The sequence below is a fragment of the Planctomycetota bacterium genome (assembly GCA_035574235.1).
GTDB lineage: Bacteria > Planctomycetota > MHYJ01 > MHYJ01 > JACPRB01 > DATLZA01.
On the sequence record DATLZA010000130.1, the window covers coordinates 1 to 44990 of the forward strand.

Below are 44990 nucleotides of genomic sequence, written 5' to 3' on the forward strand. Positions count from 1 at the left end.
GGGCGGATTTCCGGATCGGACGAGTTCCGCGTGGCCGCGGTTTCGGGACGCGCGATCGTCGTGCGGGCGGACGGCTCGTCGGAGGCGTTGCGGGCCGGGGCCGTCGTGGCTCCCGGAGAACGCGTGGTCACGGAGGCCGGCGGCGCGGTGACGTTCGAGCTCGGGCGCGGGACGCTGCGTCTGGGCGAGGACGCCTCGGTGACGCTCGCCTCGTTCCGGAAACTCGTTCTGGATCGGGGGGACGTGCGGGTGGATCTCGGAGAGCGGTTGCGGGAGGCGCTCGTGGTGACGGACCTGGGGAGCAATTTCGTGGCGATCCGGCGGGGGCGGGTGGAGGCGGGCATTCGGGAAGTGAAGGGGCTCGTGGGGGCCGCGCAGGAGGGGCGCGGGGAGGGGGAGGCCCACCTGCCGGGGGCTCAGGTCTCGGCGCCGGCGCGGCGTCTGGTGGTTCTGAGGGCGGAAGGGGACGTGGACGGGTCCTATCACTGGCGGCTGGCCCCGGGGCCGGCCGAACGGTAGAGGGGCGACGGGAGGAGCCATGAGGCGGATCGGGAGGGTGGGCGCGCTCTGGGCGCTGGCGGCGTCGGCGGTTCTGGCGCAGCAGCAGCCGCCGCCGGCGGCCGGCCGGCAGGAAGAGAAGAAGCCGGGGGGGATCCTTCAGGACGTGAACCTGCACGACCTCACGGTGGCCGTGCAGCGGATCACCAAGAAGACGATCCTGTGGACGGAGGACCTGGGCCTGCGCAACAAGCGGGTGCACCTGGTCAGCGACACGCCGATCGCGGACAACCCCGAGCTTCTCTTCAAGGCGTACCAGTCCATTCTGCAGGTGAGCGATCTCGTCCTCATCCCGACCGAACAGGGCGGCGAGACGATCTACAAGATCGCGGCGGCTCCGGTGGCCCCCAAGAAGCCCGTGCCGGTGGAGAAGGGAGAGCTGCGGCCGCAGGACCGGTTCATCACGCGGATCTTCTCGCTTCAGTACGTGAGTCCCCGGGACGTCCAGGCGGCGCTTCTCAACATGGCGTCGTTCCCGCAGAACATCCTCTCGATCGAATCGGCGGGGCTTCTGATCGCCACGGACTACGACTACAACATCCAGCGCTTCGAGGAGATCATCCGGGCGATGGATGTGAAGAAGCCCGACGTCGAGATGAAGGTGATCCCGCTCAAGAACGCGATCGCCACGGAAGTCGAGCAGATGATGAACAATCTCGTCAAGACCCTCATCGGCCGGCAGGTCCAGCCCCGGCCGGCGGGGGTGGTACCCGGCGTTTCCGGTCCGGAGTCCGTTCAGGTGGTCGCCGACAAGCGCACGAACGCCGTGGTGCTTCTGGCGGAGCCCAACCGTCTCGCGCAGCTCGAGGACATCGTGCGGCGGCTGGACGGGGAGACGGAGTTCGAAACGAGCGGCATCTACATTCTGCACCTGCGGCACACGAACGCCGTGGACATCGCCCGGACGCTCAACGCGATGTACCGGATTTCGGTGGACGACAAGGGGGTTCCGGCGGGCGGCGGGTTCGGGGCGGTACGGCCCGGCCAGGCGGTGCCGCCGCCGGGCGCGCCGCCGGTGCAGGCTCTCGGGCCGACGACGTCTCCCTTTCCCACGGCTCCGGGAACGACGCTGACCGGCACGGAGCCCACGATCGTCGCGGACATCCGGTCGAACTCGGTGATCCTGGTCACCGACCGGAACACGTACAAGACCCTCGAGCAGATCGTGCGGCGGCTGGACCAGCGCCGCCCGCAGGTGCTCATCAAGGCGACGGTCGTGGAGGTGACGGCCAACCAGGACTTCGATCTCGGGGTGGAGCTGGCCCGCCTGGAGGATCCCACGGGCCGGACGATCGGCGGGGGGCGGACGGCGTTCGGGCTGTCGGCGGTGCAGTTCGATTCGGCCACGGGGCTTCCTTCCATCACGCCCGACGTCGCTACGCCGGGGATTCTCCTTCTGGCCGTGCGGGACCGGTTCGGCAACATCCCGGCGCTTCTGAAGGCCTTCGAGGGGCGCGCCCGGATCTCGATCCTGGACGAGCCCGAAGCCGCGACCAACGACAACGGGGCCGCGGAGATGAAGGTGACGACCCGCTTCCCGGTTCCTCAGACGACGGTGGCCGGAACGGGGCTGGCGCAGACCTCCTTCACGTTCGAGACGGCCGAGACGACGCTTTCGATCTCGCCGCACATCAGCGAGGGCGGCTATCTGCGCCTGGAGACGACGGTGAAGATCGAAAAGCTGGCTCCCGGCCCGTCCAACCTCCCTCCGACCCGCAACTCGCGCGAGATCAAGACGAAGGAGATCATGGTCCCGAGCGGGCAGACGATGGTCATCGGCGGCATCGTCACGCAGGAAGCCTCGGACAACGTCCAGGGGATCCCGATCCTCTCGCACATCCCGCTTCTCGGGTGGCTCTTCCGGCGCACCACCGAGTCCGAGGACCGGCGGACGCTCTACATCTTCCTGACGCCCTACATTCTCTACGACTACGGGTTCGGCGACTACCGGGAGCTGACCCGGGATCGCAAGGGGATCATCGACCGGCTGCGGGGGGAGCCCGTCTCAGGACTTCAGGTCGAGCTGCGGGGGGAGCGGCTGCCGGAATCCACCTTCCGCTTCCAGGCGCCTCCTCCCGCGAAGCGTCCGGCCGAGACGCCGCGGCGGGAGTGAAGGGGCCATGGCGCTGATCGAGACTCTGAAGGCCATCCTCGAGCGGGAGGGACTGTACGTCCGCGACAAGTTCGAGGAGTGGGTCCATCTCGCCCACACGACGGGTCAGCCGCTCGACCGCGTGCTGGCGACCTCGGGATATCTCACCGAGGCGCAGATGCTTCGGATCTTCGGCGAGTGCCTCGGGATGCCGGTTCTCGACCGGCTGCTCGATTATGAAGTTCCCAAGGAGTTCGTGGAGCGGGTTCCCGTCCAGTTCGCCCGCCATCACAACCTGATCGCGATCGGGCAGGCCAACGGAACGATCCGGGTGGCGTCCTGCTCGCCTCTGGAGACCCATCCGATCGACGAGCTGTCGGCGATGCTCGACCGGATCGTGGAGCCCGTGCTCGCCTCGCGCGCCGAGATCACCGCGCTCATCAACCGCGCCTACCAGCAGAAGGTGGACGTGGTGGACGAGATGCTCGAGCAGCTGGACGAGAACGAGCTGGCGGGGCTCTCCAAGGAAGTCGAGGGCAGCCAGGACCTCCTCGACATCGCCAACAAGGCGCCCATCATCAAGCTGGTCAACATGATCCTCTTCCAGGCGCTCAAGATGCGCGCCAGCGACGTCCACATCCAGCCCTACGAGGACAAGCTGCAGGTCCGCTACCGCATCGACGGCATCCTCTACGACATGATGGCGCCGCCGAAGAAGATCCAGGATGCGGTGATCTCCCGGATCAAGATCATGGGGAAGATGGACATCGCCGAGCGGCGCCTTCCGCAGGACGGCGGCTGCAACGTGCGTCTCGGGGACAGCGACGTGGACATCCGCATCTCGAGCGTCCCCACGATCTACGGCGAGCGGATCGTGATGCGGCTGCTCGACAAGAGCGCGCGCCTGTACGACCTCGAGGAGCTGGGCCTCGAGGGTCAGGACATGGAGATCTTCAAGAAGTTCGTGGACGCCTCGCACGGAATCGTGCTCGTCACGGGTCCCACGGGCAGCGGCAAGACCACGTCTCTCTACGCCGCGCTCAAGAAGATCAACACGGTCGAATACAACGTGATGACGATCGAGGATCCGATCGAGTACCACCTGCCGGGGATCAGTCAGATCGAGGTGAATTACAAGAAGGGGCTGACCTTCGCCACGGGCTTGCGTTCGATCGTGCGGCAGGATCCGGACATCATCTTCGTGGGCGAAATCCGGGATCTCGACACGGCCACGATCGCCATCCAGGCGGCCCTCACGGGACACCTGGTCTTCTCGACCCTGCACACGAACGACGCGCCGGGGGCGATCACGCGGCTCCTCGATCTCGGGGTGGAGCCGTATCTCGTGGCCAGCTCGGTGATCGGAGTCGTCGCTCAGCGGCTCGTGCGCCTGATCTGCAAGCACTGCAAGGCCGAGTACGCCCCGACGGAGCGGGAGCTGGCCGGGATCGGGCTTTCGCCCAAGGACGTTCCCGGCGGGAAGCTCTGGCGGGGCCGCGGATGCCCGTACTGCCTCAACTCCGGATACCGGGACCGCACGGCGATTTTCGAGATTTTCACCGTGGACGACCACGTGCGGGAGCAGACGATGCAGCGGGTCGGGTCCACGTTCATCAAGCAGGACGCGATCAAGCGCGGAATGCGGACGCTCCGGATGGACGGGGCGCGCAAGGTCCTGGCGGGGAAGACCACCCCCGAGGAGGTCCTGCGCGTGACCCAGATGGATACGTTTTAGCCCGGCCGGTTCGGAACCGCGATGCCCGTTTACACGTACAAGGCGCTCAAGGAGGACGGCGCGGCCGAGGCCGGCGTCATCGACGCCGACTCTCCCAAGGAGGCGCGCCTCAAGCTCAAGGGACGCCGGCTTCACGTCACGGATCTCGAACCCCTCGTTCAGGGGCGCGAGGGAGGGGGGCGGCGGCTGCGGCTCTGGCCGGGCCGGCGGCGCCCCGAAGACGTGGCGCTCGTCACCCGCCAGATGGCGACGCTCCTCGGGTCCGGCATTCCCATGATCGGCGCGCTCACCGCGGTGATCGACCAGGTGGAGGCGACCGATCTCAAGGCCGCCCTGATGGACATCCGCGAGCGGGTCTCCCAGGGCAGCGCGCTCTCGGAGGCCCTGGCGGGTCATCCTCGGTACTTCAACGACCTTTACGCCAACATGGTCCGCGCGGGGGAGGCCGGCGGGAACCTGGACAAGGTGCTTCTGCGCCTGGCCGATTACCTTCACGCGCAGAACCGCATGCGGTCGCGCGTCATGGCCGCGCTCACCTATCCCATCATCATGCTCGTCATCGGCGTGGGCGTCGTGGCGGTGCTGCTGACGTACGTGGTTCCCAAGATCCTGGAGGTCGTCCAGAAGCAGGGGAAGGCCGCCCTGCCGCTGCCGACGGAAATTCTCATGGCGGTCTCCGGGTTCCTGGCGGGATATTGGTGGGCGCTCGGGGCGGCGGGGGTGGGGCTCTGGCTGGCCTACCTCCAGGCGCTGCGGACTCCGGGCGGGCGCCTCTGGATCGACACGATGAAGCTCAGGATTCCCGTCCTCGGCAACCTCATGCGCAAGGCCGCCATTTCGCGCTTCGCGATCACGCTGGCCACGCTTCTGGAAAGCGGCCTTCCGGTGCTCGAGGCCATGGGGGTGGTCAAGCGCGTCGTGGACAACGCGCTTCTGGCCGACGCTCTCGAGGAGGTCCGCCGGAAGGTCGCGGAAGGGGCCGACATCGCCACCCCGCTCAAGCAGAGCCGGGTCTTTCCTCCCGTGGTCGCGTACATGATCGGCGTGGGCGAGGAATCGGGCCGCCTCGAGGAGCTCCTCAAGAAGACCGCGCAGGCGTACGACGAAGAGGTCGAGGTGGCCGCCCAGAAGCTGACCGCGCTCCTCGAGCCGCTGATGATCGTTCTTATGGCCTTCGTCGTGGGATTCATCGTGCTGTCGATCCTCCTTCCGATTCTCCAGATGTCCAACCTTTAAGGGGGGCCCCATGCGCCGCACATCCGGGTTCACGCTCGTCGAGATGATGGTGGTCATCGTGATCATCGGCGTCCTGGCGACCGTGCTCATCACGCAGATCGCCGGGAAGGCCGAACGCGCCAAGGTCGAGGCCACGCGCGCCCTGATCAGCCAGGTGAGCAACGCCCTCGTTCAGTTCAAGCTCGATCACAACCGCTATCCCGACCGGCTGGACGATCTGGTGACGATGCCCCCGTACGCCAACCCGAGGAACTGGCCCCCCGGCGGGTATCTCAAGGATCCGCCGCGCGACGCATGGGGCCGGGAATTCATCTACCGGGTCCCGGGCACCAAAGGGCAGCCGTTCGACATCATCTCGCTGGGCGACGACGGCCGGGAAGGCGGCGAAGGGTACGCGGAGGACATCTGGAACCATGAAGCGTACAAGCGGTAGCCGGCGCGGCGGCTTCACGCTGATCGAGCTGATCGCCGTGACGGCGATCCTGGGGCTTCTCGTCGCCCTGGCGGCCACGCGCATGGACTATCTGGTGCCGAAATACCGCCTCCGGGGCGCGGCGCGGGAGATGGCGGGGCTGTTCAAGCAGGGGATGGCCCGGGCGGCGGCCACGGGGCGCGACGTCTATTTCGAGATCGACCTTTCGGGAGGGCGCTACTGGCTCTGGGCCGCGTTCCCGCGCTCGGCCGCCGCCGGCGACGAAACCCTCAAAGGCTACGAGTACGAGCCCGTTTTTCTGAAGGAGCTGCCCGAGGACGTCGCCGTGACCGACGTTCTGGCGGGGGACCGGCAGCGCGTCGAGACCGGCCGGACGCGCCTGCGGCTGTCCCCCTTCGGGACGACCTCCCACGCCGTCGTCAATCTGCGCAACCGGGACGGACGCGAGCTGGCGGTCAAGTTCAACGGCTTCACCGGAGCGGTTTCCTTCTACGAGGGCCGCAAGGAGGCCGACGAGGTGCTGCGCGATGAAGGTCCCTGACGGCGGATCCGTCCGGCGCCGCGCCCAGGGGGGCTTCACCCTCGTCGAGGTCCTCGTGGCGCTCGGAATTCTGGGGACGACGGCCGTTCTTCTTCTCCACCGCCGAGTGGAGATCGTGCGGGAGGCCGCCTGGTCGCGCGACGTGCGCACCGCGTGGATGCTGGCTTCCCGGAAGATGGCCGAGCTTGAGCTGGACCGGGCGCTCTGGACGGGCGTGGGGGGAAGCGCCGCGGGGGACTTCGGCCAGGACGACGCCGCGTACGCGGGGTTCACCTGGGAATATCTGGCGGCGCGCCGTCCGATTCCGCTCGAAGATCCGAACCTGCCGAAGGACAAGGTTTCCTGGAAGCTCCGGGAGCTTTTCCACCTGACCCTCCGGATCGGGATCCCGGACGTCGAGGAGCCCATCGTGCTGGAAAGTTTCTTCCCGATTGCTTCGTCCCAGGGGGAGGCCGAAGAGGACGCCCCGCCGCCGGGAGGAGAGAAGCCGGAGGGCACCCCCGCCGGCCGGGATCCGGACGCGCCTCCGCCCGCGGGGAATCCTTCCCGGGAGGGATCGCCGTGAGGAGCGGATTCACCCTCGTCGAGCTGATGCTCGCGGTGCTTCTCCTGGCCATCATGATGACGGTCGCCTACGGGGTGCTGGTCTCCACCGTTCAGGGGCAGGAGCGGATCGAGGCGATCCTGGCTTCGAGCGAAATCGGACCTGCGATTCTGGCCCAGATCCGCGAGGATCTCGAAGGGGCCGTTCTTCCTCCCAAGGAGGGGGAGAACGAAGTCGATGGCTTCCTGGCGGTCAGCCGCTCGGCTCCGGCCGGCGAACGGGATCGGATCGATTTCGTCACCTCGCGCCTGGCGTACGGATCGCGCCGCGAGGACGAGGAACCGGCGTTTCACTCCGTCAACGAGGTGGGCTACCAGCTCCGGGACCACCCCTCCGAGTCCGGGGTGGCCATCCTCTATCGGCGCGAAGACTACTTTGTGGACGCCGAACCGCTCCGGGGCGGGTCTCTCCTCGAGCTTTACGACCGGGTGACCCACTTCGACCTTCAGTTCTGGAACGGCGAGCGCTGGCAGGCGGAGTGGAGCGCGGTGAAGGAAAAAGGGAAGCTTCCCAAGGCCGTCAAGGTCGAGCTCCGCGTGCGGCTCCGGGACCGCGATGGGCGCGACCAGGACCGCGCCTTCGCGACGATCGTCACCCTCCCGCGCTGACGGGGCCGGGCGGCTCGGGCGCTCCGCGGATCGTTCCGGTCAGCTCCTTCTCGACGACGTGGCAGGCCACCTGGTGGCCGTCGTAGCTCTTGAGCGGCGGGGCGACCACGTCGCAGAGTCCCCGGATCGCCTTGGGGCATCGCGGATGGAAGCGGCAGCCCGAGGGCGGATGCAGAGGGGACGGCACGTCTCCCGGAAGAAGGATCCGCGTGCGCTTGCGCTCCGGATCCGGGACCGGCACCGCCGAAAGGAGCGCTTCGGTGTACGGATGGAGCGGCCTCCGGTAGATCTCCTCCGTAGGCGCCGTCTCCACGATCTCCCCGAGGTACATGACCGCGACGCGGTCGCTGATGTACTTCACGACGCGCAGGTCGTGGGAGATGAAAAGGTACGCGATGCCGTATTTTTCGCGCAGCTCCACGAGGAGATTGACCACCTGGGACTGCACCGAGACGTCCAGGGCCGAGACCGGCTCGTCGCAGACGATGAACTTGGGGTTGAGCACGAGGGCGCGGGCGATGCCGATGCGCTGGCGCTGTCCGCCGGAGAACTCGTGGGGATACCGGTGGGCCCAGGCGGGGTCGAGCCCCACGCGCGCGAGGGTTTCGCGGACGATCTCCGCCCGCTCCGCGCGCGTGCCGATGTCGTGCACGACGAGCCCTTCGGCGACGATGGCGCCCACGGTCATGCGGGGGTTGAGCGATCCGTAGGGATCCTGGAAGATGATCTGGAGGTCGCGGCGCTTGCGGCGAAGCTCGGCGGGGGGAAGCGCCAGGAGGTCCGCGCCCTGGTAGAGGACCCGTCCCGCCGTCGGCTCGATGAGCCGCAGGAGGCTCCGGCCGGCCGTGGTCTTGCCGCAGCCGGATTCGCCCACCAGCCCGAGGGTTTCGCCGGGAGCCAGCGCGAAGGAGACGCCGTCCACGGCGCGCACCCAGCCGGCCACGCGCCCGAAGAGTCCCTTGCGCACGGGGAAGTGCTTCTTGAGATCCCGGACTTCGAGGAGCGGCGGCGTCACGGGTTCACCACGTCGCACGCGACCCAGTGTCCGGGACGGAGCTCCCGCAGGCGGGGTTCGACGGCCCGGCAGCGGTCCACGGCCAGGGGGCACCGGGGATGGAACGCGCAGCCCGGCGGAAACCGGAGCGGGTTGGGCACCGTGCCCGGGATGACGGCGAGCTTCCCGGCCTTCGGAGTGTCCAGGCGGGGGATCGAGCGCAGGAGCCCCGCCGTGTACGGGTGAAGCGGCTCGCGGAAAAGCTCCCGCGCGGGGGCGTACTCCACGATTTTGGAGGCGTACATCACGGCGACCTCGTCGGCCACCTCGGCGACGACCCCGAGGTCGTGGGTGATGATCAGGACGGACATCCGGAATTCCTGCTGGAGCTCGCGCAGGAGGTCCAGGATCTGGGCCTGGATCGTGACGTCGAGGGCGGTGGTGGGTTCGTCGGCGATGAGCAGCCGGGGCGTGCAGGCCAGGGCCATGGCGATCATGACGCGCTGGCGCATGCCACCGGACATCTGGTGGGGGTAGTCGTCCACGCGGCGGGCGGCGGCGGGGATCTTGACCTTCTCGAGGAGTTCGACCGCCCGGCGGCGCGCTTCCGCGCGGGAGACCGGAAGGTGCGTCCGGATCGCTTCCATGATCTGGTAGCCCACGGTGAAGACGGGATTGAGGGAGGTCATGGGTTCCTGGAAGATCATGGCGATGTCGCGCCCGCGGACGGCGCGCATCTCGGGTTCCGGAAGGGTCGCCAGGTCGCGTCCTTCGAAAAGGATCCGGCCGCCGACGTGCCGGCCCGGCGGGGGAATCAGGCGCATGACGGAGAGGGCGGTGACGGACTTGCCGCACCCCGATTCCCCCACGACCCCCAGGGTCTTGCCGCGGCGGACGCGGAAGGACACCCCGTCCACCGCGCGCACGACGCCGTCGTCGGTGAAGAAGTGCGTGCGGAGGTCGCGGACGTCCAGGAGGACGTCGCCGTCGGCGTTCTCCATAGAAGGCGGCGTCAGTTTAGCATGGCCCGGGAGGGGCGAAAAGCGCCACGGGCGGTCTCATTGTCTGAGGCGCGGATCCAGGGCGTCCCGGAGGCCGTCCCCCACGAGGTTGTAGCCCACGACGGTGATGAGGATCGCGGTGCCGGCCGAGAGCGGGAGCCACCACTCCGAGAAGATGTTGCCTTTGGTGTCGTAGACGATGTTCCCCCAACTCGGGGTGGGAGGCTGGACGCCCAGTCCCAGGAAGCTCAGGCCGGCCTCCAGAAGGATCGTGGAGCCCACCTGGAGGGTGGCCGCGACGATGACGGGGGTCATGGCGTTCGGGAGGAGGTGGCGGAAGATAAGGCGCGGGGGGCGCGTCCCGAGCGCCCGGGCGGCCTGGGCGTAGTCGAGTTCCTTGAGCACCAGAAATTCGCCGCGCACCAGGCGCGCCACGCCCATCCAGGAGGTCAGCCCGATGACCGTGATGATGATCCAGATCGACTGGTGCCTCCAGAGGGCGATCACCGTGATGATGAGGATGATCGTGGGGAAACAGAGCAGGACATCCACGATCCGCATCATGACGTTGTCCACCCGCCCGCCGCAGTAGCCCGAAATCGCTCCGTAGACCGTGCCGATCGTCACGGTGATTCCGACGGCCAGGAAGCCCACCAGAAGCGAGATTCGCGAGCCGTAGACGATGCGGCTGAGGGCGTCGCGGGCGAACTTGTCCGTGCCCAGGGGATGTTCGGCGGAGGGGGGCAGAAGCCGCTCGCGGACGCGGTCGCCCTGTTCGGCGGGGTCGTAGGGGGCGACCAGCGGCGCCAGCAGCGCCACGAGGTAGATTCCGAGGAGGATCACGGAGCCCGCCACGGCCAGACGGTTCTTGCGGAACTGCCGGAAGGCGATCTTCCAGTGGGACTCGGAGCGGGGCCGGTCGCCGGCGGCCTCGCCACGCGCCCGGCGGCACAGGCGGCCGGACAGGACGAACAGACCCGCCGCCAGCGCCAGGAGGAGGAGTCCGGACACGACGAAATCGACGTGCCGCGCGGTGACGGCCACGGGTTCGCCGCGCGCGCGCCGGAGGATGCGGCCGGCGGCGTCGGCCAAGGGGGCGGCGTTGGCCGCCCCGAGCCCGACGAAAAGCGCCAGGAACCCCGCCAGGATCAGGGCGGTCCGCCGCCGCCCGATCCGCCAGTGGCCGAGTCCGGGAATCCAGTCGAGAGCGTTCATGGCCTACTCCAGCCTCACCCGCGGATCGACCACCGCGTAGAGCAGGTCGGCCAGGAGGTTGCCGAGCATGACGACGGCGGCGAAGATGAGGTTGACCGCCAGGAACATCGGATAGTCGCGCTGGAAGGCCGCCTCCACGGCCACGCGTCCCATGCCGGGCCAGGCGAAGACGTTTTCGACGATCGCCGCGCCGCTGAAGAGGAAGGGCAGGCTCAGGCCCATGAGCGTGACGATGGGCATGAGGGCGTTCCGCAGCGCGTGCCGGAAGACGACGACGCGCTCCGGAAGCCCCTTGGCGCGCGCGGTGCGGATGTAGTCCTGGCGGATGACCTCGAGGAGCTGCCCCCGCATGTACCGCGACACGTAGGCGGCGCTTCCGATGCCCAGCGTGGCCGCCGGCAGCACGATGTGGAGGAAGCGGTCCCAGAGTTTCCCCAGGGGCGGGAGGTCCTCGTACCCGGGGACGCTCATCATTCCGGAAGCGGGAAGGAGGTGCCAGACGCCCCCGGCGAAAAGGAAGAGGAAGAGGAGTCCGAGATAGAAGGAGGGCATGGAGTAGAAGGCCAGGGCCGCCACGCGGGAGACGTTGTCGAACGCGGAGTACTGCCGCACGGCGGCCACGATGCCGACCGCCAGCCCGATGGCCAGTTCCAGGAAAAGCGCCAGGAGCGAAAGCTGGATCGTGTTCGGCAGGGCGTCGAGGATCTCGTCGGCCACGGGGCGCTTCTTGGCGAACGAGTATCCGAATTCGAAATCGACGAGGACGGATTTCAGGTACTTGACGTACTGCACGGGGACCGGCTGGTCCAGACCGAGATTGCGCCGGAGCATCCGGCGGTACTCGGGGGGAAGGTCGGGGTTGTCGAAGATGTCGGCGGGGTCTCCGGGGGCCGCGTGGATCACGAAGAAGTTGAGCGTGAGGATCCCGAAGAGGAGGGGGACCATGAGGGCCAGGCGGCGGAGGATATAGGTCCGCATCGGGAGGGGGCGCTACTTGTACTTTTGATCCGCCCGGGGCACCCACCACTGGTTGACGTTGTAGTTCCAGCCCACGGTCTCCATCTGCACGTTCCGGAAGCGCTTGTGGAGAAAATTGATCTGCCGGGGGACGTACAGGAACGTGTACGGCTGGTCCTCGGCGATAAGATCCTGGGCGCGGTGCCACATCGCCCGGGCCTTCTCGCGGTCCATCTCGAACTGAGCTTCGTCGATCAGGCGGTCCACTTCCGGATTGGAATAGGAGACGAAGTTGAACTTGTCCGGAATGGACTTGGAGTGCCACATGGTCGTGAGATCCATCTTGAGCCCCACGGACCAGCCGGCCACGGCGGCCTCGAAATTCTTCTTGTTGAGGTCTTCGCTGAAGATCGTCCATTCCAGAAGCGTCGGGTTCACCTTGATGCCGACTTTCTTGAGCTGGTCCTGGACGATGACGCAGATGTCCTCGCGGATTTGATTCCCCTTGTTGGTCTTGAGCGTGAACTCGAAGCGCCGGCCGTCCTTGTCCAGCCACCCGTCGCCGTCGGTGTCCTTCCAGCCCTCTTCGGCCAGAAGCTGCCGGGCCCGGTCGGGGTTGTAGGGGAAATCGGGAACGTCGCGCTTATGCGCCCAGATGATGGGATGGACGGGGCCCTTGCAGATTTCCCCGAATCCGAAGAGCACGGAGTCGATGATGTCCTGGCGGTTGATCGCGTGGGTAAGCGCCTGGCGCACCTTGCGGGATCGGAAGATCGGATGCGTCAGATTCCAGCCGATGTATCCGTACGCCCGGCTCGGATAGACGTACCCCTGCAGGTGCGGCACCCGGGAGAGTTCCTGAAAGAACTTGGGCGGCACCATCTCCATGAAGTCGATCTGCTGGCTCTTGAGCTGCAGGATGAGGTTCTCCTGGTCGGGGATTACCTTGAAGATGATGCGATCGAGAGGCGGCCGGCCCATGAAGTAGCGGTCGTTGGCCTCGACGATGATGTGGGATTGGGCCTTCCACTCCTTGAACCTGTAGGGCCCGTTGCCCACCGGGTTGCGGTTGAAGGCGGCCGATTTCCATTCCGCCGGAGGGACTTTTTCCAAGAGGTGCTTGGGAAGGATCTCGCCGACGACGGCGTCCATGAGCTGATAGGGGTAGACGCGGGTGAAGATGAATTTGACCGTGTAGTCGTCCACGACGACGACGTCCTTGATGTGTTCCTTCCATTTGATGGCGGACCAGCCGATCTCCGGGTTGATCGCCCGTTCGTGGGTGAATTTCACGTCGTGGGCGGTGGTCTTGACGCCGTCGTGCCAGTAGACGTCGTCGCGCAGCCTGAAGGTCAGTTCCCGATGGTCGGGGGAGAATTCCCAGGACTTCGCCAGAAGAGGCGCGTGGGAGAAGTCGGGATTCGTGCGGGTGAGGCCGAGGAAAAGAAGGCCCTCGACATCGCTGGCTCCCTTGGTCGTGCTGACGAGCGGATTGAGCGCGTCGGCGTCCCCGATCGTGCCGATCACGAGCGTGTCGCCGCGGTCGTAGGCGCTCTTGTAGAACCCGTCCCAGCGGGCCTCGAACTCGGGGTTGCGCTCTTCGGACATGCCCCGGTCGGCGACGGCGGTCGCGGAGGAAGCGGCGCCGGAGGTGTCCGGAGCGGCCTTTCCCCCGGCCGGGGGTCTGTCGCTTTCGGAAGGTTTGCAGGAGATCGGCCCGGCGGTCAGGCAGGCCGCCAGAAGGAGAAGTCGAATGCCCGGCGAACGGTTCATCGCAAGCCCCCCATGTCCGCGCGATTTCATCGTAGGGGCCGAGGCCGGGGAGTCAACTGTTTTTGCCGGGCGGCGACCTTGACCCTCGTGCGGCGCGGTGATTAAATACGTCGGTCGTTCGTCCGTTTCGAGACCCTCCGGAAAGCGTCGGAGTCTCTCCTTGGCGAAGCTCGTCGTCAGGCAGGGCGGCCAGACGAGGGAGTTCCCCCTCACCAAGGACAGCGTCTCCATCGGCCGAACGCCCGACAACGACATCGAGCTGAAGGACTCCCTGATTTCGCGCCGACACACGACAATCGTCCGGCGGGGCGACCGGTACGTGGTTCAGGACCTCGGCAGTTCCAACGGCACCTTCGTCAACCGCGAGCGCGTCGAGACGAGAACCCTGGACCACGGGGACGTGATCCGCCTGGGCGACGCCGAGATCACCTTCCTCGACGAGGAGCCCGGCCGGCCCTCGGCGGTCCGGCCCGCCGCGCGGCGGGAAGGAACCGAGTTTTTCGGCGGCCCGGAGATCGTCCAGCGCGTGGACGACATCGCCCAGAACTACAGCATCGACATCGCCGGCGCCCTCTCCCAGGGCCTTTCGCTCAAGGACATCCGAAGAGACGTCAGCGGCGAGCGCGCCGCGCGCGACTCGAAGATGTTCTTCATCCTCTTCCAGGTGGGAAAAGCCCTCTCGACCGCGGCGACGCTCGACGACATGCTGGCGACGGCCATGCGCCTCATCTTCGAGGTCATCCAGGCGGAGCGGGGCGTCATCCTCCTGCGCTCCGGGCCGCAGGGGGAGCTCAGGGCCCGCCTCGCCTTCCATCGCGCCCGCGGGCTCATCGACGGCCGGGACATCCACGTCTCGACCACGATCACCTCCCAGGTCGTCGGCCAGAAAGTCTCGATCATCACCTCCGACGCCCTGCAGGATCCGCGCTTCATGCAGGGGCTCTCGATCGTCCAGTACAACATCCGCTCCGCCCTCTGCGTGCCCCTTTGGGAGGAGCGGGAGGTCTACGGCGCCCTCTACGTGGACAATCTCGCCAAGTCCTACGCCTTCACGAAGGAGGATCTCGAGCTTCTGACGGCGATCGCCAACCTCATCGCCATCCGCATCCGGCAGGAGGAGACCCAGATGCGCCTGCGGCGGGAGGAGCTTCTGCGGACCAATCTCTCGAAGTACCACTCGCCGGACGTAGTCGCCATGCTCATGAGCCGCGGCGGGGAAGTGGGGCTCGAGGTCGTCGAACGCGAAGTGAGCGTGGCCTTCATCGACGTGGAGGCGTCCACCCGGCTGGCCGAGACGATCGGGCCCAAGGGGATCGCCGATCTCCTCAACGAATTTTTCCTCATGGCCACCCGGGCGGTCTTCGCCCACAAGGGCAACGTCAACAAGTTCATCGGGGACGAGGTGATGGCCATCTTCAACGCCCCCGTGGACCTTCCGAATCACGCCGCCGCGGCGGTCCGCTGCTGCCTCACGATGCTCGACGAGCTGGAGCGCTTCAACCGCGAGAACCCCGGCCGGCGCTTCAACGTCCGCTGCGCCGTCAACACGGGGCCCGTCGTGGCCGGAAACGTCGGCACGCCCACCCGCATGGAGTACACCGTCCTCGGCGACACGGTCAACGTGGCCGCGCGGCTCTCCAAGCTCCCGCCGGTCAACAGCGTGGTCGTGGGGGAGCGCACGCATCAGCTCGTCAAGGACGAGTTCCCGGCGCGCGACCTGGGCGAAGTGGTCCTCAAGGGAAGGGAAAAGCCTCTCCGGGCGTTCGAGATCCTCCGGGAGGCCCCGCGGCCCGCGGGCGCGGAAACTTTGTGATCCGGGCCCGTTTGTGCTGAAATGGGAACCGTCATGAGGCGGGTCGCGATTCTCGGCTCGACGGGCTCGATCGGCACCCAGGCCCTCGACGTGGCCGCCCACCTGGGGCTCGAGGTGCGGGCGCTGGCCGCCGGCTCCAACTGGCGCGCGCTCAAGGAACAGATCGAGCGCTTCCGGCCGGCCCGCGCCGCGCTGGCGGACCCCGCGGCCGGAGAGGCCCTCCGCCGGGCGCTCAACGGCTCGCCCACCGTGCTTCTTCCGGGGCCCGAGGGGGTCCGCGCCGTCGCCTCCGGGGACGACGTGGAGGTCGTGCTCTGCGGGATCACGGGCGCCGCGGCGCTCGGACCCGCGCTGGCGGCGGCGGAGCGGGGAAAGACTCTCGCTCTGGCCAACAAGGAAGCTCTCGTCATGGCGGGGCCGATTCTCCTTGAAGCGGCGCGCGCCTCGGGAGCCCGGATCGTCCCCGTCGACAGCGAGCACAGCGCCATCTTCCAGGCCCTCCGCGCCGGAAGCCGCCGCGAGGTGCGCCGCGTCATCCTCACCGCCTCCGGCGGCCCCTTCGCGCGGCTCTCCCGCGCCGAGCTCGAGAACGTCACCCCCGAACAGGCCCTCCGCCATCCCACCTGGGACATGGGGGGCAAGATCACCGTCGATTCGGCCACGATGTTCAACAAGGCCCTCGAGATCGTCGAGGCCAAATGGCTTTTCGATCTGGCGCCTTCGCAGATCGAGGTGCTCCTGCATCCCCAGTCCATCGTCCACTCGCTCGTCGAGTTCGTGGACGGTTCGGTCGTGGCCCAGATGAGCGTGCCGGATATGCGCGCCCCCATCCAGTACGCCTTCACGTTCCCGGAACGGGCCGCCGGGACCATCCGCCCGCTCGACCTGGCCGAAGTCGGGGCGCTCACCTTCGAGCGCCCGGACCGGGGGAAATTCCCGTCGCTGGATCTCGGGTACCGCGCGGCCGAGGTCGGCGGGACGCTGGGGGCGGTCCTGAACGCGGCCAACGAGGTCGCCGTGGATCTTTTCCTGGCGGGGCGCATCCGGTTTCCCCAGATCTTCGACGTCGTGCGGCGGGTGATGGACCGCCACCGCGGGGTGGCCCGCCCGTCGCTCGAGGACGTCCTCCAGGCCGATGCCTGGGCCAGACAGGAGGCCCGATGGAATTTCTGAAGCCGTACCTCGACAGCCTGGGCTCGATCCTCATGGTCATCCTGGGGCTCGGGTTCATCATCTTCCTCCACGAGCTCGGCCATTTCCTGATGGCCAAAAAGAACAAGGTCCGCGTGGAGGTCTTCTCGCTCGGCTTCGGCCACGCGATCTTCAAGTTCCGCCGGGGCGAGACGGAATACCGCGTGGCGTGGCTGCCGCTGGGGGGCTACGTGAAGATGGCCGGAGAATCCCTCGGCGACGAACGCCGCGGCGAACCCTGGGAGCTGACCTCGAAAACCCCGTGGCAGCGCTTCCAGATCTTCACCGCGGGCGCCGTCATGAACCTTCTCATCGCCTTCCCCATCGCGATTCTGTCGTACGCCGTCGGGAAGTACGAGGCGCCGAATGAAGTGGGCGTTCCGGGCATGGCCGAGGCCCATTCGGGAATGCGCCCCGGGGACGTGATCCTGGAGGTGGACGGCCGCCGGATTACGAGCCTCGACCAGTTCCGCATCGAGATGATCCGCCGCCCCGCGGGCTCCTCGGTGCCGGTCCGCGTGCGGCGAGGCGACCGGGAGGAGACGCTCCAGATCCGCACCATGAAGTCCTCCTACCACGCGGGCACGATTCCCCCGACGACGCGCCTGCCGTCCGTCACGCCCGATTCCCCGGCGGCCCGGGCCGGAATCCGGGCCGGCGACGAGATCGTCGCCCTCGACGGCCGGCGCGTCACGACGGGCCGCGAGGCCGGAACCCTTCTGCGGGCCGCCGCGGGGCGCGAGGTGCTCCTGACCCTGCGCCGCCGGGCCGCGGACTTCGAGGACGCCGATTACTCCGTGCGCCTGACCGTTCCCGCCCGGGAATGGCACGTCGTTCCCCAGGACGACAATCTTCTCGAGTGCATCGTGGGGCGCGTGCTTCCGGGGACGCCGGCCTACGACAAGCTGGAGCCGGGGGACGTCCTCGTCCGCGTCGGCGATCGGCCGGTGGCCTGCTGGCAGGACCTGCGCGACGCCATCGAGCCCCATCCGGACCGGGAGTTCGAGATCGAAGTGCGGCGGGGCGACCGGACGGAGCGGGTGCGCCTGCGGACCGGCTTCGGGGCCGACAGCGGAAAGGGCGTCATCGGGATCCAGCCTCACTGGACGAACGTCGTCGCGCGCGTCGTTCCCGGGTCGTACTACGACCGCGCGGGCCTGAAGCCCGGCGACCGGCTCCGGGCCGTGGAAGGTCAGCCGGGAGAGGTGACCCTGGCGAGCCTTCTCGGACAGCGGTTCGAGCGCCCCGGCCGCGTGCGCATCGAGGTCGAGCGCGCGGGCGAACCCAAGTGGATCGCCTTGACCCTGGAGACCGAACGGATCGTGGAGGGAGACGTCGCGGCGCTGGGGCTGCCCGCGTACACGTCCGGGCCCCTGGCGGGGTTCCTCGCCACGGAGGATTCGCGCCCCTTCCGCCGGCGCTCCCTGGGTCAGGCCGTCGCGGCCGGCGTCTACGAGCCGTACGACATCACGATAATGACCTTCGAGGTCCTCAAGAAACTCGTCACGGGCGGAGAATCCGCCAAGGGACTGTCGGGGCCGATCGGGATCATCCACGTGACCTACCGCAGCGCCGATCTTTCGTTCGGCAACTTCCTGTGGCTGCTCTGCCTGATCACGGTGAACCTCGGGATCTTCAATCTCCTGCCGATTCCCGTGCTCGACGGCGGACATAACGTCCTTCTGGCGATCGAAGTCGTCCGCAAGTGGCTGGGGAAGCCTCCTCCGAGCGAGAAGTTCGTGGCGACGTTCCAGTACGCCGGACTGCTCTTCATCCTGGCGCTGTTCCTCTTCGTGACCTACAACGACATCTCCAAGCTGATCATCGGTGGATAAGACGGCCTGGGAGAAGTTCCTGAACGAAGTCGTCGTCGTGGACACGGACTCGGCGTTCGTGTACCTGGGGACGCTCGACCGCCTGGAGGGGGAGTTCGTGGTGCTTCGGGACGCCGACGCGCACGATCGGGCCGAGGGGCCCTCCACCAAGGAGCAGTACGTGATGGACGCCCGGCGGTTCGGGATCCATCCCAACCGGAAGGAAGTGCGGGTCCGCGCGGAGAAGATCGTCAGCATCTCCCGCCTGGCCGACGTCATCGTCTACTGAGCCGCGCCGGTTCCCATGGGTTCCGCCCTGACCCTGCGCATCGCCGGAGTGGGGCTTCGCCTGGCGGCCGGCCGCGCGGAGCTTCTGCGCCGCCTGGGCGCCCGATACGAGCCCTTTCGCGCGCCCGGCGGGGCGGATCTGCGCCTTCACGTCGATTTCGTGGATCGGCCGCTGGGTCCGGATCGGGAAGAGCCCCGCGTGTGCGCCCACGGACGAGGCGTGCGGATCCAGCGCCATGACCTGGAGGCCGAGCTGGGAGGGCGCGGCGGCTGGGCGCGGATCCTGGCGCGGCCGTCTCCGCTCGATTCGCTCCTTCGGATCGCGCTCAGTTTCGCGCTGATCCGCCGGGGCGGCTTCCTTTGCCATGCGGCGGCCGTGGACGGGTGGCTCTTTCCGGGCCCCTCGGGGGCGGGAAAAAGCACCCTCGGGCGCGTCGCGCCGCGGGACCGGCTGCTGGCCGACGAGCTCGTGGGCGTGCGGGCGGGGCGGCTCTACGCGACGCCGTTCTGGGGGGATTTCCGCCCGGGACGCGACAACGGGAATCGCCCGCTGGAGGGGATTTTTTTTCTCGACCGGCGGGCTCCCCGGGGGGCGCGGCCGCTGGGGAAGGGGGAGGCGCTCCTGCGGCTGCTGAGGTGCGTGCTTTATTTCGGGGACGACGCGGCGGCGGGGGCGCGGCTCCTGGAGCGCGCGCGCCGCCTGGTGGAGCGGGTTCCCGCGTTCACGCTGAGCTACGACGCGCGCCGCTGGGGCTTCCGGGACGTGGAGGCGTGCCTTCGGGAGGCCTTGGAATGAAGGAGATCCTCTGCGAATTCCGGCGCGGGGGGCGGGTGGAGTCGCTTCATCGCGTGCGGGTCGCGGTTCTCGTGGACGGCCGCACGGCGCTGGCGTGCGGGGAGGTCGCGGCGCCGGTGTTCCTGCGCTCGTGCGCCAAGCCGTTTCAGGCCTGGGCCGTCGTGGAGGCGGGGGCGGCCGACGCGTACGGGCTCGAGGCTTCGGAGCTGGCCGTCATGGCGGGGTCGCACGGGGGAGAGGCGTCCCACGTGCGGGCTGTCCGCTCGATCCTGCGCAAGGCGGGGGTGCCGGCCCGGGCGCTTCGGTGCGGAAGTCACCCGCCGCTTTCCTCCCGGGGGCTGCGGGAACTTTACGGAGCCGGGCGGGAACCGACGCCGCTTCACAACAACTGTTCGGGGAAGCACGCCGGAATGCTGGCCGCGGCGCGGCGGCTGGGGGCGCCGCTGGAGGGTTACCTCGACCCGGGCCACCCGGTGCAGCGGGCGAACCTCCGGGCCGTCGCGCGCTTCACCGGCGTCGTCGCCCGCGCGATCCGGATCGGGATCGACGGATGCAGCGCGCCCACCTTCGCCGTTCCCCTTCGCGCCCTCGCCCGGGCGGGAGCGGAGTTCGCCGGCGCCGCGGATCCCTCCGCCCGGCGCGTGCGGGAGGCCATGACGGCGCATCCGGACCGGGTGGGGCGTCCGTGCGCTTCGATCATGTCCTCCGCGCCGGGCAGGATCCTCGCGAAGGGAGGGGCGGAGGGCGTCTATCTGTGCGCGGTTCCGGCGCGGCGGGCGGGAATCGCGCTCAAGGTCGTGGACGGCAACGCCCGCCCCGTCGTCCACGTTCTGGCGGCGCTTTTTCGGAAGTTCGGGCTCCTGGAGGGCGAGGATCTGGCGCGGGTCGGGAAAGCCGCCGATCCGGTCTTGCGGAACCATGCGGGGCTCGCGGTCGGGGAGGTCCGCGTGCGCCTGTGAACCGCCGCCGGGGCTCGAATGGACATCTTGATGACAGACCCTTCTGGACAGGGCGCTTGCGTTCGTCGAGCGCTTTCGGGCCGCTCCGGTTGCGCGGGCGGACGCGATGGGAGGGCGCGCCGCGGGCCGGTGGGGCGTATACTCGTGAAGGTGAGCCGGGAGACATCGATCGGCGGGTCCCGACGGACGTTCGCGCCCACGGTCTGGACCATGGTGCTTCGGGCGCGCGACCGGGGGGAGTTCGGCGCGCTCGTCGAGCGCTACTGGAAGCCCTGCTACTTCTACATCCGCCGGCGCGGCCATGACGTCGAGGACGCCAAGGATCTCACTCAAGCGTTCTTCGCGGATCTTTTCGAGCGAGAGGCGCTGGCGGCCGTCAGCCGGTCCAAGGGGCGTTTCCGGAACTTCCTGCTGGCCTGCCTGGGGCATTTCCTGTCGGACGAATACGATCGCCGCCGCGCCCTCAAGCGGGGCGGGAAGCTTCTGTCGCTCGACTTCGCCGGGGCGGAAATGGAGCTGGCCCACACGGCCGCGGAGGCGCCGGAGAAGGTGTACCGGCGGCAGTGGGCGGTGGGGATCGTGAACCGGGCCCTGGGGGTCCTGAAGGACGAGATGGGCCCCCGCTTCGAGGCGCTGCGGGAGTATCTTTCGGGCGGGGCGGCGCGCGGCCTCCGGGAGGTCGCCGGGCGACTCGGCGTGTCGGAAGGAAACCTCAAGGTGATTCTCCACCGGGCCCGGCGACGGTACCGGGAGCTTCTGCGCGAGGAGGTGGCCCGCACGGTGCAGGACCCGCGGGAGGTCGACGAGGAACTTGCGGAGCTCTTCGCGGCGCTCGGAAGGGACTGACGGGGGAAAGCCTTGCTTTTTCGGACGTCGTGGATCGTGTAACCTTGGGGCGCGGTTTCCTTTTCCGGAGGTGGAGGCCATGAACACGATGAAGAAATGCTCCACCTGCGGGGAGCTCTACGCGGGCGACCTCTGCCCCCGCTGCGCGGCGGCCTTCGCGCAGGAGCCCAGCCGGCCGGATCCAGCGGCCGAGGAACCGCCCCTCAAGCCCGGCGACGTCTTCCACGGCCTGGAGATCGTGGAGCTTCTCGGCCGCGGCGGCATGGGCGTCGTTTACAAGGCCCGCCAACCGAGCCTCGACCGGTTCGTGGCCCTCAAGATCCTCCCGCGGAAGCTCGCGCTCGACCCGGATTTCCAGAACCGGTTCATCCGGGAGGCCAAGGCGCTCGGATCGCTCTCCCACCCGAACATCGTCGCCGTCCACGACTTCGGAGCCGAGGCGGGGCTTTTCTTCTTCGTCATGGAGTTCGTCGACGGCGTGAACCTCCGGCGCCTTCTGCGGGACCGGAAACTTACGCCGGAGGAAGCGATCCGGATCGTTCCTCAGCTCTGCGACGCCCTCGAGTACGCCCATTCGGAGGGGATCGTCCACCGGGACATCAAACCGGAAAACATCCTCGTCGACCGCAAAGGACGGGTGAAGATCGCGGACTTCGGGTTGGCCAAGATCGTGGGGGACGAACGCCGGGTTCACGCGCTGACCCTCACGAACATGGTCATGGGCACGCCGCACTACATGGCCCCCGAACAGCTCGAGAACCCGAAAGCCGTGGACCACCGCGCGGACATCTACTCGATGGGCGTGGTCTTTTACGAGATGCTGACCGGGGAGCTTCCGCTCGGGCGCTTCGAGCCCCCTTCGCGCAAGGTGCAGGTGGACGTTCGCCTGGACGACGTGGTCCTCAAGGCCCTGGAAAAGGAGCCCGAACGGCGCTACCAGAAGGCGAGCGAAATCCGGGAGGACGTCACGCGCGTCACGTCCGTGGCGCCGGCCGCTTCCTACAGCCCGACCGTCGTCACTCCCGCGGGGGTGCGCCGGGACCGGAAACGATGGGTGGCGGGCCTGGGGGTCGCCGTCGCGCTGGCGGTCACGGGCCTCGCGTCATGGGCGCTTCTTCGCCGGGAGGATCCGCTGGCGCGGCTTCGCGCCGACGCGGCCGCGCGTCTGGCCGCGGGGGACTACGCCGGCGCGCGCGACCTCTACGAGGCCCTTCTGAGGGTCGGCTCCGACGAAGCCGACCGCGCCGCCGCGCGCCGGGCCATCGAGGAATGCTCCCAAAAGCTCGCCCAGCCGCTTGATCTTACGCCGTACTTCATCACCGAGAACGACCGCGTTGTTCCGAGGGTTCTCGTGCCCCCCGGCGGAAACCTTGTGCGGAATCCCTTCTATGCGAAGGATCGCGAGGAGGTCGCCAAGATCGTCAACTGGCTGGGCCTGGCGTCCCTTTCGCCCGGGGACGTCCGCCAGGCCTACCTGGCCGTCTGGTACGCCGCCGAACCCGCCTACGCGGTGCTCGACACGGCCGCGGCCGAGGCGGCCCAGCGGGAGTTCGACCGCTCCGGAAGCCTCCGGAACCGGTGGAGCTACCGGAAGGGGAATCTGCTCGTTCTGGCCTTCGCGCGGAACCGCCCGGCGCGCGCGCTCTTCGCGGGACTCGTGGCCGCCGCGCGGAAAAGGCTCGGCCTTCCGGAAGAGCCTCTCGATGTGCCGCTCGAAAACCTCAAGTTTTCGAGATCGGATCTCGGCGGCGACGTGGTCCTCCTTCGGGAAGAGACGCGTCCGGACGGCTTCGTCCAGGAGTTCGGATTGCGGGACGGAGGCCGCGGGGTCCGGCTGGCCGCCGCGCTCCTGGAGAATCTCGAGGCGGCGCGCCGCAAGGAGGCCGAATGGGCGCGCGATCCGGAACACGCGTCCGCCTTCAAGGTGGAAGTGCTCCGCGCGGGCCGCACCGTGGCGGCGCTTTCCCTGTGGAGGAAGGATCTCCTGACGTACGAGAGGCTGGCCGAGCCGGTGCGCGAGTGGATGGGCCTTCCCGGACGCCGCTGGGAAACGATCGTCCCCTCGGCGGCGGAGCTTCCGGACGGCTTTTCGTTCGACCGCGTGGAGTCCGATCCCGCGGCCGTCCTTCGCGCGCTGGCCCTCAAGGAGATCGTCCCGTCGGAAGTGACGCGCGCCTGGAAGGCGACCCTGAAGCCCGCCGGCTCGATCGTTCTGCTGGAGATTCCGGACGTTCAGGCGCGCTCGACGGCGGAAGTCCAGCTCAACCGGAAGGTGAACGAGCGCGACACCGCCGAAGATCACGACATCTGGCTCTACGCCGTGGACGCTCCGGACGATCCCGAGCTCGACGCGCTTCAGAACATGATCCGGGCCAAGCTCGGCTGCTCCCCGAACGCGCCGCGGTACGTTCGCCTCGGCAGGGTCCGTCTCGAGGAGAAGGACCTTCCTCCGGGATACCGCGTGGTTCGTCCCGAGGCCCCGTCCGACCGGGAAGATCGCGGAACCCTGGAAGGTCCGTCCGGCACGCTCTCCTTCTCCATGAAAGACTATTCGGACCTCCGGGACCTGCGGCAGGACCTGCGGACGGCGCGACGCACTCCGGCGGATCTCCTCCTGCACAAGGACTATCTCCTCGTCCACGTGACGGGACCGGAGGAGGCGTGGCCGATCCTCGACGCGCTCGAGGCGACCCTGCGCCGGAAGATGAGGATGCCTCCCCCAGCCCCCGAAGACTACGGGATCGATGCCTCGGAACTCCCCAAGGGCATGGCGTACCTCGAGCGCCGACGGGAACCCAACCCCCAGAGCGTGGAGCTCGCCGGGAAAGTCACGGCCTGGAAGGCCCACGTGGATCCGGCGGACGTGACGATCGTCGTGCGCGTCGGGAGGGACCCGAACTTTCTGGACGCGGAGCGCCGGCGCCTGGCCGCCGAGGGCCGGACCTTGACGCGTTTCGCCGAATACCGCAAGGAAAACATCTCGGCCGTCCTCTATCAGGAAGGATCGGGCGACGAGGCGGCCTTCCGGGCGCTTTGCGAGCTCGTCCGCGCCCGGCTTCGGGTTCCCCGATAGGGAGCCGGTTCACGCGCTCGAGGAGTCCTTGAGGAGGCCGCTCACGATCGTTTCGAGACGCCTGCGCTCCTCGGGACTCGGGGGGCGACCGGCGAAGCGCGTCTCGTAGAACTTGGCCGTGACGAACTCGAGGTCCGCGTCCGCCAGGAGCCCCCGGAGCGACGCGGCGAATTCGCGGGGCGTGACGGCCGGGGGCTTGCGGCGGCCGCGCCGCGCCAGGGCCCAGAGGAAATCCCGGTAGAAGTCCACCGGACAGGGATCCCGGAAGCCGGACAGCGCCTGCCGGATCCGGCGGCGCTTCGAGCGCGGAAGAAGAAGGTACCCCGCCGTCGCCGCGCCCACGAGAGCGACCAGGGCCAGGGGGACCGCGGGATGCGCCAGGGCGTCCGCGAGCCCGGAGGCCGCCCGCGCGAGGAAAGACAACGCTTCTTCGAAGATCCGGCTCCGCGAGCGGGCGTCGAAGTCCACGACGAAGCGGTCCCACCGGCCGCGGGGTTCCGGCTCGGACCCCTGCGGCTTGGGGTCCGTCGTGGCCACGGGCGGTCCGTCCGGGGGAGGCGCGCGGCCTTCCGGCGGAGTCGCGTCGTACGCCCTCCAGCCGGCCTCCGGGCCGAACCACACCTCGACCCACGCATGGGCGTCCGCGTTGCGCACGAGGAAGGAGCCGTCGGGGTCCGGATCATGGAGCTGGAAGCCGGTCGCCACGCGCGCGCCGATTCCGAGGGACCGGCACAGGAGCGCCAGGGCCCCGGCGAAGTGGACGCACGAGCCGGCGCGCGTCTCCAGGAAATGGTCCATGGGGTCGCGGCCGCCGGAGGGGACGAAGGGGTCGAGCCGATACGCGAACCCGTTGCGCATCAGGAAGTGCACGAGACGGGTGACCCGGGCATGGACGCCGGGGCCGGCGCCCTCGGCGGCGCGGCGCGCGGTGTCCCGGAGCCGCGGCGCGAGCTCCGCGGGGATCTGGAGGTGCTCGGGCGCGGCCTCGGGGATCCGGCCTGCGGCCGGAACATCGAGCGGCATGAGCGCGCTTTCGACCTCGTATTCGACGCGTTCGCGGGGAGGGGCCGGGAAGAAGAAGGCGCCGGCGGGATCGCCGCGCACTTCCGGCCACGACACCCGCACGGGATCCGGCAGGGCGAAGGCCAGGTCTCCGTGCCCGGGAGCCAGGACGATGCGCTGTCGCACGCGGGTCCGCCCTTCGGGCGGGTTGCGCTCGAGCGTCGTCCAGCCGTCCGTCCGACCGTCGTCGGCATCGCGGCGGACTTCCCGGCGCGCGCCGGCGGCGCTCCAGCGGCCGTTCTCATAGCGGTGCAGGAGCGCGCCCCGCAGGTAGAGGGTCTGTTCGGCGGGCACAGGGCGCCCTTCGAGGTCCGTGGCGCGGACGCGCAGGACGGGGCTCGGGTCCGCCTTGAGCCGTTCGAAATGGACGAGGTCGAGGAGATCGGACCGGCGGGGGATTCCGATGCGGCCGCCCGTGGGCACGGGCGGTCCGGCGGGCGCGGGGGCGGGGAGGGCGGCGCCGTCTCCGGGGCCGCCGCCGGCCGCGGGCCGGGGGAGGGCGACGAAGAAGACCGCTCCGAGCTCGACGGCCAGGGCGCAGACCGCAAGCGTCAGGCCGACGCCGCCGGGACCGGGAGCTTCCTCCGCGCGCAGCCGTGCGGCGCGCTGGAAGGCATAGAGCGTGGTTCCCAGGCTCAGAAGGAGGAGCGGCAGGAAGGCGGGCGGCTGGAGGAACGCTCCGGAGATCATGAAGAGCGACAGCTCGATGATCGCCAGCGTCCAGAGGTCGTACTCGGACTTGTTTTTCGAGAGGACGAAGACGACCGCGTTCCAGAGGAGGAACCGGGCGATGGCGTGGCTGAAATCCTCCGGGTCCCCGCGACCGGCTCGGGCGCCCAGGAAGACGGCGAAGAGCACCGAGCCCGCCAGGATGAGGCCGATCTTGAGGGGCGGAGAAAAGAAGAGCTTTCGGAAGCGGTGTTCGAATCCCAGGCTCCAGAGCGCGGCCGACCCGAAGACGCCGAGCTGGAGCGGCGTGAGGGGGTCGCCGGCGGCGGCGGCCAGGTAGGCGGCCAGAAGCCCCAGGTAGGCCGCCCCGCGGGCGCGCGCGTCGCCCGAGATCGGCGAGACGGAAGCGGGTTCGGCGGCGGGCATCGGATCACGCGAACGTCATCAGATTCCTCATGTCCTGCGGCCCGAGCTCGATCGCCCGGGCGGCCCCCTCCCAGGGGGGCAGCGGTTCGGAGGTGAGCCGCAGGAGGAAATAGACTTCGTCGGTCCCGGGAGGTTCGTCCCTCACGAGGTCGGTCAGGCGAAGGACGCGGGAGGGCTTGAGGGTGGCGAGAGCGTGGAGCAGATCCTCGAGCGCTCCGGGGCGCGGTTCGAGAAGGAGCGTGAACGGTTCCGGGCCGCAGGCGCGGAACCGCACGCGGTAGCGCTCGGCGAGGAGCGCGTCGGCGAGGGTGGCGGCGAAGGACACGGCCCGTTCGAGCCGGCCGCGTCGGCGGGGATCCTGCGCGTCGGGCAGGAAGGTTTCCAGCAGGATCGCCGCGTCGCGCGTCTGGACGTCTTCGTATTCGCGCACGAGAAGGGCGCGCGGGAGGCGGGCGGAGCGTTTCCAGTCGATGTGCCGAGGACTGTCGCCGGGGCGGTATTCGCGCAGGCCGGCGAAGTCCTCGTTTCCCCGGCGGGCCGCCGCGGGGGTCGCGGTCACGGACGAGAGGCGCGCGAAGAGGCGGCTGGCGGGGCGGCGATGGAGGACGCCGAGGCGCGGATAGACGAGAATCGCGTCCTCGAGGGGGACGACTTTCCGGCAGGTGAAAAGGCCCGGCGGGAATTCGGAGACGACGGTGAGCGGTCCGAGACGCGCCCAGCCGCGTTCGGCGATGGAGAGGCTGTAGGCCGCGGAGGCCGAAGCGCCGGGAGACATGGCGGGGAGCCAGACGGGCGGCGGGGGAGCGCCGGCGGGGCGTCCTTCGTGCGACAGGCGGTCTTCGAGGCGCAGGCCGGCGGCGGGCCAGAAGCGGCGCGCGTTGCGGATCCGGAGGCCCACGAGGAAGAGGTCGCCGGCATGGACGGACTCGGGAAGCGCGCGGGAGATCTCCAGGCCGCGCGCGCCGATCCAGGTCAGCCATCCGCACGCGGCGAAGAGTCCCATGAGAAGGGAGAAGACGGCGAAGAGGAGGTTATTGTCCTTGAAGGCGGCGGCGAAGGCCACGGAGGCCGCCAGGACGAGGTACACCCATCCGCGGCCGTTGATCCGGAAGGAGCTCCGGCGGCGGCGGGGGCGGCCGCGCCGCGGAGGGCGGTCCGGCGGGCCTGCGGGAGCGGACGTCATGGCGGCACGGGGACTTCCTGGAGGATCCTCTGGACCACGTGGGCGGCGCCGAAGGAGCCGTCCTGGGAGCCCCGGGAGCGGCGCTCGACGACGCGGTGGGACAGCACGGCGGGGGCCACGGCCTTGACGTCGTCGGGCACGGCGTAGTCGCGTCCTTCGACGAGGGCGTAGGCTCGGACGGCCCGGGCCAGGTGGAGGGATCCCCGCGGGCTGGCTCCCGCCAGCAGAGCCTTGTCCGAACGGGTGCGGCGCACGACTTCGAGGAGATAGTCGGCCAGGGCGTTTTCGAGGCGGACTTCGGGGACTTTGCGGCAGAGGGCTTCGACCTCTTCGGCGGCGGCGACGGGGGCGAGGGTTTCGACGGGATCCCCGGCGGCGCGCGATTCGAGGATCCGGCGCTCTTCCTCGAGGGAGGGGTATCCCATGCGCAGCACCATGAGGAAGCGGTCGAGTTGCGACTCCGGCAGAGGGTAGGTGCCCGTGAATTCCAGGGGATTCTGGGTGGCCAGGACCATGAAAGGGGACGGCAGGGGATGGGTGACGCCGTCGACGCTGACGGAGTTCTCGTTCATGGCTTCGAGCAGGGCCGCCTGGGTGCGCGGCGTGGCGCGGTTGATCTCGTCCGCCAGGACCAGGTGGGCGAAGACGGGGCCCGGCTTGAAGACGAATTCCTTGCGGTCGGGATCGAAGACGGAAACGCCCGTGACGTCGGAGGGCAGGAGATCGGGGGTGAACTGAATGCGCCGGAAGGAGCCCGCGACGGCGCGGGCGAGCGCCCGCGCGAGGGCGGTTTTTCCGGTGCCCGGGGCGTCTTCGATCAGAATATGGCCGCGGGCCAGGAGCGCGGCGACGGCGAGCTTGACGGTCTGGGGCTTCCCGAAGATGACGCTTTCGACGGCGCGGCGGAGCGCGGCGACGCGCTCGAGGTCCCGGGGTTCGATGGCCATGGGTCGAGAGGGCATTATATCGGCGCCGCCCGGAACGCCGCAAAGGTTTGGCGTTCGACGGAGCCTTGACAGCCTCCTGCGTAAAACGTACGATTTCGGCCGTTTCGGCCGGTTTATTCGGGTTTTGCTCCGGAGGGGGCAGGAAGGAGAGACGCATGGCGGAAGTGTACGTCGTTCAGTCCAAGGTGCGGGCGCTGGCCAAGAAGAAGGGCTTTCGGTTCAGCGGGGACGCGGTGGACGCGCTGTCGAAGCTGGTGGAACAGGCGGTGATCCAGGCCGGAAACCGCGCCAAGGCGAACAAGCGCCAGACGATCAAGGCGGCCGACGTATAGCGTTCGGCGGGAAAGCACGGCGAAGGCGGCCCCGCGTCGCGAGGCGCGGGGCCGCGTCGCTTTTCGGGAGGCCGCGCGGGCGGGGCCCCTTCTTGACTCCCCCGGAGGGGAGGGATATCATTACGAGACGACAGCGATGATGGCCGCGGCGACCCGCCCCGCGCGCGGGTTCGTAAGGGAGAACTCGGGTGCCTGATCTCACGATCCAAGTCCAGGAGGTCAAGGGGGTACCGGGAACGGCCCTCGTCATCCTGAGCGGATCGATCGACGCCAAGACGGTCATTACCTTCCAGACCCATCTCAACTCCGTCAAGGAGCGCGGCGTCGAGCGGTTCATCATGGACATGGAGAACGTCAAGTACGTCAACTCCACGGGTCTCGGGTACCTCATCAACCTGTCGGATTCCGTATCCCCCGGGAAGGGGGGGATCGCCCTCGTCAAGGTCCAGCCCAAGGTCAAGGTGGTCTTCGACATGCTGGGCCTGAACGCGTTTTTCAAGATCTTTCCGACGCGGGAGGAGGCGCTGAAGGCCTTTTCCGCGGATTCGCCCGCGGCGGCGCCGGCCGAGTCGCGGGGGGCGACGCGCGCCCCGGCCGAGCCGCTCCGGCCGACCCAGGCGCCGACGCCGAGGATTCCGACGCCTGCGGTCGTTCCCGCGGCGGCTCCGGCGGCGGAACGGTACTCCACGGCCGCCGAGCGGGTGAGTCCGGCCCGGCCCGCCGAAACGCCGGCGGCCGCGCCGGCCGAACCCATCCACGTGGAATGCCAGTCGTGCCGGGCGCTCCTGGCGGTTCGGGAATCCGGGACCTACCGCTGTCCCCGCTGCCTGAGCCTTTTCAACTATGCCGGGGGCGGCCGCGTGAGCTTCCTTCCACGTTCCAAGGCCGTGCCCGTGCAGCTCAGCCTCAGCTTTACCCCGGAATGCACCGAAGGGCTTCTCGAGTTCGTCCGCCGGCTTTCCCAGAAGAGCGGATTCAGCCCCCAGGGAATCTCCGAGGTCCAGTCGGTCGTTAAAGATACGGTGGAGACGATCCGGCGCCACGCCTACGGAGGAAGCGACGGGAACGTCTATCACGTCCTGCTCGTGTCCGTGGACTCGGAGCTCGAGATGCGGTTCGCCGATTACGGGACGCCGCTGAGCCCGGACCGCGCGGATCTTTTCGCCGCGGCGCGGCGCGGCATGGACCGCTTTGAGCTGCGCCATCATCCCAAGGGGGGTAACGTCGTCACCGTGTCCAAGAAGGCGAGATGAATATGCTGGAAGCCCTGGCTTTCGCCGGCCTGTCCACCACGGAGCTCCTGATCGTCGTCCTGGTGATCGTCCTCCTCTTCGGCGCCTCGAAGATTCCCCAGCTCATGCGCGGCATGGGGCAGGGCATCAACGAGTTCAAGAAGGGGCTCAAGGAAGGCGCCAAGGAGGAGAGCAAGGAGCCCGAGTCCTCGCCGGCGGACGCGGAAAAGAAATGAGTCCCGCCCTGGGCGCGATCGGCCTCCTCGAGGCCGCCCTCATCGCCTTCGCGATCGTGCTTCTTTTCGCTTCCTCCCGGATTCCCGCCCTCATGCGCGGCCTCGGCGCGGGCCTGCACGAATTCAAGAAAGGGATTCGGGAGGGATCCGGACAGAACGGTCCGACCGCCCCGCCGAAAGCCTGATCCCATGCGGCTCGACCTGATGGCCTTCGCGGCCCACCGCGACGACATCGAAATCACCTGCGGAGGAACCCTCATCCGGATGGCGGAGAAGGGATACGCCGTGGGGGCCTGCGACCTGACGCAAGGCGAAATGGGGACCCTGGGCTCCGCCGCCGAACGCCGGGCCGAAGCCGAAGAGGCCGCGCGGATCATGGGCCTGGCCGTCCGGGTCAACTGCGAGCTTCCGGACGCCGGGGTCTTCAACGTCCGGGAATACCAGACGCGGGTGGTGGAGGTCCTGCGCCGCTACCGGCCCCGAACGGTCCTGCTGCCCGGCTTCGAGCAGCGCCACCCGGACCACCGCGTGACCCCGCAGCTCGTGTTCGACGCGTGCTTCTTTTCGGGACTGCGCAAGTTCGGCTCCGGAGAACCTCACCGGCCCCACAAGATCCTCTACTGCCACAGCGCCACCTACGAGGACCGCAGGCCGACCTTCGTGGTGGACGTGACGGCGCAGATGGAGAAGAAAGTCGCCGCCGTCCTGGCCTACCGGAGCCAGTTCCCGGAGTCGGAGCGGATGGCCGAGTGGCTGCGCTCGCGCGCGCGCGCGTACGGCATGCTCGTCGGATGCACGTACGGCGAGGGTTTCGTTCAGCGCGAAGTGATGCAGGTGGACGACGTCGTGGCGCTCCCCGTGGCCAGCCTGTAAGGGCCCCGCCGCGCGCCCTCAATCGCGGTGCCGGACCTGGAGGATGCCTCCGTCCGCGGTGATCTCCACGTCGAGCGCCAGGCCCAGCGACCGCGCGTCCTCGAGCAGCTTCGGAAACTCCTCGGGCGACAGGAACGTGTAGTAGCGCGTCCGGCCGTCGCGGCCCTGGGAGACGAGGGCGTACTGCTTTTCCCGCTGGAACGTCGAGGCGACGGAGTCGCCCCGCAGCTCGATCTGGAGCTTGCCTCTCCCGGAATCGTCCAGGACGTGGAAGACGCGGTCCATGCGGCGAATCTCCGGGAGCGGCACGGCCGCCGACGGCGTCACCCACCAGAACCGGTCGCCCCGGCGGAGCACCCATCCGTCGAGGAACGTGGAATAGGTGTATTCGTCCGGCGCGCCGCCCACGCGGGCGGACGCTTCGGGCAGGCCGAAGGGCCGGCGCTCCAGCGGCGCATCGACCCGGATCACCTTCAGGAGGGCGTTCGGCAGCACGAGCGCCTCGGCGTACGGGAAAATGACCCGCCGGTGACCGGGCCGGTCCGTTTCGGGGGAAGGGGCCATCCGCCGTTCGAATTCCTGCCCCACGAGCGTCCGGTAGCGGACCTCGCGGTCCCGGCGATCCTCCCAGTAGATCCGGCGCCAGGCCTCGCCCGGAGGAAGCTCGAAGTACAGGACGTGGAAAAGCCGGGGCAGCCCGAGGAGGCGCAGCCGGGCGCGGACCGTGATGGATTCCCCCGGCAGCAGTAGGCCCGAGTTGAAGACGAGCGGGCGGCGTCCCTCGGGGGCGGGCCGCCCGCGGTCGCAAATCCATTCGTCCGAGGAGGGACGGTATTCGAGGTGGCCGGGCATCGCGAATTGCCACGTGGCCACCGCGCTGGCCGCCTCGCCCAGCTTCGGGTCGGCCAGGCAGGTGAGGTCGCGCAGGACCACCAGGTTGCGGCCGGCGTTGCGGAGGCGGAAGACCACCGTGGCCAGGTCCCCTTCGCGGGGCCGGGACGTCGAGGTCTCCAGCTCCGTGGACACCCCGAGGCCGGCTTCGGTCGGAGCGGGAGGCCCGCCGGTTCCCCGACAGGCCGCCAGGAGCAGGGCCGCCATCAGGGACGCGCCAGTTCCGCGTCGTGCCATACGCGCTCGAAGTCCTCCCGGAAAGCCCGGGCCACCGATTCCTCCCATAACAGGACGACGTTTTCGTGATTGAACCGGTCGCCGCCCACCGTCCAGTTGTAGGATCCGGTGGCCACAAGCTCTGAATCGAACACGGCGTACTTGTGGTGAAAGCGCGTGCGTTCGTCTCCGCGGGGGATCACCCGGCGCACTTCCAGTCCCCGGTCGCGCAGAGCCTTCACGAGGTCCTCCTCCGCCTGAGAGGCGTCCAGGAGCACCCGCACAGCGACCCCGGCGCGCCGCCGGGCGGCCAGCGCCTGCGCGAGACGGTCGGACGTCATGTGGAACATGGCCACGAGGATTTCCCGCCGGGCCCGTTCGATTTCCGCGGCCAGGCGCTCCTGCAGGCGGTCGGCCTGCCCCGTGGGGGCGAAGAGGGCGTCGACGCGCGCCGCCGGACGCGCCGCCGCCATGCAGAAACCCGCCAGGATCCAGCCGGCCCCTAGGACAGCGCGTTTTCCGGCGCCAGGCGCACCACCCGCGGGCCCTTGAACCGGGCGACCTCGCCCGGGTCGGCGTATCCGTACGCCATGATGATCAGCTCGTCGCCCGGCTTGCCCATATGGGCGGCCCCGCCGTAGAGCGCGATCTGCCGGCTCCCGGCCGGTTCCGGGATCGTGTAGGTCTCGAAGCGGCGGCCGTTGGTGACGTTGGCGATGAGCACCATCTCGTAGGGCAGGATTCCCGCCGCCTCCAGGATCGCCTGGTCGACGCCCAGACTGCCCTCGTAGTGGAGGAGCGCCCGGGTGACTCGGGCGTTGGCGATCTTGGCGGTGCAGAGGCGCTTGAGCATCGGGCGGGTCAGGATAGCAGATCCGGCCGGGGCGTTCAATCACGAGGCCGCCTTTCACCGGGAAGTGCCGCCGGAGCGCCGGGCGCTCGACGCCGCAACGGTTTTACTGCCGCGAGCAGCGGCTCAGGGCCTGGCGCCAGAGGATGCCGTCGTCCGTGTGGACCTCTCCCGATTTGAGGAGGATGTTTCCCCCCCGGTGGCCTTGAGGATCATGATTCTCGGGGGCGTCGCATCCCAGGGGCCCCTGGGGTTCGAGCGCGGCGGGATCTCCGGCAGGGCCCAGGTAGTGACACTCGGGCGCCTTGGGGTCTTCGACGAGCGGACAGCGCAGGGCCTGGGGGGCGATCCTCGGGGGACTCGTTTCCGCCAGCCGGGTCCAGAACGCCTGGCCGCGGGCGGTTCCCGGGGGCAAGCCCTCCTGGGCGCGATGGAGCGTCCGGAGGCGGTCGCGGCAGGCGAGCACCTGTTCCAGGCGCGCCGCGCGGCCCCTCAGAGGAAGGAACACCGCCGCCAGAAGGATCGCGGCGAGGACGAGGACAAGCGCCTCCGCCAGCGTGAAGCCCCGCGCGCGTTCGGGAGCGGTCATGCGGAAGAGTATAGGGCGGCCGGGGGCTGAAAAAAAGCCCCGGCGGACCGTGCCGCCGGGGCGGAAACAGGCGTGATCGCTCTCGAAGGCGTCAGCGTCGCGGAGCCTTCGGAGAGTTCATGACTTCGGTCCAGCCGCTGCCCTGGAGCTCCACGACGTCGCCCCCTCTCCGCAGGACGTTGCCTCCTTCGTCGCCGCTTTCGGAGTGGTTGGTCGTGTCGTCGGCCCCCACGGGGTCGGAGCTGTTGAGCCTTCCCACCTGGAGGGCGGGGCCGAGGAAATCGATGTCTCCCGGCTGGCTGCCCCCCTTGACCGGACACCAGAGGATCTCCTGCTCATCCGGGCTGATGAGGGGGGGAGTCACCTTCTGGAGCACGCCCCAGAACGCCGAACCCGTGTCCGGCGGGAACTGCTTGTACCGACCGCCGTACTTGATCGTGTAGGTGATCTGGAGTTGCCAGAGCGACTTGAGGTTGCTGGAACACGCGGCCACTTCGGCGCGACGGATGGCCTTGGCCACCTGGGGGAGCAGAAGACCGGCAAGAAGACCGATGATGACGATGACGACGAGAAGCTCCACCAGGGTAAAGCCCTTGCGATGACGATTCATCGAACATCCTCCAAGGATTTCCCTGCACTTCCGCCGGCGAACGCCGCCGGACGGCGCCGGTTGGAAACGCGTTTTCGGAGCCCTCCAAAAAATCCCGGAACGGCGTCCGCCCCGGCGGCGGACCGACCCCCCGCCCTTCTCATGAAGTCTATCTTGACCCTCCGGGCAGTCAAGCGTGCTCCGGCGGTCCGATGAGGGCCAGGAGCCGGGCGCGGGCCCGTTCGAGCTGTTCCGGCGTCCGGGCCTCGAGGTTCAGGCGCAGAAGCGGTTCCGTGTTCGACGGGCGCACGTTGAACCACCAGTCGTCGTACTCGACGGTGATCCCGTCCAGCGTATCCTGCCGGCCGTCGCGGAAGGCTTCCGCGATCGCCCGGAGGACGGCCTGCTTGTCGGCCACGCGGAAGTTGATTTCGCCCGTCGAATGCCACCGGCGAAGCGGGGCCAGAAGCTCCTCCAGGGGGCGCCCTTCGCGGCCGAGAAGATCGAGGACCTTGACGAACGCCATGAGTCCCGAATCGGCGAAGAAATGGTCGCGGAAATAATAGTGTCCGGAGAGTTCGCCGCCGAGAACCGCGTTGTGCTTCTTCATCGTCTCCTTGATGAAGGCGTGGCCCACCCGCTCGCGCACGGGCACTCCGCCGGCCTTGCGGATCTCTTCGGGCACCACGCGGCTGGAACGCAGATCGTAGACGACCGCCGCGCCGGGGTGGCGGCGGAGCTCCGCCCGGGCCAGAAGCACCGTGACGAGGTCGCTCGGGACGCGCTCCCCGCCGCGCGAGAAGAACATGCACCGGTCCCCGTCGCCGTCGAAGGCGACGCCGAGGTCGGCGCCCGTCGCGCGCATGGCGTCCCGGAGGTCCCGGACGTTTTCGTCCTTGAGGGGATTGGGCTCGTGGCTCGGAAAGCGGCCGTCGGGCTCGAAGCACAGGCGCACCAGCTCCAGGGGGAGGTCGCCGAAGAGGGCGTCGAAGTGCGCCCCGACGGCGCCGTGGGCCGTGTCCACGGCGATCTTGAGCCGGGGAGGCTTTTCCAGGAAGCGCCGCAGATGCGACCGGTATTCGGAGACGAGGGAGCGCGGCACGATCCGGGAGCCGCCGGCGGGGGCCTCGGCCGCCAGGCGCTCGATTTCCTTAAGACCGGTCTTCTCCCCGACGGGGAAGGCCTTTTCGCGGCAGATCTTGAAGCCGATGTCCTCGGGCGGATTGTGGGACGCGGTCACCATGATTCCGCCGTCAAGTTCCAGGTGTCCCACGGCGAAGTAGAGCATCGGCGTCGTCGAAAGCCCGATGTCCACGACCTCGCAACCGGCGCCCCGGGCCACGGCGGCTGCGATGGAGGGGGCCGAGAGGCGCACGTCGCGTCCCACCGCGATGCGCCGCGCGCCCAGGAACCGGACGACGGCGGCGCCCAGCCGCTCGGCCAGGCGCTCGTCGATCTCGGAAGGATACTTCCCGCGCACGTCGTAGGCCTTGAAGATGCCCATGGCTCGCTGGTCTCCCGATGCGGGATTCTGAAGAATCGATCCGCCGATAGACTGTAAGTGTCCCCGCGCGGAAATCAAGAAACACACGTCGGCGGAACGGCCTTACTTGATCGGCTTGATGTAGCGGATGCGCTCGATGCCCGCGTGAGCGTCCGCCCGTTCGGGACGGTCGGGATACTCGGTGAGGAACTGCTCGTAGGCGGCGATGGCGTCCGCGTTGCGGCCGGCTTCCTCGAGGGACATGCCGTACCGCAGGAGCGCATAGGGCCGGCGGGGGTCCTCGCGGTAGCGTTCGAGGAAGCGGCGATAGTAGTCGGCCGCCCGCTCCGCCCGCATCGTGCGATAACAGGCATCCGCGGTGGCCAGCTGGAGCCACCGGGAGAAGTCCGAGTTGGGGTTGCGGTCGATCTTCCGCTGGTAGGCGTCCATCATCGGATTGGAAAGCAGAAAGATCGGGAGCACCACAAGAAGGACGAACGCGATGCAGACCCCCAGCGTTTTCTTCCAGCCCCACTCCATAGGCTTCCTCCGCCGATCCCGCCTTCGAAATTATACCCTGTCCGAAGAGCGCACGCCGGAGATCAGGCCTTCCAGAACGTCGTCAGCGCCATCTCCAGGAAGACCAGCACCAGGGCCGCCGCCAGGAAGAACGGACGACCGGGGCGCGGTTCCGGCCGGGAGGATCGCGGCAACGTCTGGAGTTCCTCCGGGCTCCAAAGGATCCGCCCTCCCGTGTCCGCGGCCAGCCGCTCGAGGGCCTTTCGGTCGACTCCCACCGCGCGGTACTCGTCCGCGTACGGGATCGTGGCCGCCGCGCGCGCCCGTCCCAGGCGCAAGACGATCGTCCCCGGCCGGGTCGCCGGGAGCGGACCTTCCCAGAGGTCGGAGCGCACCTGATGGAGGACCGCGACCCCGGACTCCAGCGACGGGCGGGCCTGCCAGGGGACTTCCAGACGGGGCTCGGCGGCCCGCCCGCGGGCCCGCACGAAGGGCGGATCCACGAAAAGCGTGAGGGTTCCCTCGGCCGCGCTCAGGAGCGACCGAAGCGCCGGCCCGATCAGGCGGGGCAGCGCCAGTCCGTCGAACGCGAAGGCGCCGACCTGCCCCCGTCCCTCGCGCCGGACGGCGAGCGCCGGAAGGACGTCCGGCGGCCGCCCCGCGCGTCCGAGCACCTGGGCGTCCGGACGGGCGCGCAGGCGATGGATCCCGGGGACGACCGCCCGTCCGAGCCCCGCGGTCGCCGGATGGTCCGCGAACTCCACGGAGGTTGGAGCGGCAAGGTAGTCTTCCCGAACGGTCCGGAGGAGCCGATCCAGCGCCCGGTCCAGGGACTTCCAGTCATCGATCCGCACGTTCTCGCCGATCTCGAGAAGCCGGTTCGTGGTGACGACCGTCAGGGCGATGCCGCGCCGTTCCAGCTCGCGGCCCTGCAGCAGGCGTTCTTCGGCCTTCTCGTCCGGGTGGGTCTCCCCGTCGGTGAGAAGAAAAATCTGTTTGCGGTCCGCCTCCACCTGTTCGAGATGAAGCCGCGCCTTTTCCAGGGCGCCCGCGATGAACGTTCCCCCTTCGGCCCGGATGCGGCGCAGATCCAGCGGATCGCGGATCAGATCCAGGTTCGGAAACGGAACAGCCGCCACGGAATCCCCGGGTCCGAACCGCGCCCAGGCGCGCCGGACGGCGTCGAGAACCGCGTCGAGCTTTCCTTCCTTCATGCTGCCCGAGGCGTCGATCAGGAAGACCGCGGCCACCCGGCGGTCGGGTCCCGGAAAGAGGGGAGAAATCTCCGCCACGGCCGGGGGGAGTCCTCCCGCGCCGGGCCCGCCCAGAAGCAGGAGCGCCCCGCCGAAGTCGCGCACGTACGCCGCCAGCGACGCCGCGTCCTCGGCGTTCAGCGGGAAGCCGTCCACGATCACCGCGTCGTAAGGGCGCGGGTCCTCGAAGGCGGCGGATCGGCGCGCCTCGAATCCTTCGGGCGCCGGAAAATCGCGCGTCGAAAGGATGAGCGTCCGGGGGGCATCCGATCGGACGAAGATTTCCCCTTCGGCGGCGTCGTTCTGCGGGCAGGCGTCGGCCGGCTCCAGCCGGAGGCGGAAGGGGCCGGCGGGACGGTCCGGGAAGGAGACGCGCGACGGAGCGCCGGGAGCCACGGGAACGGAGCGGGCTTCGCCGTCGAGCCGCACGGTGAGGGTCGTTTCGAAGGTCGATTCGAGGCGCGCTTCCAGCGTTCCGCGCTCGCCGGGCGCCAGGGCCGCGGGGGCGCGGACGTCGGCGATGCGGGCGTCGCGCGGGTTCACGGGGCCCAGGGGGAAGACGTGAACGGGGACGCCGCGCGTCCGGCAGAGGAGGAGGGCGCGTCCGGGGTCGGCCCGCCCGTCGGTGTGAAGGACGATCTCGGTGGGATCCCGCGCGAGCGCCGCTTCGAGCGCCGCTTCGAGCCGCGACTCCTCGGGATCCACCGTCTCGGATTCGAAGGCGACTTCGCGTCCGAACGAAGCCCAGAGGATGCGGTCGCCGGAAGCGGCCGCCCTCCGGAGGTCCCACTCGACGATGCGGCGGGCGTCCGCGGGCGTGAGCGATTCGGGGGCGCCGGGAACGAGGACGGACCCCGAGCGGTCGATCAGGTGGACGCGGACGCGGGCGCGGGACCGGCCCGGAAGCGGAAGGTTCGCGACGGCGGCGGCGAGGGCCAGGACGATGAGGCCCCGGGTCGCCAGGATCGCCGCTCGTCTCACGTCATCCTCGGGGGCTTCCGGTCCGGGAGAGGGTCAGGTTGTAGGTCCAGAAGAGGTAATCGTCGTAGTCCCCGGCGGTCCTGAAGTGGAGCCATCCCCAGGACCCGTGATGGGCCAGGACGCGGACGCCTTCGTTGACGGCGGCGCCCGGGGCGCGCTCGAGGAGAGCGCGGGCGAAGGCGTGCAGATCGGCGGGGATCTCGGCGCGGCGCCGGGGATCCACGTGCACGTAGGCGGCGTCCGGAGCGTCGGTGAGGCGGAAGGCGGCGCGGCGGCTCACGAAGAGATCGACGAAGGAGGAGGGACCCAGACGCGCGCCCACGGCCAGGAAGGGGGCGGTCCACGGGACGGGGATAAGCTCTCCGCCCGAGCGGAGGCGCACGGCGTGGTCATCCCAGCTGGCCGCCTCGACGGGGCGGGGTTCGGGAGGGAAGTTGACGCGGTGAAAGAGGATGAGGGCGGCGGGGATGCCCTGCACGTGCAGCTCGCGCTGGAGGCGCTCGGCGGCGGCGCGGGGGAGATCGCGGGCGATCATGCCGCGGGTGGCTTCGAGGCGGCGGGCGATCCGGCGCGGGTCTTCGCCCGTGACGGCGGCCGCGGCGCGGGCGATGCGGCCGACGGCGTGGAGTTCCTCGTCCAGAAGGAGCACGGCGTAGCGATCCTCGGGTTCCTCGAGGAATTCGATTCCGGAGTCGTCCTCCAGAGAGAGGAACGGGCGGCGCTCCGGCGGGGTTCGGTCGGACGCACGGGCGTTCCTCCGGCGGGAACTCCGGAGGCGTCCGGCGAAGCGGAGGGCGGATCCCGCGAGGGCGCCGGCGGCGAAGCCGCCGATGTGGGCCCAGTAGGCCACGCCCGTGAATCCGAGGTGCGCGAAGACGAGCTGTTCGAGGAACCAGATGCCGATCCACCAGAAGGCGGGGATGTAGAGGATGTCCACGAACCAGTAGAACCAGAGGAGCATCTTCACGCGGTGTCGCGGGTAGAAGAGGACGTAGGCGCCGATGACCCCCGAAATGGCGCCGGAGGCCCCGAGCAGGGGGATGTCCGCGGGGCGCAGGCCCATTTCGGCCAGCGCCGGGTGGTGGGCGGGCAGGGTCACGAGGTGCAGCACATCGGCCGCCAGTCCGCAGGCGACATAGAAGGCCGCGTATCCCACGTGGCCCAGGCGGTCCTCGACGTTATCGCCGAAGATCCAGAGGAAAAGCATGTTCCCGGCCAGGTGGAGGAGGTTGGCGTGGAGGAACATGCTCGTGAAGAAGGTGAGGGGTTCGGAGCGGCTGGGGGTCAGCGCGAAGCGTTCGAGGATTTCGGGGCGGGGCTCGGGAAAGGTGAAGAGAAAAAAGACGGCGATGTTGGCGGCCAGGAGCGAGTAGTTGACGACGGGCGTGCGCTCGCGGGGGTTGTCGTCGCCGATGGGGATGAACATACCCGACTTATGACTCTCCCCGCGGGGGGCCGTTACGTCACCCGCGCTGATCGATCGGCACGTAGGACCGGCGCGCCGGGCCCGTGTACTCGGCGCGCGGGCGGATCAGCCGGTTGTTGGACCACTGCTCCAGAATATGGGCCGTCCAGCCGCTGATCCGGCTCATGGCGAAGATGGGCGTGAAAAGTTCCGTGGGGATTCCCATCGAGTGATAGACGGAAGCGGAGTAGAAATCCACGTTGGGGTAGATCTTCTTGCCCTCCCGCTGGGCGTACTCGAACATGGTTTTCTCGACCTGGCGGGAAATGTCGTACCACCGGGAATCCCCCGTGTGGCGGGCGAGGGCTTCGGCGTGGCGGCGCAGCACCGTGGCGCGGGGATCTTCGGTCTTGTACACGCGGTGGCCGAAGCCGGGGATCTTGACCTTCTGGGCCAGGGCGTTGCGGACCCATTCCTCGGCGCGGGAAGGCTCGCCGATGTCGAGCAGCATCCGCATCACCTGTTCGTTGGCGCCCCCGTGGAGCGGTCCCTTGAGGGCTCCGATGGCGGAGACGACCGACGAGTACATGTCCGAGAGCGTCGCCGCCGTCACGCGCGCCGCGAAGGTCGAGGCGTTGAGCTCGTGGTCCGCGTGGAGGATCAGGCACACGTCGAAGATGCGCTCCAGGAGCGGCTCGGGCTCCTTTCCGAAGAGCGTGTAGAGGAAGTTGAAGGCGATGCTGCGGCCGGGAACGGGCTTGATGGGTTCCTCGCCCTGGCGGAGCCGCTGGTGCGCGGAGATGATCGAGCCGATGCGGGCGGTCAGCCGCATGGCCTTGCGCAGGCATGCCTCGCGGGAGGTGTTGCCGCTGTCGGGATCGTAATGGCCGAGCGACGAGATGGCGGTCCGGAGCACTTCCATCGGGGTGGCGGCCCGGGGGAAGAGCCGCAGGATCATGCTCGTCTGTTCCGGCAGCTCGATCGAGGAGCGCAGCTCGTGGAGGAACTTGTCGAACTCGCGCCGGGAGGGGAGGTGTTCGTACCAGAGAAGGTAGGCGACCTCGGCGAAGGAGGAATGCTCCGCCAGATCCAGGATGTCGTATCCGCGGTACAGGAGGCGTCCTTCCAGGCCGTCCACCAGGCAGATGCTCGAGGTGCCGGCGACGACGTCCTCGAGGCCGGCCTTGAAGCGCGCCGTTTCGCCGCGGGGGGGCTCGGCCTGGGCCGGCGCGGGCCGGGGCTGTCCGCAGGCGGGGCAACGTTTCTCGTCGGTGGACTCCGGCTTTCCGCTGGGCGCGGCCATCGTGCGTATCCTTATGCTCCGTTTTCCGCGGGCGTGCCCGGGTCGTCGAAGGGAGTGGCGGGAGCGCATGGGAATCGAACCCACCTACCAGCTTGTGGCCGGTACCACGGGTTTGAAGCCCGGGGGGCCCACCAGGTGCCCTACCGCTCCCGTTCTCTTCCGGAACGCCGCCCTCTCCAGCCCGCTCTCGGAAGGACCCGCGGCATCGGTATGATCGGCGGGCCCCCCGCCGTTGTCAAGAAGAACCGGCCGAATCGGGCGGCGCGTTTGCTTGCCCGCGCCGAACCGATTTGGTGAGATGCGGCCTTCATGCGCGTCGTGGGCGTGGACACGGGAGGGACCTTCACGGATCTCATCCTCTTCGACGGCCGGACGGTCCGCACGCACAAGGTGCTGTCCACGCCCCGCGACCCGGCGCGCGCGGTCCTCGAGGGGTTGCGGGCGCTGGGGGCGCTGGACGCCCAGGTCGTCCACGGCTCCACCGTCGCCACGAACGCCTTTCTCGAGCGGCGTGGGGCGCGCGTGGCGCTCGTGACGACCCGGGGCTTCGAGGACCTCCTCGAGATCGGCCGTCAGGCGCGCGGGTCGCTGTACGATCTTTTCTGGTCGCCGCCGGAGCCGCTCGTTCCGAGGGCGCGCCGGTACGGCGTGCGCGAGCGGATCGGGCCGGACGGGCGGGTTCTCGTGCCGCTCGACCGCGCGGCGGTGCGGCGCATCCGGGAACGGCATGTGGCGGTCTGCTTTCTTCACTCCTACGCCAATCCCGCGCACGAACGGGCCGTGGCGCGGCTCCTGCCCGGCGCGGTCCTTTCGAGCGACGTCCTTCCGGAATACCGCGAGTACGAGCGGCTTTCGACGACGGTGCTGACGGCCTACGTGGCGCCCGTGGTGGGGACGTATCTGGCGCGGCTGGGGCGGTCGCTGCCCCGGCTGCGGCTTCTGGCGTCGGACGGCGGGTCGATCTCGGCGGAATCGGCCCGCCGGCGCGCGGCGCAGACGCTCCTTTCGGGGCCGGCCGGAGGGGTGATCGCCGCGCAGGCGCTGGGCCTCGGCAAGGTCGTCTCGTTCGACATGGGCGGGACCTCGACGGACGTGGCGCTCCTGGACGGTTCGGCGCGCGTGACCAAGGAAGGGACGATCGGCGGGATGCCGCTGCGGGTGCCGCACTTCGAGATCCACACCGTGGGAGCGGGAGGCGGATCGATCGCGCGGTTCGACGAAGGCGGAGCGCTTCGCGTGGGGCCGGAAAGCGCGGGGGCGGATCCGGGTCCGATCTGCTACGGCCGCGGCGGCACGCGCCCCACGGTGACGGACGCGAATCTGGCGCTGGGGCGGATCGACCCGACGCTCTTCTTCGGGGGACGGATGAAGCTCCGCGACCCCGGACTGCGGCGCGCTCAGGCGGAAGGGATCCTCGAAGTCGCCGATGCCGCGATGGAGCGGGCGCTCCGACGCGTGAGCGTCGAACGGGGCTACGACCCGGCGGAGTTCCGGCTGGTGGCCTTCGGCGGGGCGGGGCCGCTCCATGCGTGCGCGCTGGCCGACCGGCTGGGGATGAAGGGCGTCGTGGTCCCGCGGTGGCCGGGTCTTTTCAGCGCCCTCGGCATGGTGCTGGCGGACCTCACGGTGGAAGTGTCGCGCACGGTTCTGGGGCGGCCGATCGATTGGGGCGCCCTCGAGCGGGCGGCGCGGCGCGAGCTTGCCGGAACGCTGGAGCGTTTCGTCGAGGTCCGCTACCGGGGGCAGTCCTATGAGCTGCGTTTGCCGTGGGAGAAGCGGCCGGAGGCGCTGGCGCGCCGTTTTCACGAGGAGCATCGCCGGCGGTACGGTTTCGCGCGCGAGGAGGCGCCCGTGGAGGTGGTCAACGCGATCGTGCGGGCGACCGTCCGGACGCCCAAGCCGCGCTTCGCTCCGCTGGCGCGGGGCGGGCGGACGTGGCGGGGCGGGACGGTCCCGCGGGAGCGCCTGCGGGCGGAGGACGTGGTGCGGGGGCCGGCCGTCGTGGCCGAAGACAACGCGACGACGTGGATTCCTCGGGGGTGGGCGGCGCGGGTCGATCCCGTGGGGCATCTGGAGCTTTTTCGATAAGTCCGGTCGGCGAGGGACTATGGACGCGGTTCGTCTGGAGGTCTTCCGGCATCTTTTCGCCGGAGTGGCCGAGGAGATGGGCGTGGTGCTGGGCCGCTCGGCGTATTCGGTCAACATCAAGGAGCGCAAGGACTATTCGTGCGCCGTCTTCGACGCGCGCGGCCGCATGATCGCCCAGGCGGCGCACATTCCTGTGCATCTCGGGTCCATGCCGCGCTCGGTGGCGGCGGCGCTCGGGCGGATCCGCTTCCGGCCGGGGGACGTGGCGGTGCTGAACGATCCGTATCATGGAGGGACCCACCTGCCGGACGTGACCTTCGTGGCGCCCGTTTTTCACGGGGGGCGCCTGGACTTCTTCACGGCGTGCCGGGCGCACTATTCCGACATCGGCGGGATGGCGCCGGGGTCGATGCCCGTGTCGACGGATCTCTTCCAGGAGGGGCTCGTCCTGCCTCCGGTTCTTCTGACGGCGGAGGTGCGGGCGCTTCTTCTGGCCAACGTGCGCAATCCCCGCGAGGTGGAGGGGGATCTGGCGGCGCAGGAGGCGGCCTGCCGGATCGGAGCCGGGAGGCTCGTGGAGCTGGTCGAACGCTACGGCCGGGGGGAAGTTCTCCGGCGGGCGCGGGAACTTCAGGACTACGCCCGGCGGCGGATGGTGGCGGCGATTCGGCGGATTCCGCCGGGGCGGTACGTTTTCGAGGATGCGCTCGACGACGACGGCGTGACGGGAAAGCCCGTGCGGATCCGGGCGGAGGTGGCGCGGCGGGGGGACCGGGTGCGCGTGGACTTCACCGGAAGCGCCCCGCAGGCGCCCGGCAACGTCAACGCGGTGGAGGCGGTGACCCTTTCGGCGGTGCTTTATGCCTTCCGGTGTCTGGTTCCCGAGGACATTCCGCTCAACGCGGGGGCGGCGGAGCCGATCGAGGTCGTGGCGCCGCCGGGGACGGTCGTGCACGCCCTTCCGCCGGCGGCGGTGACGGCGGGGAACGTGGAAACCTCGCAGCGCATCGTGGACACGGTTTTCGGAGCGCTCCGGAAGGCGCTTCCGGATCTCATTCCGGCGGCCAGCCAGGGGACGATGAACAACCTGTCGTTCGGGGGCGCGGGGTTCGCGTACTACGAAACGATCGCCGGCGGCATGGGGGCGCGTCCCGGGGCGCACGGCGTTTCGGGGGTCCACACGCACATGACGAACACGCAGAATACGCCGATCGAGGCGCTGGAACATGCGTATCCGGTGCGCGTGGTGGAGTACCGGATCCGCCGGGGCTCGGGCGGGCGGGGCCGGTGGAGGGGCGGGGACGGGATCGTGCGCGAGCTGGAATTCCTGGCGCCG

41 protein-coding genes and 1 tRNA gene are annotated in these 44990 nt (G+C 69.2%); 23 read left to right on the plus strand and 19 right to left on the minus strand.

Annotated features, from left to right (window positions below; translation table 11 throughout):
- The 8 genes from VNO22_11995 to VNO22_12030 form a co-directional block, all read left to right on the plus strand.
- A partial coding sequence (locus tag VNO22_11995; protein ID HXG62094.1) for a hypothetical protein occupies positions 1-519 on the plus strand: 519 nt, incomplete at its 5' end.
- Between the two features lie 19 nt (positions 520-538).
- On the plus strand, positions 539-2671 hold the full coding sequence (locus tag VNO22_12000) for a secretin N-terminal domain-containing protein (GenBank protein ID HXG62095.1): 2133 nt from the start codon (positions 539-541) through the stop codon (positions 2669-2671).
- A 7-nt stretch (positions 2672-2678) separates the two neighbouring features.
- Positions 2679-4385: a type II secretion system ATPase GspE gene (gene gspE / locus VNO22_12005; protein HXG62096.1), complete on the plus strand. Its 1707-nt coding sequence runs from the start codon at positions 2679-2681 to the stop codon at positions 4383-4385.
- Positions 4386-4406: 21 nt separating this feature from the next.
- Complete coding sequence (gene gspF / locus VNO22_12010; protein ID HXG62097.1) at positions 4407-5621, plus strand: type II secretion system inner membrane protein GspF; 1215 nt, start codon at positions 4407-4409, stop codon at positions 5619-5621.
- A 10-nt stretch (positions 5622-5631) separates the two neighbouring features.
- Complete coding sequence (gene gspG, locus VNO22_12015) at positions 5632-6054, plus strand: type II secretion system major pseudopilin GspG (GenBank protein ID HXG62098.1); 423 nt, start codon at positions 5632-5634, stop codon at positions 6052-6054.
- Complete coding sequence (locus VNO22_12020) at positions 6035-6595, plus strand: prepilin-type N-terminal cleavage/methylation domain-containing protein (protein HXG62099.1); 561 nt, start codon at positions 6035-6037, stop codon at positions 6593-6595. The genes gspG and VNO22_12020 overlap by 20 nt, the downstream gene beginning before the upstream one ends.
- The gene (locus VNO22_12025) at positions 6582-7160 is read left to right on the plus strand and encodes a prepilin-type N-terminal cleavage/methylation domain-containing protein (GenBank protein ID HXG62100.1); all 579 of its coding nucleotides are present in this window, start codon (positions 6582-6584) and stop codon (positions 7158-7160) included. Before VNO22_12020 ends, VNO22_12025 begins: the two co-directional genes overlap by 14 nt.
- Entirely contained in the window at positions 7157-7807 is a 651-nt protein-coding gene (locus VNO22_12030; protein ID HXG62101.1) for a type II secretion system protein GspJ, read from the plus strand. Before VNO22_12025 ends, VNO22_12030 begins: the two co-directional genes overlap by 4 nt.
- Here the strand turns inward: VNO22_12030 and VNO22_12035 are convergent.
- Genes VNO22_12035 through VNO22_12055 form a run of 5 tightly spaced genes read right to left on the minus strand, consistent with a single transcriptional unit; the run spans position 7791 to position 13747 of the window.
- Positions 7791-8822, minus strand: a complete 1032-nt coding sequence (locus VNO22_12035) for a dipeptide ABC transporter ATP-binding protein (GenBank protein HXG62102.1) — start codon at positions 8820-8822, stop codon at positions 7791-7793. The two genes, VNO22_12030 and VNO22_12035, sit on opposite strands and share 17 nt — an antisense overlap.
- Positions 8819-9802 carry an ABC transporter ATP-binding protein gene (locus tag VNO22_12040; GenBank protein HXG62103.1) on the minus strand — a complete coding sequence of 328 codons (984 nt, stop codon included), beginning with the start codon at positions 9800-9802 and terminating at the stop codon, positions 8819-8821. The genes VNO22_12035 and VNO22_12040 overlap by 4 nt, the downstream gene beginning before the upstream one ends.
- Before the next feature lie 57 nt (positions 9803-9859).
- Complete coding sequence (locus VNO22_12045) at positions 9860-11017, minus strand: ABC transporter permease (GenBank protein HXG62104.1); 1158 nt, start codon at positions 11015-11017, stop codon at positions 9860-9862.
- Positions 11018-11020: 3 nt separating this feature from the next.
- Positions 11021-11995, minus strand: a complete 975-nt coding sequence (locus VNO22_12050) for an ABC transporter permease (protein ID HXG62105.1) — start codon at positions 11993-11995, stop codon at positions 11021-11023.
- A gap of 12 nt (positions 11996-12007) precedes the next feature.
- A complete protein-coding gene (locus VNO22_12055) occupies positions 12008-13747 on the minus strand; it encodes a peptide-binding protein (protein ID HXG62106.1) in 1740 nt (579 codons plus the stop codon).
- 160 nt (positions 13748-13907) lie between these two features.
- Between VNO22_12055 and VNO22_12060 the strand changes: the two genes are divergently transcribed.
- From VNO22_12060 to VNO22_12095, 8 genes are all read left to right on the plus strand, one after another.
- Positions 13908-15560: an adenylate/guanylate cyclase domain-containing protein gene (locus VNO22_12060; protein ID HXG62107.1), complete on the plus strand. Its 1653-nt coding sequence runs from the start codon at positions 13908-13910 to the stop codon at positions 15558-15560.
- A gap of 33 nt (positions 15561-15593) precedes the next feature.
- On the plus strand, positions 15594-16733 hold the full coding sequence (locus VNO22_12065) for a 1-deoxy-D-xylulose-5-phosphate reductoisomerase (protein ID HXG62108.1): 1140 nt from the start codon (positions 15594-15596) through the stop codon (positions 16731-16733).
- Complete coding sequence (gene rseP / locus VNO22_12070) at positions 16721-18586, plus strand: RIP metalloprotease RseP (protein HXG62109.1); 1866 nt, start codon at positions 16721-16723, stop codon at positions 18584-18586. The genes VNO22_12065 and rseP overlap by 13 nt, the downstream gene beginning before the upstream one ends.
- A complete protein-coding gene (locus VNO22_12075) occupies positions 18579-18854 on the plus strand; it encodes a hypothetical protein (GenBank protein ID HXG62110.1) in 276 nt (91 codons plus the stop codon). Before rseP ends, VNO22_12075 begins: the two co-directional genes overlap by 8 nt.
- A gap of 15 nt (positions 18855-18869) precedes the next feature.
- Positions 18870-19649 (plus strand): hypothetical protein, encoded by a 780-nt coding sequence (locus VNO22_12080; protein HXG62111.1) that lies wholly within the window; start codon positions 18870-18872, stop codon positions 19647-19649.
- A complete protein-coding gene (locus VNO22_12085; protein HXG62112.1) occupies positions 19646-20608 on the plus strand; it encodes an asparaginase in 963 nt (320 codons plus the stop codon). The genes VNO22_12080 and VNO22_12085 overlap by 4 nt, the downstream gene beginning before the upstream one ends.
- A 150-nt stretch (positions 20609-20758) precedes the next feature.
- Positions 20759-21454 (plus strand): sigma-70 family RNA polymerase sigma factor, encoded by a 696-nt coding sequence (locus tag VNO22_12090; protein ID HXG62113.1) that lies wholly within the window; start codon positions 20759-20761, stop codon positions 21452-21454.
- Between the two features lie 79 nt (positions 21455-21533).
- On the plus strand, positions 21534-24527 hold the full coding sequence (locus tag VNO22_12095) for a serine/threonine-protein kinase (GenBank protein HXG62114.1): 2994 nt from the start codon (positions 21534-21536) through the stop codon (positions 24525-24527).
- A 9-nt stretch (positions 24528-24536) separates the two neighbouring features.
- Here the strand turns inward: VNO22_12095 and VNO22_12100 are convergent, their stop codons facing one another.
- The 3 genes from VNO22_12100 to VNO22_12110 are packed head-to-tail and all read right to left on the minus strand — an operon-like array spanning position 24537 to position 28814.
- Complete coding sequence (locus VNO22_12100; GenBank protein ID HXG62115.1) at positions 24537-26684, minus strand: transglutaminaseTgpA domain-containing protein; 2148 nt, start codon at positions 26682-26684, stop codon at positions 24537-24539.
- A 4-nt stretch (positions 26685-26688) separates the two neighbouring features.
- Positions 26689-27867 carry a DUF58 domain-containing protein gene (locus VNO22_12105; protein ID HXG62116.1) on the minus strand — a complete coding sequence of 393 codons (1179 nt, stop codon included), beginning with the start codon at positions 27865-27867 and terminating at the stop codon, positions 26689-26691.
- Positions 27864-28814, minus strand: coding sequence for a MoxR family ATPase (locus VNO22_12110; protein ID HXG62117.1), 951 nt, complete (start codon positions 28812-28814; stop codon positions 27864-27866). Before VNO22_12110 ends, VNO22_12105 begins: the two co-directional genes overlap by 4 nt.
- Positions 28815-28969: 155 nt before the next feature.
- Between VNO22_12110 and VNO22_12115 the strand changes: the two genes are divergently transcribed.
- From VNO22_12115 to bshB1, 5 genes are all read left to right on the plus strand, one after another.
- Positions 28970-29146, plus strand: coding sequence for a hypothetical protein (locus VNO22_12115; protein HXG62118.1), 177 nt, complete (start codon positions 28970-28972; stop codon positions 29144-29146).
- A gap of 188 nt (positions 29147-29334) precedes the next feature.
- The gene (locus VNO22_12120; GenBank protein HXG62119.1) at positions 29335-30399 is read left to right on the plus strand and encodes an anti-sigma factor antagonist; all 1065 of its coding nucleotides are present in this window, start codon (positions 29335-29337) and stop codon (positions 30397-30399) included.
- A complete protein-coding gene (gene tatA, locus VNO22_12125; GenBank protein HXG62120.1) occupies positions 30396-30614 on the plus strand; it encodes a twin-arginine translocase TatA/TatE family subunit in 219 nt (72 codons plus the stop codon). The genes VNO22_12120 and tatA overlap by 4 nt, the downstream gene beginning before the upstream one ends.
- Positions 30611-30799, plus strand: coding sequence for a twin-arginine translocase TatA/TatE family subunit (locus tag VNO22_12130; GenBank protein ID HXG62121.1), 189 nt, complete (start codon positions 30611-30613; stop codon positions 30797-30799). Before tatA ends, VNO22_12130 begins: the two co-directional genes overlap by 4 nt.
- Before the next feature lie 4 nt (positions 30800-30803).
- Positions 30804-31487 carry a bacillithiol biosynthesis deacetylase BshB1 gene (bshB1, locus tag VNO22_12135; protein HXG62122.1) on the plus strand — a complete coding sequence of 228 codons (684 nt, stop codon included), beginning with the start codon at positions 30804-30806 and terminating at the stop codon, positions 31485-31487.
- Between the two features lie 18 nt (positions 31488-31505).
- Here the strand turns inward: bshB1 and VNO22_12140 are convergent, their stop codons facing one another.
- From VNO22_12140 to VNO22_12190, 11 genes are all read right to left on the minus strand, one after another.
- Positions 31506-32585, minus strand: coding sequence for a hypothetical protein (locus tag VNO22_12140; GenBank protein HXG62123.1), 1080 nt, complete (start codon positions 32583-32585; stop codon positions 31506-31508).
- Positions 32585-33067: a phospholipase D-like domain-containing protein gene (locus VNO22_12145; GenBank protein HXG62124.1), complete on the minus strand. Its 483-nt coding sequence runs from the start codon at positions 33065-33067 to the stop codon at positions 32585-32587. The genes VNO22_12140 and VNO22_12145 overlap by 1 nt, the downstream gene beginning before the upstream one ends.
- Before the next feature lie 29 nt (positions 33068-33096).
- Complete coding sequence (locus VNO22_12150) at positions 33097-33447, minus strand: aspartate 1-decarboxylase (protein HXG62125.1); 351 nt, start codon at positions 33445-33447, stop codon at positions 33097-33099.
- Positions 33448-33550: 103 nt separating this feature from the next.
- A complete protein-coding gene (locus VNO22_12155; GenBank protein ID HXG62126.1) occupies positions 33551-34033 on the minus strand; it encodes a hypothetical protein in 483 nt (160 codons plus the stop codon).
- A gap of 91 nt (positions 34034-34124) precedes the next feature.
- The gene (locus VNO22_12160; GenBank protein HXG62127.1) at positions 34125-34643 is read right to left on the minus strand and encodes a prepilin-type N-terminal cleavage/methylation domain-containing protein; all 519 of its coding nucleotides are present in this window, start codon (positions 34641-34643) and stop codon (positions 34125-34127) included.
- Positions 34644-34812: 169 nt separating this feature from the next.
- On the minus strand, positions 34813-36126 hold the full coding sequence (locus tag VNO22_12165; GenBank protein HXG62128.1) for a phosphomannomutase/phosphoglucomutase: 1314 nt from the start codon (positions 36124-36126) through the stop codon (positions 34813-34815).
- Between the two features lie 102 nt (positions 36127-36228).
- Entirely contained in the window at positions 36229-36645 is a 417-nt protein-coding gene (locus tag VNO22_12170; protein ID HXG62129.1) for a tetratricopeptide repeat protein, read from the minus strand.
- A 62-nt stretch (positions 36646-36707) separates the two neighbouring features.
- The gene (locus VNO22_12175) at positions 36708-38858 is read right to left on the minus strand and encodes a VWA domain-containing protein (protein ID HXG62130.1); all 2151 of its coding nucleotides are present in this window, start codon (positions 38856-38858) and stop codon (positions 36708-36710) included.
- Between the two features lies 1 nt (position 38859).
- On the minus strand, positions 38860-40284 hold the full coding sequence (locus VNO22_12180) for a rhomboid family intramembrane serine protease (GenBank protein HXG62131.1): 1425 nt from the start codon (positions 40282-40284) through the stop codon (positions 38860-38862).
- Between the two features lie 37 nt (positions 40285-40321).
- Positions 40322-41566 carry a citrate synthase gene (locus VNO22_12185; protein ID HXG62132.1) on the minus strand — a complete coding sequence of 415 codons (1245 nt, stop codon included), beginning with the start codon at positions 41564-41566 and terminating at the stop codon, positions 40322-40324.
- A 55-nt stretch (positions 41567-41621) separates the two neighbouring features.
- Positions 41622-41717 (minus strand) — tRNA-Sec (locus tag VNO22_12190).
- A gap of 158 nt (positions 41718-41875) precedes the next feature.
- On the opposite strand from VNO22_12190, the gene VNO22_12195 reads away from it, so the two are divergent.
- Together VNO22_12195 and VNO22_12200 are read left to right on the plus strand one after the other, a co-directional pair.
- Positions 41876-43654 carry a hydantoinase/oxoprolinase family protein gene (locus tag VNO22_12195; GenBank protein ID HXG62133.1) on the plus strand — a complete coding sequence of 593 codons (1779 nt, stop codon included), beginning with the start codon at positions 41876-41878 and terminating at the stop codon, positions 43652-43654.
- A 19-nt stretch (positions 43655-43673) separates the two neighbouring features.
- Positions 43674-44990, plus strand: a 1317-nt coding sequence (locus tag VNO22_12200; GenBank protein ID HXG62134.1) for a hydantoinase B/oxoprolinase family protein, incomplete at its 3' end; no start/stop codon positions are given.

Excerpts from the sequence above, each read along its gene's own strand:
- VNO22_12040 (HXG62103.1), bottom strand. The coding sequence starts at position 9,802 with ATGGAGAACGCCGACGGCGACGTCCTCCTGGACGTCCGCGACCTCCGC.
- VNO22_12100 (HXG62115.1), bottom strand. The coding sequence starts at position 26,684 with ATGCCCGCCGCCGAACCCGCTTCCGTCTCGCCGATCTCGGGCGACGCG.
- VNO22_12105 (HXG62116.1), bottom strand. The coding sequence starts at position 27,867 with ATGACGTCCGCTCCCGCAGGCCCGCCGGACCGCCCTCCGCGGCGCGGC.
- VNO22_12170 (HXG62129.1), bottom strand. The coding sequence starts at position 36,645 with ATGGAGTGGGGCTGGAAGAAAACGCTGGGGGTCTGCATCGCGTTCGTC.
- VNO22_12085 (HXG62112.1), top strand. The coding sequence starts at position 19,646 with ATGAAGGAGATCCTCTGCGAATTCCGGCGCGGGGGGCGGGTGGAGTCG.
- VNO22_12180 (HXG62131.1), bottom strand. The coding sequence starts at position 40,284 with ATGTTCATCCCCATCGGCGACGACAACCCCCGCGAGCGCACGCCCGTC.
- gspG (HXG62098.1), top strand. The coding sequence starts at position 5,632 with ATGCGCCGCACATCCGGGTTCACGCTCGTCGAGATGATGGTGGTCATC.
- bshB1 (HXG62122.1), top strand. The coding sequence starts at position 30,804 with ATGCGGCTCGACCTGATGGCCTTCGCGGCCCACCGCGACGACATCGAA.
- VNO22_12050 (HXG62105.1), bottom strand. The coding sequence starts at position 11,995 with ATGCGGACCTATATCCTCCGCCGCCTGGCCCTCATGGTCCCCCTCCTC.
- gspE (HXG62096.1), top strand. The coding sequence starts at position 2,679 with ATGGCGCTGATCGAGACTCTGAAGGCCATCCTCGAGCGGGAGGGACTG.
- VNO22_12145 (HXG62124.1), bottom strand. The coding sequence starts at position 33,067 with ATGGCGGCGGCGCGTCCGGCGGCGCGCGTCGACGCCCTCTTCGCCCCC.
- VNO22_12155 (HXG62126.1), bottom strand. The coding sequence starts at position 34,033 with ATGACCGCTCCCGAACGCGCGCGGGGCTTCACGCTGGCGGAGGCGCTT.
- VNO22_12025 (HXG62100.1), top strand. The coding sequence starts at position 6,582 with ATGAAGGTCCCTGACGGCGGATCCGTCCGGCGCCGCGCCCAGGGGGGC.
- VNO22_12080 (HXG62111.1), top strand. The coding sequence starts at position 18,870 with ATGGGTTCCGCCCTGACCCTGCGCATCGCCGGAGTGGGGCTTCGCCTG.
- VNO22_12110 (HXG62117.1), bottom strand. The coding sequence starts at position 28,814 with ATGGCCATCGAACCCCGGGACCTCGAGCGCGTCGCCGCGCTCCGCCGC.
- VNO22_12185 (HXG62132.1), bottom strand. The coding sequence starts at position 41,566 with ATGGCCGCGCCCAGCGGAAAGCCGGAGTCCACCGACGAGAAACGTTGC.
- gspF (HXG62097.1), top strand. The coding sequence starts at position 4,407 with ATGCCCGTTTACACGTACAAGGCGCTCAAGGAGGACGGCGCGGCCGAG.
- VNO22_12095 (HXG62114.1), top strand. The coding sequence starts at position 21,534 with ATGAACACGATGAAGAAATGCTCCACCTGCGGGGAGCTCTACGCGGGC.
- VNO22_12130 (HXG62121.1), top strand. The coding sequence starts at position 30,611 with ATGAGTCCCGCCCTGGGCGCGATCGGCCTCCTCGAGGCCGCCCTCATC.
- VNO22_12160 (HXG62127.1), bottom strand. The coding sequence starts at position 34,643 with ATGAATCGTCATCGCAAGGGCTTTACCCTGGTGGAGCTTCTCGTCGTC.
- VNO22_12150 (HXG62125.1), bottom strand. The coding sequence starts at position 33,447 with ATGCTCAAGCGCCTCTGCACCGCCAAGATCGCCAACGCCCGAGTCACC.
- VNO22_12140 (HXG62123.1), bottom strand. The coding sequence starts at position 32,585 with ATGGCGGCCCTGCTCCTGGCGGCCTGTCGGGGAACCGGCGGGCCTCCC.
- VNO22_12065 (HXG62108.1), top strand. The coding sequence starts at position 15,594 with ATGAGGCGGGTCGCGATTCTCGGCTCGACGGGCTCGATCGGCACCCAG.
- VNO22_12165 (HXG62128.1), bottom strand. The coding sequence starts at position 36,126 with ATGGGCATCTTCAAGGCCTACGACGTGCGCGGGAAGTATCCTTCCGAG.
- VNO22_12000 (HXG62095.1), top strand. The coding sequence starts at position 539 with ATGAGGCGGATCGGGAGGGTGGGCGCGCTCTGGGCGCTGGCGGCGTCG.
- VNO22_12115 (HXG62118.1), top strand. The coding sequence starts at position 28,970 with ATGGCGGAAGTGTACGTCGTTCAGTCCAAGGTGCGGGCGCTGGCCAAG.
- rseP (HXG62109.1), top strand. The coding sequence starts at position 16,721 with ATGGAATTTCTGAAGCCGTACCTCGACAGCCTGGGCTCGATCCTCATG.
- VNO22_12045 (HXG62104.1), bottom strand. The coding sequence starts at position 11,017 with ATGAACGCTCTCGACTGGATTCCCGGACTCGGCCACTGGCGGATCGGG.
- VNO22_12055 (HXG62106.1), bottom strand. The coding sequence starts at position 13,747 with ATGAACCGTTCGCCGGGCATTCGACTTCTCCTTCTGGCGGCCTGCCTG.
- VNO22_12020 (HXG62099.1), top strand. The coding sequence starts at position 6,035 with ATGAAGCGTACAAGCGGTAGCCGGCGCGGCGGCTTCACGCTGATCGAG.
- tatA (HXG62120.1), top strand. The coding sequence starts at position 30,396 with ATGAATATGCTGGAAGCCCTGGCTTTCGCCGGCCTGTCCACCACGGAG.
- VNO22_12195 (HXG62133.1), top strand. The coding sequence starts at position 41,876 with ATGCGCGTCGTGGGCGTGGACACGGGAGGGACCTTCACGGATCTCATC.